Source organism: Pseudomonas sp. C8002 (assembly GCF_013385765.1).
Classification (GTDB): domain Bacteria; phylum Pseudomonadota; class Gammaproteobacteria; order Pseudomonadales; family Pseudomonadaceae; genus Aquipseudomonas.
The window spans coordinates 115344-169418 of the sequence record NZ_JACAPJ010000011.1; the positions used below are offsets into that span (position 1 = coordinate 115344).

Below are 54075 nucleotides of genomic sequence, written 5' to 3' on the forward strand. Positions count from 1 at the left end.
CCGCGAGCCATGTTCCTGTGCGAATTGGCACTGGACCTGGCAGGACGGGTACTGCGTCCGGGTGGTGACTTCCTGGTCAAGGTCTTCCAGGGTGAAGGCTTCGACGAGTATCACAAGAACATCCGCAAACTGTTCGACAAGGTACAGACACGCAAGCCTGACTCTTCCCGGGACAGGTCTCGCGAGCAGTATTTGCTGGGTCGCGGCTTCCGTGGCATTGAAGGCGCTGCCAGTGAAGAGCGTTTTTGAGAAATTTGACGGAGGCGATAGGTTTTTTTATATCGCTTTCGTCACGAAGCTTTACGAATATTGTGTAGTCAAAGTTTCACAAAGGGTTACAGACGGCGCCTGCCAGAGTTGTAGGTAATGTAGTAAGTTAGGCCGGTGAATATCATGCGAAGCACGCGCCAGTAGCGGAGCTTGCTTCAGAGGGTAGTTAATTGAACGATATGGCAAAGAATCTGATCCTGTGGTTGATCATCGCGGCTGTCCTCGTGACGGTGATGAACAACTTCTCCAGCCCTAACGAGCCGCAGACCCTCAACTATTCCGACTTCATCCAGCAAGTTAAGGATGGCAAGGTCGAGCGCGTAGCGGTTGATGGCTACGTGATTACCGGCAAGCGCAACGATGGCGACAGCTTCAAGACCATCCGTCCGGCAATCCAGGACAATGGCCTGATCGGCGACCTGGTGGATAACCACGTGGTTGTCGAAGGCAAGCAGCCTGAGCAGCAGAGCATCTGGACCCAACTCCTGGTGGCCAGCTTCCCGATACTGGTGATTATCGCCGTGTTCATGTTCTTCATGCGCCAGATGCAAGGTGGTGCGGGAGGCAAGGGCGGGCCGATGAGCTTCGGCAAGAGCAAGGCGCGCCTGCTTTCCGAAGATCAGGTGAAAACCACCCTGGCTGACGTTGCTGGTTGCGACGAAGCCAAGGAAGAAGTGGGCGAACTGGTTGAGTTCCTGCGCGATCCGGGCAAGTTCCAGCGCCTGGGTGGCCGTATTCCTCGCGGTGTGCTGATGGTTGGCCCGCCAGGTACCGGTAAAACCCTGTTGGCCAAGGCCATTGCCGGCGAAGCCAAAGTACCTTTCTTCACCATTTCCGGTTCCGACTTCGTCGAAATGTTCGTCGGCGTAGGTGCCAGCCGTGTTCGCGATATGTTCGAACAGGCCAAGAAGCACGCTCCGTGCATCATCTTCATCGATGAAATCGACGCCGTTGGTCGCCATCGTGGCGCCGGCATGGGCGGCGGTCATGATGAGCGTGAGCAGACGCTTAACCAGTTGCTGGTTGAGATGGACGGCTTTGAAATGAACGACGGCATCATCGTGATCGCCGCAACCAACCGTCCAGACGTACTCGACCCCGCGTTGCTGCGTCCGGGCCGTTTTGACCGTCAGGTCGTTGTCGGGTTGCCAGACATCCGTGGTCGTGAGCAGATCCTGAAAGTGCACATGCGCAAAGTGCCAATGGGCGACGACGTGGCTCCGGCCGTGATTGCCCGTGGTACTCCAGGCTTCTCCGGTGCCGACCTTGCCAACCTGGTGAACGAGGCGTCGCTGTTTGCCGCCCGTACCGGCAAGCGCATCGTTGAAATGAAGGAGTTCGAGCTGGCGAAAGACAAGATCATGATGGGCGCCGAGCGCAAATCCATGGTCATGTCCGAGAAAGAGAAGCAGAACACCGCTTATCATGAAGCCGGTCACGCCATTGTTGGTCGCGTTGTGCCTGAGCATGACCCGGTCTACAAGGTATCGATCATTCCTCGTGGCCGGGCGCTGGGCGTCACCATGTTCCTGCCGGAAGAGGATCGCTACAGCCTCTCCAAACGTGCCTTGATCAGCCAGATCTGCTCGCTGTATGGCGGCCGGATCGCCGAAGAGATGACCCTGGGCTTCGACGGTGTTACCACCGGTGCCTCCAACGACATCATGCGTGCCAGCCAGATTGCACGGAACATGGTGACCAAGTGGGGTCTGTCGGAGAAACTCGGTCCTTTGATGTATGCCGAGGAAGAAGGCGAAGTATTCCTGGGTCGCGGTGGTGGTGGTCAAGCTGCCAGCTTCTCCGGCGAGACAGCCAAGCTGATCGACTCCGAGGTGCGCAGCATCATTGACCAGTGCTACGGCACGGCCAAGCAGATCCTCACCGACAACCGCGACAAGCTCGACGCCATGGCTGATGCCCTGATGAAGTACGAGACCATTGATGCCGAGCAGATTGACGACATCATGGCTGGTCGTACGCCTCGCGAGCCTCGCGATTGGGAAGGTGGTTCGGGTACTTCGGGCACGCCGCCAGTGGTACAGAACGAACGCCCTGAAGCCCCGATCGGCGGCCCGGCTGCTGACCATTAAGGTTTGAAATGACTTCTGCGTTGTCCTCGACCCGGTTGCCTTGCGGCAGCCGGGTTCTTGATTTGGCCCATACACACGTTATGGGCATTCTTAATGTAACCCCTGATTCCTTTTCCGATGGTGGTCGCTTCAGTCAGCTTGATGCTGCGTTGCGCCATGCGGAAGCGATGGTGGCTGCCGGTGCGACTCTGATTGACGTCGGTGGCGAATCAACCCGGCCCGGCGCGCGCGCAGTTTCTCCCCTGGAGGAGCTGGAACGGGTTGCTCCGATTGTCGAGCGCATCCATCAAGAGCTGGACGTCATCATCTCTGTCGACACCTCGACCCCTGCCGTTATGCGCGAAACTGCGCGGCTGGGTGCAGGGTTGATCAACGATGTGCGCTCTTTGCAGCGCGATGGCGCTCTGGATGCGGCCGCCGCGACGGGGCTGCCGGTTTGCCTGATGCATATGCTTGGCGAGCCGGGCACGATGCAGGACGACCCGCATTACGACAATCTGGTCGGTGAAGTGAAAGGTTTTCTTGCCGAGCGCATGGCTCAATGCGCGGCGGTGGGGATTGCTCCCGAGCGGATAATCCTCGACCCGGGATTTGGCTTTGCCAAGACCTTGCAGCACAATTTAAGCCTGTTCAAGCATATGGAATCCCTGCATGCCCTTGGTCGCCCCTTGTTGGTCGGGGTTTCGCGCAAGAGCATGATAGGTCTGGCGTTGAATCGTCCGGTGGGTGAGCGGCTGCATGGCGGCCTGGCACTTGCGGCACTTGCCGTGGTCAAGGGTGCGCGCATCTTGCGCGTGCATGACGTGGCCGAGACGATAGATGTAGTGCGGATGATCGCAGCGGTTGAATCAGCCGAATAAGAATGATGGAGCACTTATGACTAAAAAGTATTTTGGCACCGATGGCATTCGCGGTCGGGTCGGCGAATTCCCGATTACTCCCGATTTCATGCTCAAGCTGGGCTGGGCCGCCGGCATGGCGTTCCGCAGCATGGGGGCCTGCCGTATCCTGGTGGGCAAGGACACGCGTATCTCGGGTTATATGTTTGAGTCTGCGCTGGAGGCAGGTCTGTCTGCTGCCGGCGCTGATGTGATGCTGTTGGGGCCGATGCCTACGCCGGCGATCGCTTACCTGACGCGTACCTTTCATGCTGAAGCCGGTATCGTGATCAGCGCTTCGCACAATCCCCACGATGACAACGGCATCAAGTTCTTCTCAGGCCAGGGCACCAAGCTGCCGGATGAGATCGAGCACATGATCGAAGAGTTGCTGGATGCGCCGATGACCGTCGTCGAATCGAGCAAGCTGGGCAAGGTTTCGCGGATTAACGACGCTTCCGGCCGTTACATCGAGTTCTGCAAAAGCAGCGTGCCAAGCAGCACCAATTTTGCCGGGTTGAAGGTCGTCATCGACTGCGCCCACGGCGCGACGTACAAAGTCGCACCGAGTGTGTTCAAGGAGCTTGGCGCAGACGTTACTGTACTGTCGGCGCAGCCGAACGGCCTGAACATCAACGACAACTGCGGCTCAACCCACATGGGTCAGTTGCAGGCGGCTGTCCTGGCTGAGCATGCCGACTTGGGCATCGCGTTCGATGGTGATGGCGACCGCGTATTGATGGTCGACCACACTGGCGCGATCGTCGATGGCGACGACCTGTTGTTCATCATCGCCCGTGACCTGCATGAGCGTAACAAGCTGCAAGGCGGCGTCGTCGGTACCTTGATGAGCAATCTTGGCCTGGAGCTGGCCCTGGCAGATCTGGGGATCCCGTTTGTGCGCGCCAATGTCGGTGACCGCTACGTGATTGCCGACCTGCTGGAGCGTAATTGGCAGGTGGGTGGCGAAAATTCCGGTCATATCGTCTGCTTCCAGCACACGACTACCGGGGATGCGATCATTGCGGCGCTGCAGGTGCTGCTGGCGCTGCGTCGCCGTGAAGAAAGCCTGGCCCAGGCGCGGCAGGCGTTGCGCAAGTGCCCGCAAGTGCTGCTCAACGTGCGCTTTGCAGGCGGTGACAACCCTATCGAGCATCCGGCTGTCAAAGAGGCCAGTGAGCGCGTGACTGCCGCCATGGCGGGGCGTGGCCGGGTCTTGCTGCGCAAGTCGGGTACCGAGCCTTTGGTGCGTGTAATGGTCGAGGGCGAGGACGAAACACAGGTTCGCGGCTATGCCGAAGAGCTGGCAAAACTGGTAACTGAAGTTTGCGCCTGAATTCGGCTTGCCAGTGATGATGTGGTTGGGTAACATCTGCGCCCACTTTGACCGACGAGGTACAGCATGCGTCGCACTATGGTAGCTGGTAACTGGAAGATGCACGGTACCCGCGCCAGTGTCGCTGAGCTGATCAATGGCCTTCGTCATTTGGCCTTGCCTGGCGGTGTTGATGTCGCGGTATTCCCGCCTTGCTTGTATATCAATCAAGTGATTGATGGCTTGAAAGGCAAGTCGATCCAGGTCGGCGCGCAGAACTCTGCGGTGGAATCCATGCAAGGTGCGTTGACCGGTGAGATTGCACCGAGTCAGCTGGTTGATGCGGGTTGCTCCCTGGTGCTTGTTGGGCACTCCGAGCGCCGCCAGATCATGGGCGAGCGTGATGGGACACTCAATCGCAAATTCGCGGCGGCACAGGCTTGCGGCTTGGTTCCGGTGTTGTGCATAGGGGAGACCCTTGAGCAGCGTGAGTCCGGTAAAACTCTTGAGGTTGTCGGGCGTCAGCTGGGCAGCATCATCGAGGAGCTGGGAGTCGGTGCCTTTGCAAATGCAGTAATTGCTTACGAGCCGGTCTGGGCCATTGGCACCGGGCTGACTGCTTCGCCGCAACAGGCGCAGGATGTGCACGCAGCCATCCGCGCGCAGTTGGCGGCAGAGAATTCTGAGGTCGCACGAGGTGTGCGGCTTCTATACGGCGGCAGCGTGAAGGCGGCCAATGCGGTCGAACTGTTCGGCATGCCGGATATCGATGGGGGGCTCATTGGTGGAGCTTCCCTGAATGCAGATGAGTTCGGTGCGATCTGTCGCGCCGCGGGAAACTGAAAAAATGCTGGAAACAGTCATCGTTGTTTTTCATCTGCTGGGTGCACTGGGCGTAGTTGCTCTGGTTTTGCTGCAGCAGGGTAAAGGTGCGGACGCTGGTGCGTCTTTCGGGGCAGGTGCTTCAAATACTGTGTTCGGAAGCCAAGGTTCCTCTACCTTTCTTAGTAAGTTTACTGCTATACTTGCCGCCGGTTTCTTCATAACCAGCTTGGGGTTAGGTTACTTTGCTAAAGAGAAAGCTCATGTGCTGACTCAAGTAGGTCTCCCAAACCCAGCAGTGTTGGAAGTACCAAAAGCAAAACCGGCTTCTGATGATGTCCCGGTGCTTCAAGAGCAAAAGTCGGCTACCCCAGCGACTGACGTACCTCCAGCTCAAGAGCAGAAGTAAGAAGGTTGTAAACGCTGTATTGCCGAGGTGGTGGAATTGGTAGACACGCAACCTTGAGGTGGTTGTGCCCATAGGGTGTAGGGGTTCGAGTCCCCTTCTCGGTACCAATTATCAGGAGAGCCCGCTGTTGCGGGCTTTCTTGTAGGTGGAAGGTTACATTGACCCTGTAAGGGATCGGTCGTATACTTCCGCCCCAGCTTTGTCGCGGGGTGGAGCAGTCTGGTAGCTCGTCGGGCTCATAACCCGAAGGTCGTCGGTTCAAATCCGGCCCCCGCAACCAGTTTTAGCGGAGCCCCTTTTAAGGGGCTTTTTGTTAGCTGGACACTTTCAACGCCGCTGTTCGACGGCGTTTCAAGGATGGGCGTTTCGCCCATTTTTTTATTTTGCACAGCATGCACATACATGCACGAGGGGGTTCAGGTGTCGAGCAAGCTAGAAGAGTTGCAGGCCTTGTTGGCCCCGGTGGTCGTGGCCCTAGGCTATGAATGCTGGGGTATTGAGTTTTCGGCTCAAGGTCGCCACTCAATGTTGCGCGTTTATATCGATAAAGAGGGCGGCGTGCTGGTGGACGATTGTGCCATTGTCAGCCGTCAGATCAGCGGTGTCCTGGATGTTGAAGATCCGATCTCCGTTGAATACACCCTCGAAGTTTCCTCGCCTGGCATGGAACGCCCACTGTTCACTATTGATCAGTTTGCAAAATTTGCCGGTGAACAAGTGAAGATCAAGCTGCGCTCTCCCTTTGAAGGGCGACGCAACTTTCAGGGCCTTCTGCGCGGTGTAGAAGAGCAGGACGTCGTGGTGCAGGTAGAAGACCATGAGTTCCTGTTGCCGATCGATATGATCGACAAGGCCAACATTATTCCCAGTTTTGACTGAGACGCGGATCCCGCGGATCCAATGGCTTGCGAAAGGCGAGGCGTACGATGAGCAAAGAAGTACTGCTGGTTGTTGAGTCGGTATCCAATGAAAAGGGCGTACCGGCAAACGTGATTTTTGAAGCGCTGGAGCTGGCCCTGGCCACTGCTACCAAAAAGCGTTTTGAAGACGAAGTTGATCTGCGTGTGGAAATCAACCGCCACACCGGTGCCTACGAGACTTTCCGTCGCTGGACGGTCGTCGAAGAAGCCGATCTTGATGATCCGGCCATCGAAACCTGGCCGAGCAAGGTTGCTGAAACGCATCCGGGCGCCCAGGTCGGTGATGTCGTCGAAGAAAAGATCGAATCCATCGAGTTCGGCCGCATCGCTGCACAGACTGCCAAGCAAGTCATCGTGCAGAAGGTCCGCGAAGCCGAGCGCGCTCAAGTCGTTGACGCTTATCGCGAGCGCCTGGGGGAAATCATCTCCGGCACCGTGAAAAAAGTCACCCGCGACAACGTGATCGTCGACCTGGGTAACAACGCTGAAGCGTTGCTGGCCCGCGAAGACATCATTTCCCGCGAAACTTTCCGGGTTGGCGTGCGCTTGCGTGCGCTGCTCAAGGAAATCCGCACCGAGAACCGCGGCCCTCAGTTGATCCTGTCGCGTACCGCGCCGGAAATGCTGATCGAGCTGTTCCGCATCGAAGTGCCGGAAATTGCCGAAGGCCTGATCGAAGTCATGGCTGCGTCCCGCGATCCGGGTTCACGCGCCAAGATCGCGGTCCGCTCCAAGGACAAACGCATCGACCCGCAAGGCGCTTGCATTGGTATGCGCGGTTCGCGCGTCCAGGCAGTGTCGGGCGAATTGGGCGGTGAGCGTGTGGACATCGTCCTGTGGGACGATAACCCTGCGCAGTTCGTGATCAACGCAATGTCGCCTGCTGAAGTGGCGGCAATTATCGTTGACGAGGATGCCCATGCAATGGACATCGCCGTTGGCGCAGACAATCTGGCTCAGGCCATCGGTCGCGGTGGTCAGAACGTACGTTTGGCCAGCCAGTTGACCGGCTGGACCCTGAACGTGATGACCGAATCGGACATCCAGGCTAAGCAGCAAGCAGAAACCGGTGACATCCTGCGCAACTTCATCGACGAGCTGGAAGTCGACGAAGACCTGGCACAGGTGCTGGTAGATGAAGGCTTCACCAGCCTGGAAGAGATTGCCTACGTACCGTTGGAAGAAATGCTCAACATCGACGGCTTTGACGAAGACACCGTCAACGAGCTTCGCGCTCGGGCCAAGGATCGTTTGTTGACTAAAGCCATCGCTACTGAGGAAAAGCTGGCAGACGCCCATCCGGCCGAAGACCTGCTCTCGCTTGAGGGTATGGACAAGGATTTGGCGATGGAACTGGCGGTGCGCGGCGTAATTACCCGCGAAGACCTGGCCGAGCAGTCTATTGACGACCTGCTCGACATCGACGGCATTGACGATGATCGTGCCGGCAAGTTGATCATGGCCGCCCGAGCCCATTGGTTCGAGTAATTAGGCGCGGCCTGAGGAGAGAAGTGCATGACGCAAGTCACGGTGAAACAACTGGCCGATGAGGTCAAAACACCGGTAGAGCGCCTGTTGCAGCAGATGCGTGAGGCAGGTCTGCCGCACACCGCCGCCGATGAAGGTGTGAGCGATAGTGAGAAGCAGTCTTTGCTGACTCACTTGAAGAGCAGCCACAAGGCGAAAGTGGAAGAACCGCGCAAGATTACATTGCAGCGCAAAACCACCAGCACCCTGCGTGTTGCTGGCAGCAAGAGCATCAGCGTTGAAGTACGCAAGAAGAAAGTCTTCGTACAGCGCAGCCCGGAAGAAATCGAAGCCGAGCGCAAACGCGAACTGGAAGAACGTCGCGCAGTAGAAAATGCTGCTCGTCAGAAGGCTGAAGAAGAAGCCAAGCGTCGCGCCGAAGAAGAAGCGCGTCGCCAGCCTGCTGCTGCGCAACCTGCTAACACTGAGGCCGTTGCTGCGCCTAGCGCGCCTGTTGAAGCTGTTCGTGAGGCCGCTCCGGTTGCCGCCGCGCCAGCTCCTGCAGCCGACGCTCGCAAACGCGAAGAACCTCGCCGCCCGGACAAACCACGTGCCGACGATAACAATCGTCGTGGCAGTGGCGATGGTGAGCGCAAAAACGCTCCACATCGTGCTTCGGTCAAAGAGAAGGCGCCAGCGCCACGCGTTGCCCCACGTACTACCGACGAAGAAAGCGACAGCTTCCGTCGCGGTGGTCGCGGCAAGGCCAAGCTGAAGAAGCGCAACGCCCACGGTTTCCAGAGCCCAACCGGCCCTGTCGTGCGTGATGTGCAGATCGGCGAGACCATCACTGTTGGCGACCTCGCCAATCAGATGTCGGTCAAGGCTGCTGAAATCATCAAGTTCATGTTCAAACTGGGTACCCCAGCGACCATCAACCAGGTACTGGACCAGGAAACTGCCCAACTGGTTGCTGAAGAGCTGGGCCACAAAGTGACCCTGGTCAGCGACACCGCCCTGGAAGATTCCCTGGCCGAGTCCCTGAAGTTTGAAGGCGAGACGTTCTCCCGTGCGCCAGTCGTGACCGTAATGGGCCACGTTGACCATGGTAAGACCTCGCTGCTCGACTATATCCGTCGTGCCAAGGTAGCTGCAGGCGAAGCCGGCGGCATCACCCAGCACATCGGTGCATACCACGTTGAAACCGAACGCGGCATGGTCACCTTCCTCGACACCCCTGGTCACGCCGCGTTTACCGCCATGCGTGCCCGTGGTGCCAAGGCGACTGACATCGTGATCCTGGTAGTTGCAGCGGACGACGGCGTAATGCCGCAGACCATTGAAGCTGTCCAGCACGCTAAAGCCGCTGGTGTTCCTCTGGTTGTTGCAGTGAACAAAATCGACAAGCCGGGCGCCGATCTCGATCGCATCCGTAGCGAACTGTCGGTTCACGGCGTGACTTCCGAAGAGTGGGGCGGTGATACGCCATTCGTTTCGGTTTCGGCGAAAGTCGGTACCGGTGTAGACGAACTGCTCGAAGCTGTCCTGCTGCAAGCCGAAGTTCTCGAACTGAAAGCAACTCCATCGGCCCCGGGTCGTGGTGTTGTGGTTGAATCGCGTCTCGACAAGGGTCGTGGCCCGGTTGCAACCGTTCTGGTTCAAGACGGTACCCTGCGCCAAGGCGACATGGTCCTGGTCGGTTCGAACTATGGCCGTGTACGTGCCATGCTCGACGAGAACGGCAAGCCAATCAAGGAAGCCGGTCCTTCCATCCCTGTCGAGATCCTCGGCCTGGACGGTACCCCGGACGCTGGCGACGAGATGAGCGTGCTGTCGGACGAGAAGAAAGCCCGTGAAGTGGCTCTGTTCCGTCAAGGCAAGTTCCGCGAAGTCAAGCTGGCCCGTGCTCACGCCGGCAAGCTGGAAAACATCTTCGAGAACATGGGCCAGGCAGAGAAGAAGACGCTTAACATCGTCCTCAAATCTGACGTTCGTGGTTCCCTCGAAGCGTTGAACGGCGCCTTGAATGGCCTGGGTAACGACGAAGTGCAAGTGCGTGTGGTCGGCGGCGGTGTCGGTGGTATCACCGAATCCGATGCCAACCTGGCGCTGGCCTCCAACGCTGTACTGTTCGGCTTCAACGTGCGTGCCGATGCTGGCGCACGGAAGATCGTCGAGCAGGAAGGCCTGGACATGCGTTACTACAACGTCATCTACGACATCATCGAAGACGTCAAGAAAGCCCTCACCGGCATGCTTGGCAGCGACGTCCGGGAGAACATCCTGGGTGTGGCCGAGGTGCGTGACGTGTTCCGCTCGCCGAAATTCGGCGCGATCGCCGGTTGCATGGTTATCGAAGGTGTTGTGCACCGTAACCGTCCAATCCGTGTACTGCGTGAAGACATCGTTATCTTCGAAGGCGAGCTGGAATCCCTGCGCCGCTTCAAGGATGACGCTTCCGAAGTACGTGCCGGCATGGAATGCGGTATTGGCGTCAAGAGCTACAACGACGTCAAGGCGGGTGACAAGATCGAAGTCTACGAGAAGGTCCAGGTTGCTCGCAGCCTCTAACTCGCGTACTTCAAGGGCCACGCAGCGCCCGGGCATGCAAATGCCTGGCGCTGTGTCCGGACTCTAAACGCAACGCCCGGTCTGGCTTTTGTCAGGCCGGGCGTTTGCCGCTTTCAGACCCCACGGGTTTCACCGTGTGGCAGCAACAGGTAACAAGACATGGCAAAAGAATACAGCCGTACCCAACGTATCGGCGATCAGATGCAGCGTGAGCTGGCACAGCTGATCCGTCGTGAAGTAAAAGACCCACGTGTTGGCCTGGTCACCATCACCGCCGTTGAAGTCAGCCGTGACGTTGGTCACGCCAAGATCTTCATCACCGTGATGGGCCAGGACAACAGCGAAGAAATCGCGCAAAGCATCAAGGTGCTCAACTCCGCCGCAGGTTTCCTGCGTATGCAGTTGGCCCGTGAAATGAAGCTGCGCAGCGTTCCTCAGTTGCACTTCCACTACGACGAAAGTGTCGTGCGTGGCGCGCACCTGTCGGCACTGATCGAGCGGGCCGTGGCTGAAGACAATCAGCACCCGGAATCCGCCACGCCTGAAGACGCCAAGGAGTAATCGGTGGCTCAGGTCAAACGTATCCGTCGTAATGTCAGCGGCATCATTCTGCTCGACAAGCCCATTGGTTTTACCTCCAATGCGGCGTTGCAGAAGGTTCGCTGGCTGCTCAATGCCGAGAAGGCAGGGCACACCGGCAGCCTCGACCCCTTGGCCACCGGCGTGTTGCCGTTGTGCTTCGGCGAGGCCACCAAGTTTTCGCAATACCTGCTCGATTCCGACAAGGGCTACGAGACCCTGATGCAACTGGGCAAGACCACCACCACGGCAGACGCCGAAGGTGATGTTTTGCAGGTTCGCGAGGTGACCGTTGGTCGTGCTGATATCGAAGCTGCCTTACCTGCTTTTCGTGGGCAAATCAGTCAGATACCGCCGATGTACTCGGCTCTCAAGCGTGATGGCCAGCCTCTATACAAGCTGGCACGTGCAGGGGAAGTGGTGGAGCGCGAACCGCGTTCTGTTACTATTGCGCGCTTGGAATTGCTCGCCGCTGAAGGCGACACTGCCCGGTTGGCGGTGGACTGCAGCAAAGGCACCTATATCCGCACCCTCGTGGAAGATATCGGTGAGCAACTAGGCTGTGGCGCATACGTTGCAGAACTGCGACGCACCCAGGCAGGCCCTTTCACCCTGGCCCAGACGGTCACGCTGGAAGAGCTGGAAGCAGTGCATGCCGAAGGCGGCAACGAAGCGGTTGATCGCTTCCTGATGCCATCGGACAGCGGTTTACTGGATTGGCCATTGCTGCACTTCTCGGAGCACAGCGCGTTCTACTGGCTTAACGGCCAGCCGGTACGTGCACCGGATGCCCCGAAGTTCGGCATGGTGCGGGTACAAGATCACAACGGTCGCTTTATCGGTATCGGTGAAGTGAGCGAAGACGGGCGCATCGCGCCGCGTCGACTGATTCGGTCAGAATGACCGAAACCAGTTTGTGGTAAAAGCGCAGTAGCTTTTACTCAAACTGGAACGAGGGTGGCTGTTAGCAGGCATGGTCACTACTCATTTTTAGATACAGGGATTTGTCCCTGGCCTGTTGAAACTGCCCTTTGGGTGGTTTCCTGAAAAAAGGATTGCCTCATGGCTCTCGACGTTCAAGAAAAAGCACAAATCGTTGCTGACTATCAGCAAGCTGTTGGTGACACTGGTTCGCCAGAAGTGCAAGTTGCACTGCTGACCCACAACATCAACAAGCTGCAAGGTCACTTCAAGGCCAACGGTAAAGATCACCACTCCCGTCGTGGTCTGATCCGCATGGTAAACCAGCGCCGTAAGCTGCTGGACTACCTGAAAGGCAAGGATCTGGGTCGTTATCAGACTCTGATCGGTCGCCTGGGTCTGCGTCGCTAATAAGCGATTGCGCTAGAGGTTGGTTGGCTGTCGTGTGTCAGTGGGTTTCCCGCTGGCCCATGGCAGGCTTCCAGCCTCAAGTTTTATCTGGATACACGTTTTACCCTGGACAGGCGTTGGGCCGATTCCCGACATTGCCCAAGAATTTCGCAAGAAGACAAGTTCCCCAAGAGCCACAAAGAAGGTAGGACACCGTGAACCCGGTTATCAAAAAATTCCAGTTCGGTCAGTCGACCGTTACCCTCGAGACAGGCCGTATCGCCCGTCAAGCCTCCGGCGCAGTGCTGGTTACCGTTGACGACGACGTCACCGTATTGGTGACCGTTGTAGGCGCCAAGACCGCTGACCCAAGCAAAGGCTTCTTCCCTCTTTCCGTTCACTACCAGGAAAAGACTTACGCTGCCGGTAAGATCCCTGGTGGTTTCTTCAAGCGTGAAGGCCGTCCTTCCGAGAAAGAAACCCTGACTTCCCGACTGATCGACCGTCCGATCCGTCCGCTGTTCCCAGAAGGCTTCATGAACGAAGTGCAGGTTGTCTGCACCGTCGTTTCCACCAGCAAGAAGACCGATCCGGACATCGCTGCGATGATCGGTACCTCGGCGGCCCTGGCCATCTCCGGTATTCCTTTCGATGGCCCGATCGGCGCTGCCCGTGTTGCATTCCACGAAAGCACCGGCTACCTGCTGAACCCGACTTACGAACAGCAGAAAGCTTCGAGCCTGGACATGGTCGTTGCCGGTACTTCGGAAGCCGTGTTGATGGTTGAATCGGAAGCCAAAGAGCTGACCGAAGACCAGATGCTGGGCGCTGTACTGTTTGCTCACGACGAGTTCCAGGTTGTGATCAACGCTGTCAAGGAACTGGCCGCTGAAGCTGCCAAGCCAACCTGGACCTGGGCTCCTCAGCCAGAAGCTACCGCACTGCTGGGCGCTATCCGCTCCGAGTTCGGCACCGCTATCTCCGACGCCTACACCATCACCATCAAGGCCGACCGTTACGCTCGCCTGGGTGAGTTGAAGGACCAGGTTGTTGCCAAGCTGTCCGGTGAAGAAGGCCAGCCTTCTTCCAGCGAAGTCAAAGCAGCCTTCGGCGAAATCGAATACCGCACCGTTCGCGAAAACATCGTTAACGGCAAGCCACGTATCGACGGCCGCGACACCCGCACCGTACGTCCGCTGAACATCGAAGTCGGCGTTCTGCCAAAAACCCACGGTTCGGCCCTGTTCACCCGTGGTGAAACCCAGGCCCTGGTTGTTGCAACACTGGGTACTGCCCGTGACGCACAGCTGCTGGACACCCTGGAAGGCGAGAAAAAAGACCCGTTCATGCTGCACTACAACTTCCCTCCATTCTCGGTAGGTGAGTGTGGTCGCATGGGTGGTGCTGGTCGTCGCGAAATCGGTCACGGCCGTCTGGCCCGTCGTTCGATTGCAGCCATGTTGCCTGCCGCCGACGTGTTCCCGTACACCATTCGTGTTGTGTCGGAAATCACCGAGTCCAACGGTTCCAGCTCCATGGCTTCGGTCTGCGGCGCTTCCCTGGCTCTGATGGATGCCGGCGTTCCGATGAAGGCACCGGTTGCCGGTATCGCCATGGGCCTGGTTAAAGAAGGCGAGAAGTTCGCCATCCTGACCGACATCCTGGGCGACGAAGACCACCTGGGCGACATGGACTTCAAAGTAGCCGGTACCGCCAAAGGTGTTACCGCGCTGCAGATGGACATCAAGATCAAGGGCATCACCGAAGAAATCATGGAAATCGCTCTGGGCCAAGCCCTGGAAGCGCGCCTGAACATCCTCGGTCAGATGAACCAGATCATTGGCCAGTCCCGTACCGAACTGTCGGAAAATGCTCCGACCATGATCGCGATGAAAATCGACACCGACAAAATCCGTGATGTTATCGGTAAAGGCGGCGCGACCATTCGTGCGATCTGTGAAGAGACCAAGGCTTCGATCGACATCGAAGACGACGGCTCGATCAAGATCTTCGGCGAAACCAAGGAAGCGGCTGAAGCGGCACGTCAGCGCGTCCTGGGTATCACTGCTGAAGCCGAAATCGGCAAGATCTACGTCGGTAAGGTTGAGCGCATCGTCGACTTCGGCGCATTCGTCAACATCCTGCCGGGCAAGGACGGTCTGGTTCACATCTCCATGCTGAGCGACGCTCGCGTTGAGAAAGTGACCGACATCCTGAAAGAAGGCCAGGAAGTGGAAGTGCTGGTACTGGACGTGGACAACCGCGGCCGTATCAAGCTGTCCATCAAGGACGTAGCAGCAGCCAAGGCTTCGGGCGTTTAATCACCCCGTCGCTGCAAGCTGAAAAAGGACTCTTCGGAGTCCTTTTTTTATGCCTGCGGGAAACTGTCGCGAAATCAGGCGTTTAGCCATACCCCAAAAGCCGCAACTTGCATGCAGGCACGTTCGTCTTCATGCAAGTTGCACGATTCCGAAAATCACCTGTTTTCATAACGTATTGTTTTATAAGGATTTAATTGGCCGCGTCGAGTTGGCACACTGTCTGCAATATCCCTGTTAACGCTGCAGCATCAAGGTTTACGTACTGCAGACTTTTAATAAAACAGGAGTTACTCGTATGAAGAAGTTCGCTCTCGCTACTGCTACCGCTCTGACCCTGGCCATGGGTGCTAACGTAGCCTTTGCTCAGACTTCCCAAGCCCCTATGACGCTGGCGGCCGGTGAAGTCACCAAGGCTAAAGAGTCCACTTCGGATACCTGGATCACCACCAAAGTCAAAGCTGACCTGCTGACCGAGAAAGGTATTCCTGGTTCGGACATTAAGGTTGAGACCAACAAAGGTGTGGTTTCCCTGTCCTCGACAGTTGCTATCTCTGACGCTCAGAAAGCTACTGCTGTAGCGATCACCAAGAAAATCAAAGGCGTAACCGCAGTTTCGGCTGACGGCCTGATGGCTGGCGGCGCTACCAAGGCTGATAACGTCGACAAAACCAAAAGCGCAGCTGCTGGTGCCAAAGAGTCCACCTCGGACACTTGGATCACCACCAAAGTGAAAGCTGACCTGGTAACCGAGAAAGGTATTCCTGGCACCGACATCAAAGTCGAAACCAACAAAGGTGTAGTTTCCCTGTCGTCGACCGTCGCAGTGACTGAAGCGCAGAAAACCACCGCGGTGAACATCACTAAGAAAATCAAAGGCGTTAAAGCTGTATCGGCCGACGGCCTGAAAGCAGAGTAACGCTTAACGAATCGCCTGAGCTAGGCGGAGGCGGCCACGAGCGAGTTAGATATCCGCTCAATGCACCTCACAGGTTCATGCGACCGACCACACGGATGTGGTCATTACAGGCCCCGGCACTTGTGTCGGGGCCTGTTCTATTGTGGGTAGAAAAGTGGGGAGGTCAGCGAGGCTCTTGTGGCGAGGGGGCTTGCCCCCGTTGGGCTGCGTAGCGGCCCCTTGGTATGACGACGGTGATCCGCCTGAATGACCGCGACGCCCTCATTGGGGCCGCTACGCAGCCCAACGGGGGACAAGCCCCCTCGCCACAGGTACTCAGCGGGTGCCGGTTTATTCGGCATCCAGATGCATCGGTGTTACCACCCGACCATCTTTCTCCGCTTCCCCAAGGTTTGCATCGATAAAGTAAACCCGCTCATCTTCCAGCTGCGCCTTGTCTACCAGGTAGTCCTTGATCGCGCTGGCGCGGTCCTGGCCCAGTTGGCGCAGCAACACGTCACTGCCACTCCAGAACTTGATCACACCGTCCCGCAGCTTGGCGGTGCGCTCGTCATTGCTCAGGTCTTTCCATTCGGCCGGAGGCTGTTGTTTCAGGCGGGTGCGGTAGATGCCTTCCAGCAGCGGCGCCTTTTCCTTTTCCGGTACTTCAAGCAGCGACGCCTGGGCCGGCACCTTGTCGCCACGGCGCTGGAGGATCTTGTAGTAGTTGTACTGGTATTCGCGTTCCAGCCGTTGTGCGGCCAAAAGCGGGCCGTCACTGCTGGCAGCGGCGGTGCCTTCGATCTCCAGGCGCAGCGCAGGGCGCTCCTTGAGGGCTTTGGCCAGGCTGTCGAGGGCCGACTGGGAATCCTTGCTCAGCTCGCTGGAGCCTGCGGCAAACGACACGTTGCCAAGGTCTTGAGCACCACCACCGCTGATCAGGCCGCCAATGAACTTGAATGGCGCCGTGGCCGCACGCACTACCAGGTTGCGCAGGGTCTGCCAGACAATCGGCATGACGCTGAACTGCGGGTTGTTCAAGTCGCCGGTCACCGGCAGTTCGATCGAGATCTTGCCGTCGGAGTCCTTGAGCAGGGCTATCGCCAGGCGAATCGGCAGGTCCACGGCGTCGGCGCTGTCGACCTTCTCACCCAGTTGCAGTTGCTCGACCACCACCTTGTTTTCGGCCTTCAACTGGCCCTTGGTGATGACGTAATGCAGGTCAAGGTTGAGCCGACCCTTGCGGATGCGGAACCCGGCAAACTTGCCCGAGTATGGCGTCAGGGTGGTCAGTTCGACGCGTTTGAAGCTGGTGGCGATATCCAGTGCGGCCATCGGGTCAAACGGATTCACGCTGCCCTTGATGGTGACCGGTGCATAACGGTCAACCTTGCCCTTGACGTCGACGCTCGCCGGTTTGGCCTGGCGACTGTCAATGGTGCCGATCTGGCCGTTGAGCTGCTGGATGGCCGTGGCGAAGTTCGGGGTCAGGCTGAAGTCGGCGAAGTTGGCCGAGCCGTCGTTGATCGCAATTTGACCAATATGAATGCCCAGGGGCTTCTCTTTGCTGGCCGCAGGTTTCGCCGCGGACTTGCCGGGGCTGTTGGCCGGCTGCGGGATCAGCAGGTCATCGATGTTGGTGGTGCGGTCATCGTTGATCATGAAGCGCGCATAGGGCTGCAACAGGTTGACCTTGTCGATCGACAGGCTGTCGCCATGTTGATAATTCACGCCTTCCAGCACCAGGCGCTGCCACTTGAGGAAGTCGCGGGTCTTCATGGTGTCCAGGGTGTGCAACTGGTCGACCTGGGCCCGGCCGGTCACCTGGAATGCCAGGGGGTCGGTGCTTTTCAGGTTCACGTCGAGGTTGCTGCCGAGCATGCCGCTACGCAGTTCCAGGCGGATAAATGGGCTGATATAGGACTGGGCGACGCGCAGGTCGATGTCTTTGGTGTCCACTTTCAGCTTGGCGCTGACCGGGCTCAGGTTGACCTGGCCGGTCGCCTCGAGCTTGCCTTGTTTGCCTACGCCGGTATCGAGCTTGAGGGTAAAAGGGCTTTGGTTAAGGCTGTCGAAACCCTGCAGGTCAAGGTTCAGCGGCCCGACTTCCAGGGCGACTGCCGGTTTGGCCGAGCGGTCAGCCAGATGCACTTGATAGTCGCGCAGTTGCACGTCCTTGAGCAGCACTTGCCAAGGCTTGCTCGGCGCTGCCGGTGCAGGTTTTGGCGAGTCGGCGGTAGCGGGTGCGGTGGCTGGCTCGGCTGCGGGTGCAGTTGCAGGTTTGCTCGGATGGCTGGCAAACAGCTTCTGCCAGTCCAACTGGCCGTCGGCTTCAAGGGCGGCCCAGGTTTCGAGTTTATTACTGCGGATCTTGCCGACGATCACTTGCTGTTTGGCCAGGTCCACGGTGGTTTCGCTGACGTCCAGCTTCTGCAGGCGCGCGAGCGGCCGGCCATCCGGTGCCTTGATCGCAAACGGCGCGACACTCAGGGCGACGTTGGTCAGGTTCAGCTCGGTTTCCTTGGCCAGGCTCAGCTTGTAGTCGGTGCTGAAGTTGAGGATGCCGTCTTCCAGAACCAGCGGCACCGCGTCACGCACATACGGCCACCAGACTTTCATCTTGCCGTCGGTAACCTTGAGTTTGCCCTCGGAGGCGATCGGGATCAGGCTGAAGTTACCGGTCCAGTCGATCTGGCCGCCTTCAGGGCCGGCTGCCACCAGGGTCATGTCGGCGTTGTCATCGGGCAGCGTGCTGAGGTTTTTCAGCTCGAAATCGAGTTTGTCGTAGAGAAACTCGATCGGCTCGCTCGGGCGCAAATCCTGGAAGTGCACATAGCCGCCTGCCAGCTTGATGTTATCGATGCGCAGCGGGAATGGCTTGGCGTTTGGATCGGTTGGTGTCGGTTCGCTGGCCGGGAGTTTGAACAGCTGCGCCAGGTTGAGCTGGCCGGATTTGTCGAACAGCAGCTCGGTCTTGGGCTTGTCGAGTTGTACGTCGGCCAGGTGCAGGGCGCGGGTCCACAGGCTGTCGATCTGCAGGTTGGCATAGAGGCGTTCAAAGGCCACTTGCTCCTTGCCCGGCTCACCGATATTCAGGCCCCACACGGTCAGTTCGAGGCTGAACGGGTTGAGCTCGATACGCTCGACACGCGCCGGCACCGTGGCGTAGTTGGCCAACTGTTGGTTGGCCACGCGAAGGGCAATGCCGGGGAGAATCAGGAAGCCCAGCAAGCTGTACAGGGCAAGGGCGGTCAGCAAGGCGCCAGCGGCGCGAATCAATCCTTTGGGCATATGTGACGCCATCTATGTCAATCAAGAGTGCCTTGGAGTATGGCACGGGTTTACGGTTCCGAAGAGCCGGGCCTTTATTACTGCGCCCTGACCCTTTTGGGACAAGTCCTACAGTTGCAGGATCAGGGTCTTCAGCGGTGGTTGCTGGTCGTGGGACGGGAAGTCTGCGCCGGGTGTCATGACCTGCCAGTCGCGCACCGGGCGCCCGGCCTTTTCCGCGCAGCGCAGGACCTGGTCACGCCAGTCGTCCATGCCGACTTTCGCCAGGTTGTTGCAGCAGATCAGCACGCCGTTGTCGGCCGTGGCCAGCAGCGCCGGCTTGAGCAGGCTCTGGTAGTCGCGCAGCAGGTCGACCGTGCCGAAGGCGCTCTTGGCCCAGGCGGGGGGGTCGAGCAGTACCAGATCGTATTGACGCTGCTCCAGGCGCGGGTAACTCGGCAGCTTCTGCCCCCGACGCTGGCTGATGGGCAGGCCGGCCAGCTGGCGGATTGCCGGGAAGTAGTCGGACTGGATGAATTCCATCGTCGGCAATTGCGGGTTGAGCTGGCCGTTTTCGCGACCGACCGCCAGGTTGCCCTCGGCAAAGTCCAGGTTGCACACCTCACGAGCGCCACCGGCAGCGGCGCTCAGGCCTACGCCGCAGGTGTAGGCAAACAGGTTCAGCACGCTTTTGCCGGCGCTGTGTGCCTTGACCCAGCCACGGGTGTTGCGCAGGTCCAGGAACAACAGCGGGTCTTGCCCGGCATGGCGGCCGCGCACGCGGTAATTGAGGCCCCATTCGTGGCCGACCAGGTCTTCCAGGGCTGCGGGCTCGGCGCGGTACACCGTGTCTTCACGGTCGATGCGCGAGTTGCCCCGGGAGCGGTCGTTGTAGACCAGCAGCAGTTCAAGCCCCAGGTGCTGGTTGATTGCTTGATGCAGGTGCAACAGGTCGTCGCTTTCCAGCGACTGGTGAAAACTCTGCACCAGCAGTTGCGGGCCGTAGCGGTCGATCGTCAGGCCGCCGGCGCCTTCCTGGCTGCCGTGGAACAGGCGATAGCAATCGGTACCTTGTGCATGCAACTCGGCGAGCAGGTCCTGGCGATGATCGAGGGCGGCGCGCAGCGCCTGATTCAAGGAAGACATAGTGCGCGCCTTGCAGAGTAATTGGGGCGCGGGAGTTTAACAGTTATGGCTCTAGCAGGCCCATTCGCCTGTGGGCCCGCTGCACCGAACCATTGCGCATGGCCCAGCGCAACAACGGCGCGCTGCGCCTGACCCCGGCACGAATCATCTGGCGCTGGATCGGGCTTTGCTTCTGCCCGAGCATGTCGCTGGCCCAGTCCGGCAGCAGGTCGATACCGGCCTGCATCATCAGCGAGCCAAACGGCTTGGCCAGGGTGCTCGGAGACGGCGCATTGAGCAGCAGGCGCAGGACTTCGTCGCTGCGCTGGTCACACAGCAGTTGCGGGCGGATACGCTCAAGGTAATCGGAAATTTCCTGGCGCGAACGCGGCACATGGCGCGCGCCCAATTGCTCGGCCACCAGGGCGATTTCGCTGTAGTACCGGTCTTGATCCCTCGCAGATAAATCCGGGTTGCGATAACGCAGGTGGGCCGCGAGAAAGTTGCTGACCTCCGCCACATGCACCCAGGTCAGCAACTCGGGATCACTGGCGGCATACGGTCGGCCGTCCGGTGCATGGCCGACCACTTGCAGGTGAATGGTGCGCACTTTCTCGATCAGCCATTCGGCGTCACGCCGCGAACCAAACGTGGTGCCGGAAATGAACTGCGAGGTGCGTCGTAACCGCCCCAGCATGTCCTGCCGAAAGTTCGAGTGGTCCCACACGCCGGCCAACGCCAGCGGGTGCAATGCCTGCAACATCAACGCGCTGATGCCGCCGATCAACATGCTGCTGAAGTCGCCATGGACCTTCCAGCTCACCGAGTTCGGCCCAAAGAGACCCGGATCGCCCTTGGGGTTCTCCAGGTCGAGTTGGCCCAGCGACAAGCCGGTCAGGCTCATCAGCTGGTTTTCGATGCGGCTGCGAATGAATTCCATGGGTTCCTAGCGGTTGAGGCGCTTGTCGATCAGGCCATCCACCACGCTCGGGTCGGCGAGGGTGGAAGTATCCCCCAGGCTGTCCAGCTCGTTGCAGGCAATCTTGCGCAGGATCCGCCGCATGATCTTGCCTGAGCGGGTTTTCGGCAAGGCCGGCGCCCATTGAATCAGCTCGGGCTTGGCGAAGCTGCCGATTTCCTTGCTGACCAGGTCCAGCAGGTGTTTTTTCAGCGCGTCGTCGGGCTCGACGCCATTCATGGGCGTGACGAAGGCATAGATGCCCTGGCCTTTTACGTCGTGTGGATAACCGACCACCGCGGCTTCTGCGACCTGATCATGCAGCACCAGGGCGCTTTCGACTTCGGCGGTGCCGATGCGGTGCCCGGAAACGTTGATCACGTCGTCGATGCGGCCGGTGATCCAGTAGTCACCGTCCTCGTCGCGCCGCGCGCCGTCGCCGGTAAAGTAGTAGCCGGGGTAGGGTTTGAAATAGGTGTCGATCATCCGCTGAGGGTCGCCGTACACGCTGCGGATCTGCCCTGGCCAGCTGGATTTGATCGCCAGCACGCCGCTGCCGGCGCCACTGATTTCCTTGCCTTGCTCATCAAGCAGCACCGGCACTACGCCAAACATCGGCTGGGTGGCGCAGCCGGGCTTGATGCGCTGGGCGCTGACCAGCGGGCTGAGCATGATGCCGCCGGTTTCGGTCTGCCACCAGGTGTCGACAATCGGGCAGCGTTGTTCGCCCACGGCATTGAAGTACCAGTCCCAGGCTTCCGGGTTGATTGGCTCGCCGACACTGCCCAGCAGGCGCAGGCTGGCGCGGGAAGTGTTTTCCAGTGGCCCGTGGCCTTCCCGCATCAGCGCGCGTAACGCGGTCGGCGCGGTGTAGAAGATGTTGACCTTGTGTTTGTCGATCACCTGCCAGAACCGCGAGCTGTCCGGGTAGCTCGGCACGCCTTCGAACATCAGCGAGGTCGCACCATTGGCCAGTGGCCCGTACACGATATAGCTGTGGCCGGTGACCCAACCGACATCGGCGGTGCACCAGAACACTTCGCCGTCGCGGTAATCGAGCACGTACTTGAAGGTCATCGCCGCTTGCAGCAGGTAACCGCCGGTGGTGTGCAACACACCTTTGGGTTTGCCGGTGCTGCCGGAGGTGTAGAGGATAAACAGCGGGTCTTCCGCATCCATCGGCTCGGGCGGGCAGTCGTCGCTGGCTGCATTCAGGGCCTGTTGATACTTGAGGTCGCGCCCTTCAGTCCAATTGACTGCCGCGCCAGTGCGCTGCACCACCAGTACCGTGCTGACACCCGGGCAACTGGCCAGGGCCTTGTCGACATTCTGTTTCAGCGCCACCGGCTTGCCGCCGCGCACGCCTTCATCGGCGGTGATCACCGTGCGGCAATCGGCGTCGAGAATGCGGTCGCGCAGGGCGTCCGGCGAGAATCCGCCAAACACCACCGAATGTACCGCACCGATCCGCGTACAGGCCAGCATCGCGTAGGCCGCCTCGGGAATCATCGGCATGTAGATACACACGCGGTCGCCTTTCTTTACGCCACGGCTTTTCAGCACGTTGGCCAGGCGGCTGACGTTTTGGTGGAGCTGGCGGTAGGTAATTTTGGAAGACGTCGCAGGATCATCGCCCTCCCAGATGAAGGCGGGCTGATCAGCGCGTTGCGCGAGGTGACGGTCGATGCAGTTGTAACTGACATTCAGTTGGCCTCCGGCAAACCATTGCGCGGAGCCGGTCTTGATGTCGGATTTCTGGACGGTCTGCCAGGGCGTGCTCCAGTCGAGAAAACGCTTGGCCTGTTCGGCCCAGAACGTATCGGGTTGCTCGACGGATTGGCGGTAGAGGCGCTGGTAGTCCTCTTGACTGAGTTGCGCAGCCCGGCGGACGGCATCGGCGGTGGGGAACGTGGTGATATCGAACATGAGGGATCCTTATTCTTGTTTTTTGCGACAAGAGGGGAGCTTTGCGACCCTCGTAGGAGCTGGCTTGCCAGCGATTGCATCACCTCGGTATTGAGTTTCACCGAGGTGTTTGCACGCTGGCAAGCCAGCTCCTACAAGGGTCCGCTCCCGCAGGTTCAGACCCTCATTGTAGTGCTGATACCATCAACCGCGGTGACGGCCGCGGAAGTAGTTGATCAACCCTTGGGTGGACGCGTCGTCCGCAGGCTGTTCTTCGGTGCCGGTCAGGCGGTTGTAGACGCCTTTGCCCAGCTCCTTGCCCAACTCCACGCCCCACTGGTCGAACGCGTTGATGCCCCAGATGACGCTTTGCACGAACACTTTATGCTCATACATCGCGACCAGTGCGCCAAGACGGCGAGGGCTGATGCGTTCAACCACAATGGTGTTGCTCGGACGGTTGCCCGGGATCACCTTGTGCGGTGCCAGCTTCTGCACTTCGGCTTCGTCCATGCCCTTGTCGCGCAGCTCGGCTTCAGCCTCGGCGCGGGTCTTGCCGAGCATCAGGGCCTGGCTCTGGGACAGGCAGTTGGCGTACAGCCACTGATGGTGGTCGGAAACCGGGTTGAAGCTGACGATCGGCACGATGAAGTCGGCCGGGATCAGTTGGGTGCCCTGGTGCAGCAGCTGGTGGTAAGCATGCTGGCCGTTGCAGCCTACGCCGCCCCAGATAACCGGGCCGGTGTCGGTGGAAACCGGCGTACCGTCCTGGCGCACGCTCTTGCCGTTGGATTCCATGTCCAGCTGTTGCAGGTGCTTGGTGATGTTACGCAGGTAGTGATCGTACGGCAGGATTGCGTGGCTCTGCGCGCCCCAGAAGTTGCCGTACCACACGCCCAGCAGGCCGAGCAGCACCGGCATGTTCGCCTCGAATGGAGCGGTCTGGAAATGCTGGTCCATGGTGTAGGCGCCGGACAGCAGTTCCTTGAAGTTGGACATGCCGATGGCCAGCGCGATGGGCAGGCCGATGGCCGACCACAGCGAGTAACGACCGCCCACCCAGTCCCACATCGGGAAAATGTTCTCTTCGCGGATACCGAAGGCCACGGCCGCCGCATTGTTGCTCGATACGGCGATGAAGTGGCGATACAGCTCGGCTTCCGAGCCACCCTGGGCCAGGTACCAGGCGCGGGCGGCCTGGGCGTTTTTCAGGGTTTCGAGGGTGTTGAAGGATTTTGACGAGACGATGAACAGCGTGGTCTCGGCGCGCAGCTTCATGGTCAGCTCGTGGAACTCGCTGCCGTCGATGTTTGCCAGGTAATGGCAGCGCACGCCTTTGTGGGCGTAGGACAACAGCGCTTCAGACACCAGCTCCGGGCCGAGGAACGAGCCACCGATACCGATGTTCACCACGTCGGTGATCGGCTTCTCGGTGTAGCCACGCCACAGGCCGTCGTGGATGCGGCCGACCAGGTCAGTGATCTGGTTCAGCACCTTGTGCACGTCCGGCATGATGTTCACGCCGTTGACCGACAGTTTGTCACCCACTGGGCGGCGCAGCGCGGTGTGCAGCGCCGGGCGACCTTCGGAAGAGTTGACCGGCTCGCCGTTGAACAGCGACTTGATCGCGCCCTGAAGGTCGACTTCCTTGGCCAGGCCTACCAGCAGGTCGCGGGTTTCGCTGGTGATCAGGTTTTTCGAGTAATCGAGGAAAAGTCCGCAGCTGCTCAAGGTGAACTGGGTAAAGCGCTGGGGATCGGCATTAAAGGCTTCGCGCATGCTGAAATCCTGCATGGCTTGGCGATGTTGATTGAGCGCTTGCCAGGCGGGCAGAGCGGTAACGTCATGAGGAGTGCGGTAGTACGCCATCGCTGCGGGTTTCCTTTTTATTGCTGGGACTGCTTTTAGGACACTTGAAAGCCGGGAATGTCCTGTCTTTGTGAAGATGACAGGCTCCGGTCAACGCCAACGAAGAGCGTAGGGCGAATACATTAAACCTAGCGTGTCGATCTGTCTTGGCTTTGTCTGCGCTGTGGCCGGTACTTTTTTATACCGGCCGATCAGGCAGTGCAACAGGCGGGGTGTGCGGCGGGGTCAGTTCAGGTGCAGATGCAGGTTGTCGATCAGCCGGGTGGCGCCCAGGTAGGCGGCGACCAGGATCACCAGGTCTTTGTCTTCGGCGGTGGCCGGACGCAGGTGCAGGCCCTGGCGAACCTCCAGGTAGTCCATGCGAAAACCTGCCGCTTCGATCTGCTGGACCTGTGCGGCGCGCAGTTTGGCGAAGTCGCGGTCGCCCGCTTCAATGGCTGCGGCGATCTGGCTGAGGCTGCGGTACAGCACCGGTGCGATCGCGCGCTGCTCGTCGGTGAGGTAACCATTGCGCGACGACAGCGCGAGGCCGTCGTCGGCGCGCACGGTCGGCTCGCCGATAATCTGGATCGGCATGTTCAGGTCATGGACCATGGCGCGAATCACCGCCAGTTGCTGGTAGTCCTTCTGGCCAAAGATCGCCAGGTCCGGCTGGACCATGTTGAACAGCTTGCTGACCACCGTGGCCACGCCTTCAAAATGCCCGGGCCGGCTGGCGCCGCACAGGCCTTCGGACAGTTGCGGCACGCTGACGCGAGTCTGGCCGGCCATGCCGTCGGGGTACATCTCCTCGACGGTCGGGGCGAACAACAGGTTGCAACCGGCTTGAAGCAGCTTTTCCTGGTCAGCCGCCAGGGTGCGCGGGTATTTGTCCAGGTCTTCGCCGGCGCCAAATTGCAGCGGGTTGACGAAAATGCTCGCCACCACGAAGTCCGCTTGTTGCGCAGCCTTGGTGACCAGCGTGGCATGGCCGCTGTGCAGGTTGCCCATGGTGGGCACGAAGCCGATGCGCTTGCCCGCACTGCGGGCATGGGTGACGGCGGCGCGCAGTTCGCGCACGGTCTTGACGGTGTTCATGCGGAGAATCCGTGTTCGGCGCCCGGGAAGGTGATGGCTTTGACTTCGCTGACATAGGCGGCGAGGGCTGATTGGATGCTGTCCTGGCCCGCCATGAAGTTCTTCACGAACTTGGGTACGCGGCCGGTAAGGGACAGGCCCAGCATGTCATGCAGTACCAATACCTGGCCGTCTGTGGCAGAACCGGCGCCGATACCGATCACCGGTACTTTAACGGCCTGGGTGATTTCCGCTGCCAGCTCGCTTGGCACGCATTCGAGCAGAATCATGCACGCACCGGCCTGTTCAAGGGCGATGGCATCGGCCCGCATCTGGCGCGCCTGGGCTTCGCCGCGGCCTTGTACCTTGTAGCCGCCGAGGATATTCACCGACTGTGGCGTCAGGCCCATGTGCGCGCAAACCGGTACGCCGCGTTCAGCCAGCAAACGAATCGACTCGGCGAGCCAGGCGGCACCTTCAACCTTGATCATGTGTGCACCGGCACGCATCAGTTGAGCACTGTTGGTCAGTGTCTGTTCGATGGTGGCATCGGCCATGAAGGGCAGGTCGGCAATGATGAAGGCGCCTTCGTTGCCGCGCTTGACGCAGGCCGTGTGGTAAGCGATTTCATCGTTGGTGACGGGCAGGGTGCTGTCATTCCCTTGTAGAACCATGCCCAGGGAGTCCCCCACCAGCAACACTTCAACTCCTGCCTGGCTGCTGGCCTGGGCAAAAGTGGCGTCGTAGCAGGTCAGCATGGTGATCTTTTCACCTTTGAGCTTGAGGCTCTGCAAGGTGCTCAGGGTAACGTTTGGCATGAAAAGGGTCCTCATTCAGGCGCTTGGAAACAGCGAGTAACGCGCGTGAGTCTTCGTTTATACAGGCGCACTTTCTTAAGGATCAGTGCTTATAAGGCCTGGATTGCGCCCTTTAGCGCCGGGTAGGCGGCAGCGGGACGCCTATAGTCGTGAGGAGGACTCTGGAAGTCAATTGGATGTGTTACCGCATTGTTACGGCGATGGTGTTACCGCTGTTACTGATGCGATTCAGCAGTAAATGATGCGTAGTAAATGCAGGAGCGAGCTTGCTCGCGAAGGTCGTCAATGATGACGCGGGAAGCCTGGCGCCCAGCGGTGTTCTCAGGTTTTTCGCGAGCAAGCTCGCTCCTACAGGTTTGAAGGCAGGCGTTCCAGGCCGACAAACGGGCAGGCATCCAGCAGGTCGCCGAGCAGGCGGCCATCGGCCAGTTGCAGGCTGGCCGGGGCCAGTTCTGCCAGCGGGTAAAGCACGAATGCACGCAGGTGCATTTGATAGTGCGGCACCTTCAGGCGCGGCTCATCGATCAGCCGGTCGCCAAACACCAGGACATCCAGGTCCAGGGTGCGCGGGCCCCAACGCTCAAGACGCTCGCGGCCCTGGTCATTCTCGATGGCTTGCAGCGCATCGAGCAGTTCCAGTGGTGCCAGGGCGCTGTCCAGGGCCGCGACCGCATTGGTATAGCGCGGCTGGCCCGGGAGCAGGGAATCACTTTGATAGAAGGCGGAGACGCCCGCCAGCGTGGTGTCCGGCAATTGCGCGAGGGCCTCGATGGCGTCGCGCAATTGTTGTTCAGGGGCAGCCAGGTTGCTGCCCATGCCGACGTAGATACGTTCCACGTGCTTACTCGCCCGACGCGCTCGATGAATCGCCAGCGCTGCGTTTGCGCTTGCTGCCACTGCTGCGGCGACGTTTTTTCGGGCCATCGCCGGTGGCTTCGCCTTTGCTGCTGAGCTCTTTGATCATCTCGCGGCGCTGGCTGTCGTTGGCGTCCTGGTAGTCGGTCCACCATTCGCCCAGGCCGTCGGTCTGCTCGCCGGCGCTTTCGCGCAGCAGCAGGAAGTCATAGCCGGCACGGAAGCGCGGGTTGTCCAGCAGCAGGTCGGCGCGTTTGCCGCTGCGGCGTGGCAGGCGCTCCTGCATGTCCCAGATCTCGCGGATCGGCATGGTGAAGCGTTTCGGGATGGCGATGCGCTGGCATTGCTCGGCGATCAGCTCGTGAGCGGCTTCCTGCATGGCCGGAATTGCCGGCATGCCACGGTCTTGCAAGCGCATGACGCGTTTTGGAAGCGCTGGCCACAACAGGGCGGCAAACAGGAACGCCGGGGTTACCGGTTTGTTCTGCTTGATGCGCAGGTCGGTGTTGATCAAGGCTTCGCTGATCAGCGTGTGGGTGTAGGTCGGGTTGTACTCCAGTGCTTCGGCGCTGGCCGGGAACAGGGGGTCGAACAACTGCAGGTCTACCAGCATTTCGAAGGTGTCGGCAGCATAGCCGGAGAGGAACAGCTTGAGCACCTCTTCGAACAACCGGGCCGAGGGAATTTCCCGCAGCATCGGCGCCAGGTCGCGAATCGGCGCGGCCGTGTGCTTCTCGATGCCGAAGTTCAGCTTGGCGGCGAAACGCACGGCCCGCAGCATGCGCACCGGGTCTTCCTGGTAGCGTTGCGTCGGGTCGCCGATCAGGCGCAGCAGGTTGTTGCGGATGTCGTGTACGCCATTGGCGTAATCGAGAATGCGCTCGCTGACCGGGTCGTAATACAGGGCATTGATGGTGAAGTCGCGGCGTTGCGCGTCTTCTTCCAGGGTGCCGTAGACGTTGTCCCGCAGGATGCGCCCGCTTTCGTTGCGGGAAGACTGGTTAGTGTCTTCTTCTTCATCGTTTTGCGGATGGTTGGCGCGGAAGGTCGCGACCTCGATGATCTCGCGACCAAAGTGGATGTGCACCAACTTGAAGCGCCGGCCGATGATCCGCGCATTGCGGAATTCGGCACGCACTTGTTCCGGCGTGGCGCTGGTGGCGACGTCGAAATCCTTGGGAGTGATATTGAGCAACATGTCGCGCACGCAACCGCCAACCAGGTAGGCCTGGTAGCCGGCGTTCTGCAAACGTTCGACGATGTTCACCGCATAACGGCTGAACTGGGCGCGTTGCAGCGAATGCTGGCTGCTATTGAGCACTTCAGGCGTGCTGCGTTTGTGTTGCGTACGACGCAAGGGAGAACGGAATGACTGGAACAACTTCTTCAGCATGGGATGCACTGTTTGAAGGAATGTTCGGCCATAACGAAGAATGACCGCATGATGGGCCGGGATTCTAGCATTTAGTCAGGGGATGGTGTAGGAACTAGCTGCAAGGCTTGAGCCAGAAGCTTAAAAGAAGGGTGGCAAGTGCCAAATCGCAGAAACTACAAGGGGAGCCGAAGCTCCCCCAGAAGTAGTTGCGTGCTCTATTTTTATTATTGGTTTCGGGCTTCTTGTTTTTGTTGATCGCCCTCGCCATGAAGCTTCACCTTCATGACACTCCCAATCGGGAGCCAAGAGCAAACGGATTGCTTTGGTCGCTGTGTTGCTGATCTACGATCCAACCAGTTCAGGCTCTGCCTTAGGGCAGTTTTTGTTGTTCTCGGCCTGGTTGCGGGGCAAGCCCCAAATGCAACGCCTCTCCAAAAGAATCAGTTAGCTGCGCCTCCGCCGTGTTGTTTTTGTTATGCGTGAGTCGATTCGTCTTATTTTTATTGTCTTGTACATTTGCTTGTTATTGTTTTTGTACTAAGCATATAGCAGGGTGCGTGCCAACTTTTGCGAGGCCCAGCAAAATAAGGGGTTTGGGGCGTTTTCGGGTTTTTTGTAGGCGAAAAAAAGCCGGGGCTTCGTTACCGTAAGCCCCGGCTTTTGTTACGTGAAAAATCAGCGGTAACAGTTTTTTCACATCTGCGGGTGTTACCCGTGGGGGCAACCCACTCAGCTTTCGCTGGCAACCCCGGTCTTGCGCCGCGGGATACCCAAGCGCTGGCGCCGTTCCCACAGGCATTTACGGCTGACGCCCAGTTTGCGCGCCAGTTCGGTCTCGGTCATGTGGTCCTGGTGCTCCAGCACGAAATGCTGGAAGTAATCTTCCAGTGACAAATCTTCCGTCGGCTCGTGGCTGTTGTTACTGCCGCCACCTTGCTGCGGTGGCAAACCGATGAAGTCATCATCATCCAGGTCGCTGAGCTCGATATCGATCCCCAGCAGCTCGGCGGAAATTTCCGGGCTCTCCGACAGAATCACCGCACGCTCTACCGCGTTTTCCAGCTCCCGCACGTTACCCGGCCAGGAGTAGTGACGAATCGCCTGCTCGGCATCGGCAGCAAACTTCAGGTCGGTACGGTTGATGCGCGCACTCTGGCGCGCCAGGAAGGCCGTGGCGATTTCGTTGACGTCGGCGCCGCGCTCACGCAGGGCCGGCAGTTTGAGAGCGATCACGTGCAGGCGGTAATAAAGGTCTTCACGGAACTGGCCAATCTTGGCCAGGCTCTTCAGGTCACGGTGAGTGGCCGCAATCAGTCGCACGTCGACCTTCTGCGACTGTACCGAACCGACGCGGCGTATTTCGCCTTCCTGGAGTACCCGCAGCAAGCGTGCCTGGGCTTCCAGCGGCAGTTCGCCAATCTCGTCGAGGAACAGCGTGCCGCCGTCGGCGGCTTCAACCAAACCCGCACGGCCAGCACTGGCGCCGGTAAAGGCGCCTTTTTCATGGCCGAACAATTCGGATTCGATCAGGGATTCGGGGATCGCCGCGCAGTTCACCGAGATCATCGGTGCCTTGGCGCGCTTGGACAGGTTGTGCAGGGCACGGGCCACCAGTTCTTTACCGGTACCGGACTCGCCCTGGATCAGTACATTGGAGTCGGTTGGCGCCACTTTGCGGATCTTGCTGTACAGGTCCTGCATGGGTGGGCAGGAGCCGATGATGCCGATTTCGCCGTTACTGTTGTCAATACCGGGTTTTTCAGAACCATTGGCGGCCTTGCCCGCTGCCGGGCGTTCAGCCGGTGCGCTGCTGGCCGATTGACGGTCACGCAGGATGCGCGCTACGGCCTGGAGCATTTCGTCGTGGTCGAAGGGCTTGGCGATGTAGTCCACCGCGCCCATCTTCATGGAGTCCACGGCCGAGCGCAGGCTGGCGTAGCTGGTCATGATCAGCACCGGAGTGCCTTGGCCGAGCTTGATCAGCTCGGTGCCGGGGGCGCCTGGCAAACGCAGGTCACTGACGATCAGGTCGAACGTGGGAATGCTGAAACGCTCTTGGGCTTCCTGCACCGAGCCGGCTTCGCTGACCTGGTACTGATTACGTTCAAGCAGGCGACGCAAGGCAGAGCGGATAATGGTTTCGTCTTCGACGATCAAAATGTGCGGCATTGATTCAACTCTCTCGACGGTCTCAGTTCACAGCGGACGTCGCTTCGACATGACGCGGCAAGGTCACCCGAATACGGGTGCCGCGTTGGCTTTCGGTGTCAGCCGGGCTGTCGATGGTGATTTGTCCATAATGCTCTTCAACGATGGAATAGACCAGTGCAAGGCCCAGACCGGTACCTTCACCCGGATCCTTGGTGGTGAAGAAGGGTTCGAACAATCGATCCATGATGTTCTGTGGAATGCCGCTGCCTTCGTCCTCGACGATCAGATCGACCGTGTGCTCGAAAGCCTCGCTCTTGACCCGTACTGCGCTGCCGGCCGGCGATGCGTCGCGGGCGTTGGACAGCAGGTTGATCAGCACTTGGGCCAAGCGTTGTGAATCACCGTCGACCCAGTGTTCCGGGTCGCACAGGTTGAAGAACTGTACTTCGAAATTGCGCCGGTTCAAGGCCAGCAGCCCAATGGCATCCTGGGCCACTTCGGCCAGGCACACCGCTTCGTCGTGATTCTGATGGGCGCCCGCGTGGGCAAAGCTCATCAGCGACTGCACGATGCGCGAAACACGCTTGGTCTGCTCGAGAATCTGCCCGCTGATTTCGATGATTTCGCCGTCTTCTTCGCGCTCTTCCCGCAGGTTTTGCGCGAGGCAGGCGATACCGGTGATCGGATTGCCGATTTCATGGGCCACACCCGCGGCCAGGCGCCCGATGCTGGCCAGGCGCTCGGAGTGCACCAGCTTGTCTTCGAGCATCTGGGTTTCGGTCAGGTCTTCCACCAGCAGCACCAGGCCGCTGTTGCCGGGCGCCAGTGGCTCGTCGATGGCGGCCTTGTGCAGGTTGAGCCAGCGGGTCTGGCCATCCAGCGCCAGGTGCTGTTTGTGCAAGTGTTCGTCGGGCAGGTTGATGAAGCCCTGAAGCAATTCTTTCCACGGGTCGCCAATGGTGTTCAGGCGCGAGCCCACCACACGTTGGGCGGCGATGCCGGTAAGCTCTTCCATGGCCTTGTTCCACATCAGGATCTCTTGATCCTTGGCCAGGGAGCAGACGCCCATCGGCAGTTCCTGCAACGTCTGGCGGTGATAGCGGCGCAGGGCGTCGAGTTCGGCGGCAAGGCCGGTGAGGCGGGAGTGGTAATCCTCCAGCCGGCTCTCGATGAAGTGGATGTCTTCGGTCACGTAGTTTTCGCCGCCGGCCTTGTAGGGCAGGAAGGTCTCGACCATGTCCTGGGACACGCTCGGGCCCATCAGGCCGGAAAGGTTGGCTTCGATACGGTCCCGCAGGCGGCGCAGGGCATAAGGCCGGCGCTCGTCGAACGGCAGGTAGAGATCGCGCAGGGCCTGCTCGACCTCCTTTTGTGCGGCCTTGGCGCCCAGCGGCTTGGCCAATTGCGTCGCGAATTCCTGGGGTGAGGCGGCGTGCAGTTCGCGGCGTTGCGGGCGACGGACGTTGTCCACTGCGCAGGCTTCGGCGGCGCTGGTTTCTTCGGGGCTGGCGTTGGTGAACAGCGAGATCAGGGTGAACATCAGCACGTTGGCCGCCAGCGAGGCAATTGCCGCCATGTGCCAACTGGTGTCATCCAGCACGTAGATCATGTTCAGCAGCGGGATGTAGAAGCCCTGCAGGTTGCCCACCAGCGGCAGCAGCATGGTCACGGTCCATACCAGGATCCCGGCGAGCAAACCGGCGATAAAGCCTCGGCGGTTGGCGGTCGGCCAGTACAGCACCGACAGCACGCCCGGCAGGAACTGCAAGGTGGCGACGAAGGCGACAATCCCCAGGTTGGCCAGGTCCTGTTCTGCACCCAGCAACAGGTAGAAGCCATAGCCGGCCATGATGATCGCGACGATCAGGGCCCGGCGGGTCCATTTCAGCCAGCGGTAGATATTGCCTTCGGCCGGCGGCTGGTAGAGCGGCAGCACCAGGTGATTCAGCGCCATCCCCGACAGCGCCAGGGTACTGACGATGATCAGCCCGCTGGAGGCCGATAATCCGCCGACATAGGCCAGCAATGCGAGGGATTTGCTGTTGGCTGCAATGCCCACGCCCAGCGTGAAGTATTCGGGATTGGTGGTGGCGCCAAGTTTCAGGCCGGCCCACAGGATCAGCGGCACCGCCAGGCTCATCAACAGCAGGAACAGCGGCAAGCCCCAGCTGGCGCTGACCAGCGAGCGCGGGTTGAGGTTTTCGGTGAAGGTCATGTGGTACATGTGCGGCATCACAATCGCCGAAGCGAAGAACACCAAAAGCAGCGTGCGCCATGGGCCTTCCTGCAACGGCGTGTGCAGTGCGGCCAGGGCGGTCTGGTTTTGCAGCAGCCACAGTTCCAGCTGTTGCGGGCCGTCGAATACGCCATACAACGCGTACAGACCGACGCCGCCGATGGCGATCAGCTTGATCACCGATTCAAACGCGATCGCAAACACCAGTCCTTCATGTTTTTCACGGGTGGCGATATGCCGTGAGCCGAAGAAAATCGTGAACAGAGTGATCAGTGCGCAGAAGCTCAATGCCACGCGGTGTTGCACCGGTTCGCGGGTGAGGATGCTGATGGAGTCGGCCACGGCCTGGATCTGCAATGCCAGCAACGGCAGCACGCCGATCAGCATGAAAATCGTGGTCAGTGCACCGGCCCAGGTACTGCGAAAACGGAACGCAAACAGGTCGGCCAGGGACGACAACTGATAGGTGCGGGTGATTTTCAGGATCGGATACAACAGCACCGGCGCCAGCAAAAACGCGCCGGACACCCCGAGATAACTCGAAAGAAAGCCGTATCCATACTGATAGGCCAGGCCCACGGTGCCATAAAACGCCCAGGCACTCGCGTACACGCCCAACGACAAGGTGTAGGTCAACGGATGGCGAATGATCGCCCGCGGAATCATCCCGCGTTCACTGATCCAGGCTACCCCGAACAACGCGGCCAGGTAGGCGGCGCTGATCAGCAGCATCTCGGTCAGGCTAAAGCTCATCGGCATCTTTTTGGCTCTGCAGGATGAAAGTCACGACGATCAGAATCAGCCAAAGCAGATAGGGCCGGTACCAGGCGCCTGTGGCGTCGATCCACCAATCCATGATGGCGGGAGAAAACAGGTAGATCCCGACGACCAGCAGCAGGACCAATCGATAGATGTACATGTTGGCCTCTGATTGAAAAACTGCGGCGATGGTAACGGATGGCTCGCAAGCTGCAAGCGCCTTCAGCGCAATTGCGCTTCGGCCAGCGTGAGTGTGCGCGGGATCTGTGTGGCATCCCAGTGTTGAATGCCCCAATCCAGCAGTTCCCGTGGGCTGGCGTGGTGCAGTTCGTCGCCCGCCGGCTGGCCCAGGGCGCGCAGTGCTCTTAACAGCAAAGGCGTGGCCTGGTCAGTGGTCAAGGGCGGTGAGCGGTAGGATTTGCCCAGCTTGTTACCGTCCGGCTGGATGATCAGCGGCACATGCAGGTAACGCGGTTGGCGCAGGCCCAGCAATTCTTGCAGATACAGTTGGCGTGGCGTGGAGTCGAGCAGGTCGGCGCCACGCACGATGTCGGTCACACCTTGCCAGGCATCATCGAGGACTACCGCCAATTGGTAGGCATACAGGCCGTCGCGACGGCGGATGATGAAGTCGCCTACGTCGCGACCCAGATGCTGTCGGAATTCGCCTTGTACGCGGTCGGTAAAGTGGTACTCCAACTCCGGCACCCGCAGACGAATGGCAGCATCTTGCTGGTCATGCCCGGCATTGCGGCACAGGCCGGGATAAATCCCGTTGTAGGGTTCCAGTTGTTTGCGCGAACAGGTGCAGGCGTAGGCCAGGCCGTGATTGAACAGGCGGTTGAGCACTTCGGCGTAGGCATCGTGCCGCTCGCTTTGTCGGACCAGTTCTCCGTCCCATTCGAAGCCGTAGCGTTCAAGGGCATTGAGGATTGCGGCCTGGGCGCCGGGCTCTTCCCGTGGCGGGTCGAGGTCTTCCATGCGCATCAGCCAGCGGCCTTGGTTGGCACGGGCGTCGAGGTAGGAGGCGAGGGCGGCAACCAGGGAACCGAAGTGCAGGTGTCCGCTGGGCGTGGGGGCGAAACGCCCGATATAGGAGGAGGCTGTCATGGGCCGGATATTACTGGAAAACCAGCAAACGCCAGAAACAAAAATGGGGCGTTCGCACGCCCCATTTGTTCAGCCCGGCAATGATTACTTGCCGACCTGTTTTTCCTTGATTTCAGCCAAGGTCTTGCAGTCCACGCACAGGTCGGCGGTAGGACGCGCTTCCAGGCGGCGAATACCGATCTCGACGCCGCAGGACTCGCACCAGCCGTACTCTTCGTCTTCGATGAGTTGCAGGGTCTTGTCGATCTTCTTGATCAGCTTGCGCTCGCGATCACGGGCGCGCAGTTCAAGGGCGAACTCTTCTTCCTGGCTGGCACGGTCTGCCGGGTCCGGGAAGTTGGCCGCTTCGTCCTTCATATGGTCAACGGTACGGTCAACCTCTTGCATCAAGTCCTGTTTCCACTGCTTCAGGATCTTGGAGAAGTGTTCGCGCATGGGCTTGCCCATGTATTCCTCACCCTTCGCCTCGACGTAGGGTTGGAAGCCGCTGATGCTCTGTTGCTTTGCTTGGGTGGGCATGAATGGACCGCCTCTCACTCTTCTAATCCATTGCGCAGGATTGCAACATCACCGACACCTGCCGGCCCTGCGGCTGCAAGCGGGCGAACTTACCAGATAGATTCGGGGTGCGCCACTCCCGGTTGTCGAGGCACCGTCTCCTGAGGCTTGCAAACCGCCGCAGGCCCCAGCAGGGCGGGCTTGTACGGTCTCGAATGTTGATTTTAGCTGTTTTGCAGGTAGTTGCTTGCCGTGCTTGCTACATGTCTTGGGGCAATAGAGCAGGTTTTGCGCGGCGGGTTGGGTAGAATCGGGGTTTGTCCTCAGAGTTAAGGAAGGCTAATGGCTCAGCCCTACAGTGCGCGCAGCCGCGCTATCGAACCTTTCCATGTCATGGCGTTGCTGGCGCGGGCCAATGAATTGCAGGCCGCCGGTCACGACGTGATTCACCTGGAAATCGGCGAGCCGGACTTCACCACCGCCGAGCCCATCATCAAGGCCGGGCAGGCGGCGTTGGCCAATGGCAAGACCCGCTATACCGCGGCCCGCGGGCTACCGGAGTTGCGGCAAGCCATCAGCGGTTTCTACCAGCAGCGCTACGGGTTGAGCATCGATCCCGAGCGAATTCTGATTACACCCGGCGGCTCGGGAGCCTTGTTGCTGGCGAGCAGCCTGCTGGTGGATCCTGGCAAGCACTGGCTGCTGGCAGACCCAGGCTACCCCTGCAACCGCCACTTCCTGCGACTGGTGGAGGGCGCGGCCCAATTGGTCCCGGTGGGCCCCGAGGTGCGTTATCAACTGACCGCCGACCTTGTGGCGCGCCATTGGGATCAGGACAGCGTGGGCGCGTTGGTCGCTTCGCCTGCCAACCCTACCGGCACCATCCTGACGCGGGACGAGTTGGCGGGGTTGTCGAGCGCCATAAAGGCGCACAATGGGCATTTGGTGGTGGATGAGATCTACCACGGCCTGACCTACGGCACCGATGCCGCCAGCGTGCTGGAAGTCGACGATGAAGCCTTCGTTCTAAATAGTTTTTCGAAGTATTTCGGAATGACCGGCTGGCGCCTGGGCTGGCTGGTGGCGCCGCCTGCTGCGGTGGGTGAGCTGGAGAAACTGGCGCAGAATCTCTACATCAGCGCGCCGAGCATGGCCCAGCATGCGGCCCTGGCCTGCTTCACCCCGCAAACATTGAACATTCTTGAAGATCGCCGGGCCGAGTTTGGCCGGCGTCGCGACTTCCTGCTGCCAGCGTTGCGCGAGTTGGGTTTCGGTATTGCCGTGGAGCCGGAAGGCGCGTTCTACCTGTATGCCGATATCAGCGCATTCGGCGGCGATGCCTTCGCGTTCTGCCGGCACTTCCTCGAAACCGAGCACGTTGCGTTCACGCCGGGCCTGGATTTCGGCCGTTATCAAGCCGGTCACCATGTGCGTTTTGCCTACACGCAAAACCTTGATCGCCTACAGCAAGCCGTTGAACGGATTGCCCGCGGCCTGCGGAGTTGGCAAGGCTGATGCGCTTTAATCCTCCCCTTGAAGAAGGCCGGCTGATCCGCCGCTACAAGCGTTTTCTCGCCGATATCGAAACCGTTACCGGCGAGTTGTTGACCATTCACTGCCCGAACACCGGCTCGATGTTCAACTGCATGGTGGAAGGTGGCCAGGTCTGGTTCAGCCGCTCCAATGACCCCAAGCGCAAGCTGCCAGGCACCTGGGAAATCAGCGAAACCCCACAAGGGCGCCTGGCGTGTGTGAACACGGCGCGGGCCAATCAGTTGGTTGAAGAAGCGCTGCGCGCGGGGGTTATCACCGAGCTCAATGGCTTTACTGCCTTGAAACGCGAAGTCGCCTACGGCCAGGAAAACAGCCGGATCGATTTCCGCCTGGACTACCCGGCGGGCGCGGCGTATGTCGAAGTCAAAAGCGTCACCCTCGGGTTTGACGGGACCTCGACGGCGGCGTTTCCCGATGCCGTGACCCAGCGCGGTGCCAAGCATCTGCGTGAGCTGGCGCATCTGGCGCGTGAGGGTGTACGGGCAGTGCAGTTGTACTGCGTCAACCTCTCGGGGATCGATGCGGTGCGTCCTGCCGAAGAAATTGATGCCGGTTACGCGGCAGCGTTGCGTGAGGCCAAGGCGGCGGGCGTCGAGGTGCTGGCCTATGGCGTGCGAGTAACGTCAGAGGAAATCTGCGTCGATCGCCGGCTGGAAGTATTGCTCGGCGACTAGAGTTGTACCCACAGGCCTTGTTCGTCCTCGCGGCCGGGCAGGGCTGTCAGGCTCTGGCCGGCGCAAGGGCCGGCGACGCACTCACCGCTTTCGATCAGGAACAGCGCGCCATGGGTGGCGCACTGGATCAGGCTGGCGCTGGGGTCGAGAAACTGGTGCGGCTGCCATTCCAGCGGCACCCCGCGATGTGGGCAGCGGTTGATATAGAAGTAGGCAATGCCTTCGCGGCGCACGGCAAACAGCTTGCGGCCGTCGATATCGAAACCGAGGCTGGCGTTGGGTGCGAGTTCGCTGGAGGCGCAGAGAAACTTCATATCGATCCTTAAGTGCCGCCGTTTGCGGGCTGCAAGGCTATCCTGGTTTTTGCCGCAGAGCCCGGTGCTTGACGTGCAAATGCAAACAATTATCAAATGCCGGCTTCGCCCGTAAGCTGACTGGGCGCTCTGTACGATGTCCGGCAGCCTTGATCTGTCACATTGCGAGTGTTTCAGCGGGCTCACCCCTTGGAAGGAAACCCTTTTATGCGCCTGAGTGCCAGTGCTATCGCGCTCGTTGTCGGACTGCTGGTCAACGCTGGGGCCCAGGCCTCTGAACTGCCACAACGCTGGGTCAGCGCCGGTGGTGCGTTGTCGGAATGGGTGACGGCCCTGGGCGGTGAGTCAAAGCTGGTGGGCGTGGATACCACCAGCCAGCATCCGGAATCCCTCAAGGCGTTGCCGAGCATTGGTTACCAGCGTCAGTTGTCGGCGGAAGGCATTCTGAGCCTGCGCCCGCAAATCCTGGTGGGCACCGAGGAAATGGGGCCGCCACCGGTGTTGGCGCAAATCCGCAATGCCGGTGTGAAAGTGGAGCTGTTTTCAGCCGAGCCGGATCTGCCGACGCTGCAGGGCAACCTTCAGCATTTGGGCAAGCTGCTGGGTAACGAAGCGAAGGCTGCAGAACTGTTCAGTGACTATCAGCAACAACTTGACCACCAAAAGAACTGGGTGGCCAAGGCCCAGGCCACTCAAAAGGCGCCTGGAGTGCTGTTGCTGCTGGGACATGCCGGCGGCAAACCGCTGATTGCGGGCAAAGACACGGCGGCTGACTGGATGTTGCAGCAGGCCGGCGGCCACAACCTGGCGACCCACGATGGTTACAAGCCGTTTTCCGTAGAGTCGCTGGCGGGGCTCAATCCTGAGGTGCTGGTGTTTGCCGATCGCGCTTTGACCGGGGATGCGGCCCGCGCCGCGTTGTTCAAAGAAAACCCGATCCTGGCTTCGACGCCAGCGGCCAAGAATGGACGCGTCTATGAACTGGACCCGACGCTGCTGGTGGGTGGGCTTGGGCCACGCTTGCCGCAAAGCCTGGTGAAGCTGTCTGCCGGGTTCTATCCGTCTCAGGCTAATACCGCCCCATGACCACTCTGGTTAAACCGCGAACCCTGTTTATCGGCTTGAGTCTGCTGTGTGTACTGGCGATCTGGTTGTCATTGGCCCTGGGGCCGGTGAGTCTGCCGTTAATGGACACACTGCGGGCAGCCTTACGCTTGATGGGTGTGCCAATCGAGGCCCAAGGCCTGGAGCAGGCGGAGCTGATCCTCGGGCAGATTCGCCTGCCGCGTACGTTGCTGGGATTGGCCGTCGGTGGGGTTCTGGCACTTTCAGGCGTTGCAATGCAGGGGCTGTTTCGCAACCCCTTGGCTGATCCCGGGTTGGTCGGGGTTTCCAGCGGTGCAGCGTTGGGCGCGGCGATTGCGATTGTCGGTGGTTCGTTTTTTGGCGGTTTGCCGGATGCCCTCGGGCCTTATCTGCTGTCGTTGTGTGCCTTCCTCGGCGGTTTGGGGGTAACAGCGCTGGTCTATCGCCTGGGGCGGCGCAACGGCCAAACCAACGTCGCGACCATGTTGCTGGCGGGTATCGCCCTGACGGCGCTCGCCAGTTCTGCGGTGGGCCTGTTCACCTACCTGGCAGATGACGCTACCTTGCGCACCCTGACGTTCTGGAACTTGGGCAGCCTGAATGGCGCCAGCTACTCGCGCTTATGGCCGCTGCTGCTGGTCAGCGCCGGCGTAGCACTGTGGCTGCCGCGCCGGGCCAAGGCGCTGAATGCACTCCTGCTGGGTGAGTCGGAAGCGAGTCACTTGGGCATTGATGTTGAAGGCCTCAAGCGCGAACTGGTGTTCTGCACCGCGCTGGGCGTGGGCGCGGCCGTGGCGGCTGCGGGGATGATTGGCTTTGTCGGGCTGGTGGTGCCGCATCTGGTACGCCTGCTGGCGGGGCCGGATCATCGGGTGCTGCTGCCAGCCTCGGTGCTGGCGGGGGCGAGTTTGCTGTTGTTTGCCGATCTGGTGGCGCGCCTGGCCTTGGCGCCGGCGGAATTACCGATCGGCATTGTTACCGCGTTTATCGGTGCGCCGTTTTTCCTCTACCTGTTGTTACGAGGGCGCGCTTGATGCTGCGAGTAGAAGACCTGCAGATCCGCCGTGGGCGCAAAACTGTGCTGGCGGACATCACCCTGGACCTGCTGCCAGGAGAAGTGCTCGGCGTATTGGGCCCCAACGGCGCGGGAAAAAGTACATTGCTCGGTGCGTTATGCGGCGAGTTGCAGCCCGACCAAGGCCGTGTGTGGCTGGATCAGCGTGAGTTGAAGGGCTGGGGCGGAGCGCAGCGTGCCCAGCGGCTGGCGGTGTTGCCGCAGACCTCGACCCTGGACTTTGCCTTTCGCGTCGAAGAGGTGGTGGGCATGGGGCGCTTGCCTCATCAGACGGGCCGGGTGCGTGACGATGAGATCATCAATGCTGCCTTGCAGGCTGCCGACGTTAGCCATTTGAGCGGGCGCAGCTATCTGGCGTTGTCGGGCGGCGAGCGGCAGCGTGTGCACCTCGCACGGGTGCTGGCGCAGCTATGGCCGGGTGAAGCGGGGCAGACCTTGTTGCTGGATGAGCCGACGTCAATGCTTGACCCGCTGCACCAGCACACCACCTTGCAGGCGATCCGCCGCTTTGCCGACCGTGGCGCGGCGGTGCTGGTGATCCTTCACGACCTGAACCTGGCGGCGCGCTACTGTGATCGCATCCTGTTGCTGGAGGATGGCCGGCCCCATGCGTTGGACACACCGGCACAGGTGTTGCGGCCTGAGCCGCTGAAGGCGGTATTCGGGCTGGATGTGTTGGTGCAGCCGCATCCGGAGCGCGGCCATCCATTGATCATTGCCCGCTGAAAATCGCCGCAGTTTTTTATGGGCAAAAAAAGACCCGGCAAGAGCCGGGTCAAATAACCGTGATTAGCCTGATGAGGAGATAATCTGAGAGTCCGAACCAATGGTCTTTCAGTTATCGGCTGATCTCGCGACCAGTTGTGATAATCATAACGATTCTCATTTGAGAGTCAACATTTGTTTTTGCGGTCTCTTCGAATTTCCTCAAACTTCTGTTTGGAATCCCCGTAAACGCGGGTGCAAGTTGGCATCTCAATTCTTTTGGCGTGCCGTCAGAGCGTCCAGCTGACGATTTAAAGCTTCCTTGCGTTCAACGGGAATGTCATTCCAGTGCACATCCATCAGCGCGCCTTCAATGGCATACAACAACACTTTGGATGCCCTGAAACCGCGGGTGCGTACGGCACGGTACGCGTCGACTGCCCCCAGGCGGCGTAGGTCGGACGCACTGTGGATGCCCACCGCATGCAGCCATTGCGCCGACGTCTTGCCAAGGTTTTTCAGGTGTTGCAGCTCATCATTCATCAAGCCTCCTTGCGACGGCCGAATGGTTCGGTGGGTATCGTGACCAGGCAAGCCTGAAAGGAGTGTAGCGCTCAGTAGGAAAAGCGTAGTTCTTTGGTCGGCAACGACCTAAAAGCTTCTAAGGCAGGCGGGGGGGTTAGCGTAGGAAAGGGTGAAGCCCCCGGTACGCCTTGTGCGTAGCCGGGAGGCGATGCAGCGGTTTAGCGTGTGCGGTAGCGCAGGCGTGTGCCGAAATTGACGGACATCAGGATCTCGTCAGCGCTTAACTCAGGGGGGAAATAAGTGCCGGAGATCTGGGCATGCGCCAGGCTCGCGCCTTCCAGGGGGCAGTCGCGCAAATCCAGGCCGCGCAAGTCGGCGGAGCGGAAATAAGCGTCGGTGAAATCCACGCCCTCGGCATTCAGGTCGCGCAGGTCCAGGCCGCGAAAGTCGCCACCGCGCATATCGATGGTGCCGTCTTTCGGACGCTCCTGGTTGAAGCCGCGGATATCATCTTTATGCAGAAGCGCGTACAGCGGGGTATCAAGTAGCTTCGGCTGGCTCACAATGGCGACTCCCGTGTTGGAATTATGGCGCCATTATAGTGCCACTATTTCTCGGCCGTGAGCCCCGGAAGGCTGCACGACCAAGAAATATTTCTTACAGCCCCGGCAGACGCTGGCGAATATGTGCCACCAATGCGTCCAGGGTCCCGCTTTCATTGGTCTCCACGCGCTTGCTGAGCAGCAACTCCTCGGCGCTGAGCGGGTCACGGGTGGCCTGCTGTTCTTCGATGATGGCCAGGGTGGCGTCGGAGGGGTCGTTCTTGTCTGCCTGACGTTGTGCCAGCCAAGCGGCGATTACCGCCTGTGGCGCATTGCAGTCAAGGATCAGGAATGGCGCGCCGGTGGCCTCGGCGATCTTGGCCGCCGCGTCGCGTTGTTCTAGCTTGAGGAAGGTCGCGTCCAATACCACCGGGAAACCGGCGCGCAGTACGGTGTCGGCGATTTCGTTCAGGCGCGCGTAGGTGGCGGCGCTGGCGTCTGCGGCGTAGATCCCGGCCTGCGGCGTGTTCTCGACCTTCTGCTCGCCGAACAGGCGCTTGCGCTCTACGTCCGAACGCAGGCGAATCGCCCCCAATGCTTCTACGAGGCGCATGGATACATGGCTTTTGCCAACGGCCGATACCCCATGGGTGATGGCCAGGAAGCGCGACGGGATGGTGCTGTAGCTTTCTGCCAGGTTGGCGTAGTTGCGGTACTGGCGCAGGGTGGTAGCGCGCTGCACCGCGTCCGCCTCGGAAGGCATGCTGAACAGCGCGATCTTCGCGCGTACCAGAGCGCGGTAGGCTTTATAGAAGTTCAGTACTTCCAGGCCTTGATAGTCGCCGGTCAGCTCCAGGTATTGGCTGATGAAGCGTCGTGCCAGGCTCTTGAGGCCGCGGTCTTCCAGGTCCATCGCCAGGAAGCCGGTGTCGGCATACACGTCGGTGAAGCGGAACGGCTCGTTAAACTCGATGCAGTCGAAGATCACCACGTGGCCATCAATCATCGTGGCGTTGCCCAGGTGGATATCACCGTGGCATTCACGGGTGAAGCCATTGAGCTTGCGTTGTTCGAACAGTGGCTTGAGGCGCTCGAAACTGCTTTCGGCCCAGGCCTGCAAGGCGTCCAGTTGTGCCAGGTCGGCCATGTCGCTGAGGAACGGACGGATCTGCTCGAAGTTCTGCAGCACCGGTGCCATGACATCGTGCGGCGTGCCAGCAGAGTTAGTGGCCGGCACTATCGGGGCATTCAGGTGAAAATGCGCGATCTGCCTGGCCATTTCGTCGATGTGCGCGCTGGTCAGTTCGCCGTTGGCCTGCAGAGTGCTGAGCAGTTGGCTTTGCGGGAACTGGCGCATTTTCAGCATGTAGTCGACCACCGGACCGTCGCCGCCCAACTGCGGTGCCTCGGCGCTGCCGGTGATCGGCAACACTTCAAGATACAAATCATCGGTCAGGCGCTGGTTGAGGCGCAGCTCTTCATTGCAGAAGTGGCCGCGGGCTTGCAGGGTGGTGAAATCGAGGAAACCGAAATTCACCGGCTTCTTCATCTTGTAAGCATAGGGCCCAGTGAGCAGGACCCAGGAAATATGGGTCTCGATGACTTGGAACTGATCCACCGGATGGGGAAACAGGGCCGGGTTTTGCAGGGCAGCAATCAGGGACTGGCTCACGGGCGATCCTTCAGAGTCTGGGAAAATTCATGGCGGGCATTATGGCTCCTACAGGCGGTCGTGCAAACCGCTGTCCGGCTCATGTTGGTCATCAATAAAGTGCGTATAATCCGCCGCCATGACTCGTACCCGATCTCCCCGTTCCCGTAAAAAACCTCCTTCCCGCGGCCTGCGCCCTTGGCTGGGCTGGGCGCTTAAGCTCAGCCTGGTAGGGCTTGTCGTGATCGCCGGCTTCGCGGTTTACCTCGATGCCGTGGTCCAGGAGAAGTTCTCCGGCAAGCGCTGGACCATTCCGGCCAAGGTCTACGCGCGCCCGCTGGAACTGTTCAGCGGCCAGAAGCTGAGCAAGGATGACTTCCTCACCGAGCTCGATGCCCTGGGCTATCGCCGCGAACCCGTGAGCAATGGCCCCGGCGCCGCTGCCGTCAGCGGCAACACGGTTGACCTGAACACCCGCGGCTTCCAGTTCTATGAAGGCCTGGAAAAACCCCAGCCGGTGCGCGTGCGTTTCTCTGGCGACTACGTAGCCGAACTGTCCTCGCTCAACGGCTCGAAGTTGCCGGTGGTGCGCCTGGAACCCTTAATGATCGGTGGGATTTATCCGAAAAACCTGGAAGACCGCATCCTGATCAAGATCGATCAGGTGCCGCCTTACCTGCTGGATACCCTGATCGCCGTCGAAGACCGGGATTTCTACAGCCACTGGGGCGTATCACCGAAGTCCATCGCGCGCGCCCTCTGGGTCAACACCTCCGGCGGCAAGATGACCCAGGGCGGCAGTACGCTGACGCAGCAATTGGTCAAGAACTTCTACCTGACCAACGAGCGCAGCCTGACCCGCAAGCTGACCGAAGCCATGATGGCGATGCTGCTGGAGCTGCACTACAGCAAGCAGGAAATTCTTGAGGCGTACCTCAATGAAGTATTCGTTGGCCAGGACGGTCAGCGTGCCGTCCACGGTTTTGGTCTGGCCAGCCAGTTCTTCTTCGGCCAGCCGTTGTCCGAGCTGAAGTTGCACCAGGTGGCGCTGCTGGTGGGCATGGTCAAGGGGCCGTCCTACTACAACCCGCGTCGCAACCCGGAGCGGGCGCTGGAGCGCCGTAACCTGGTGCTGGATGTACTTGAGCAGCAAGGTGTCGCCACCCCTGAACAAGTGGCCGCCGCAAAGAAAATGCCACTGGGTGTAACCACCCGCGGCAAGCTCGCCGACAGCTCCTTCCCGGGCTTTATCGACCTGGTCAAACGCCAACTGCGTGAAGACTACCGCGACGAAGACTTGACCGAAGAAGGCCTGCGGATCTTCACCAGTTTCGACCCGATCCTGCAGATGAAGGCCGAAGCGTCGGTCAATGACACCTTCAAACGCCTGACAGGTCGTAAAGGCTCTGACGACGTCGAGGCTGCGATGGTGGTGACCAACCCGGAAACCGGCGAAGTCCAGGCCATGATCGGCAGTCGCCAGGCCAGCTTTGCCGGGTTCAACCGGGCGCTGGACGCGGTGCGGCCGATTGGCTCGCTGGTCAAGCCGGCGGTGTACCTGACCGCGCTGGAAAAACCGAGCAAGTACACGCTGACCAGTTGGCTGTCCGATGACCCGCTGTCGGTCAAAGGGGCTGATGGCCAGATGTGGACGCCGCATAACTTTGATCGTCGCTCCCACGGTACGATTTTCCTGTACCAGGGCTTGGCGCATTCCTACAACATCTCGACTTCCCGCCTCGGCCTTGAACTGGGCGTGCCGAACGTGCTCAAGACGCTCGGCCGGTTGGGCATCACTCGTGAGTTCCCGGCGTTCCCATCGATGCTGTTGGGTGCGGGTGCGATGAGCCCGATGGAAGTGGCGACCATGTACCAGACCCTGGCCAACGGTGGCTTCAATACGCCGATGCGTGGGATCCGGAGCGTGTTGACGGCCGAAGGCGAACCGCTCAAGCGCTATCCGTTCCAGATTCAGCAACGCTTTGACCCGGCCTCGATCTACCTGATCCAGAACGCCATGCAGCGCGTGATGCGCGAAGGTACCGGGCGCTCGGCCTACAACGTGCTGCCGGCCAACCTGACACTGGCTGGCAAGAGCGGTACCAGTAACGATTCGCGGGACAGCTGGTTCGCAGGGTTCAGCCAGGACCTGCTGGCAGTGGTTTGGCTGGGGCGTGATGACAACGGCAAGACGCCGTTTACCGGTGCCACCGGCGCGTTGCAGGTATGGACCAGTTTCATGAAAAAGGCCGATCCACTGCCGCTGAACATGCCGCAGCCGGACAATATCGTCCAGGCCTGGATCGATCCGCACACCGGCCAGGGTTCCGATGCCAACTGTCCGGGCGCGGTGCAGATGCCGTATATTCGCGGCAGCGAGCCACCACCCGGTGCAGCGTGCGGAGCCAGTGCGCCCGCCAGTGCTGAATCGGTGATGGATTGGGTCAAGGGCTGGATGAATTAAGCAAAGAGGGTTTCACGTGAACAAGTTGTTGATTCCAGCTATTACAGTTTTGGCATTGCTCGGTGGTTGCGCCAGCGTGGAGCGGGGCTCTATTCCGGTGGTGGACTCCAGTACAACGGTGTCCAACAACGACCGGATCTCGGCCAACGGCGGCTTCCGTCAAACCGTTACCAACCGTCCTGCCCAGGCCCGGCCCCAGGCGCAAGCCGTGCCTCAGGACTCTGGTGTAGTGGTGATGATCCCGGGTGGCGGCGCTGCCACCTCGGCTCCGATCAGTACTCAGCCGTGGACCCCAGGTCCAAGTACATCGGGCCCGATCGACGCCACGCCGATTCAAACGGCACCGATCAACCAGGGCACCTACAACATGCCGTCGACGCCGAGTGGAATTCCTTCCGCAAGCAGTGCCGGCGGCCTGTCAGCCGATGAGCAGTTGGATGGCCCGGTGCTGGCGTTGCTCACCACTGCCCAACAGCAGCAGTCGGGCGGCGATCTGAACGGCGCATCGTCGAGCCTTGAGCGCGCCCAGCGCGTGGCACCGCGTGAACCGCAAGTGCTATACCGCCTGGCTCAGGTTCGCATGGCCCAGGGCGATGCCCCACAAGCTGAACAATTTGCCCGCCGCGGCCTGACCCTGGCCAATGGCCGTCCAGACCTGCAGGCCAGCCTGTGGAGCTTGATCGGTGATGCCCGCGAGAAGCAAGGCGATGCTGCCGGCGCCGCCCAGGCTCGGCAAAAAGCCAAGGTAAGCCTCTGATGGATGCACGCTTTCCGGCGATTGCCGAACAGTTGTTGTTGATCGAGCGCGAACTGCGCTTGCAGGGCTGGTGGGACGAAGTGTCCCCCAGTGCTGAAGCCTTGAGCAGTGTTGAGCCGTTTTCCGTCGACACGCTGGACTTTCACCAGTGGCTGCAATGGATTTTCCTGACACGGATGAAGCAAATCCTCGAACAGGACCTGCCATTGCCCAATGCGTCGGGGATTCTGGAGATGGCCGAGATGGTTTACGCCGATCGGCCACTTGAGAGCCTTGGCCTGCGGACTGCGCTGAAAAAGTTCGATCAACTGATCGTCGACGCTCGTTAATTGCCTGGCTGCCGGTTTTTCCGGCAGTCTTGCGCATATTTCTACCGCTTTGCGCCATTCAGGCGAGTTTTATCCCTCCTCAAGCCCCTTTCTTCTACGTTCTCATGCGCTTAGTTGGAAAAAAGCGCAATTATTGCTTGACTTGGAGGGGCTGAAACAGAAGAATCCAAAGTCCGCTGTAGAGGGACTGCCAGAAGCAGACCCACTCAGCAGATCATGAGGCGCATACCCGCGCCGACCTGTTACACCCGCAACGCGTTACCTCGCGCTGGGTGGGAAAATCCCGCAACACTTGGGACGCTCCCAATACTTGCTCAGTCAGTGCTGACGTAGTCGGCGACCACCGTCGCTCATGCTCTGCTGAGAAGTAAACCTATTAAGACCCGTCGGTTTTTAACGGACGGTATTCTGGCGTTTTAGAGGTGAACAACGTGGAGCTTTTATCTGGCGGTGAGATGCTCGTCCGCTTTTTGCGTGACGAAGGCGTCGACTATATCTACGGGTACCCAGGTGGTGCTCTGCTGCATGTCTACGACGCACTGTTCAAGGAACCGGCTGTTACCCACATCCTGGTTCGCCACGAACAAGCTGCTACCCATATGGCTGACGGTTACGCCCGTGCCACCGGTAAAGCCGGTGTGGTACTGGTGACTTCCGGCCCTGGCGCGACCAATGCCATTACCGGCATCGCGACGGCCTATATGGACTCCATCCCGATGGTGATCATTTCTGGCCAGGTGGCGAGCACCATGGTCGGTACCGATGCATTCCAGGAAACCGACATGATCGGTATTTCCCGGCCGATCGTGAAACACAGCTTCATGATCAAGCATGCCTCGGAAATCCCGGAAGTCATGAAGAAGGCGTTCTACCTCGCACAGTCCGGTCGCCCGGGTCCTGTAGTGGTCGATATCCCGAAAGACATGACCAACCCGGCGGAAAAATTCGAATACATCTTCCCGAAGAAAGCCAAGCTGCGTTCCTACAGCCCGGCCGTTCGCGGGCACTCGGGGCAAATCCGCAAGGCGGCAGAAATGCTGTTGGCGGCCAAGCGTCCAGTGCTCTACTCGGGTGGTGGGGTGATTCTGGGCGGCGGTTCTGCACCGCTGACCGAACTGGCCAAGCTGCTCAACCTGCCAGTCACCAACACCTTGATGGGCCTTGGCGCGTTCCCGGGTTCGGACCGTCAGTTCGTCGGCATGCTCGGCATGCACGGCAGCTACACCGCCAACCTGGCCATGCACCATGCTGACGTGATCCTCGCCGTCGGTGCGCGGTTCGATGACCGGGTGATCAATGGCGCGAGCAAGTTCTGCCCGAATGCCAAGATCATCCACATCGATATCGACCCGGCATCCATCTCCAAGACCATCAAGGCCGACGTGCCTATCGTAGGTCCTGTGGAAAGCGTGCTGACCGAAATGGTCGCTGCGCTGAAGGAAATCGGCGAAGCCCCGAACAAGGATTCCGTTGCCAGCTGGTGGAAGCAGATCGACGAGTGGCGCGGTGATCGCGGCCTGTTCCCTTACGACAAGGGTGATGGCAGCGTCATCAAGCCACAGACCGTGATCGAAACCCTGTGCGAAGTGACCAAGGGCGATGCCTTTGTGACCTCCGATGTGGGCCAGCACCAGATGTTCGCGGCGCAGTACTACAAGTTCGACAAGCCTAACCGCTGGATCAACTCCGGTGGCCTGGGCACGATGGGCTTTGGTTTCCCTGCGGCCATGGGTGTGAAGCTGAGCTTCCCGGACACCGACGTTGCTTGCGTCACCGGCGAAGGCAGTATCCAGATGAACATCCAGGAACTGTCGACCTGCCTGCAATATGGCTTGCCGGTGAAGATCGTCTGCCTGAACAACGGTGTACTGGGCATGGTTCGCCAGTGGCAGGACATGAGCTACGGCAGCCGTCACTCCCATTCCTACATGGAGTCTCTGCCTGACTTCGTCAAATTGGTTGAAGCCTATGGCCATGTCGGCATGCGCATCACCGATCTGAAGGATTTGAAGCCGATGATGGAAGAGGCGTTCGCCATGAAGGACCGCCTGGTGTTCCTCGATATTCAGGTCGACACCAGCGAGCACGTCTACCCGATGCAGATCAAAGACGGCTCCATGCGCGATATGTGGCTGAACAAGACGGAGCGTACCTAATCATGCGGCACATTATCTCCCTGCTTCTGGAGAACGAACCGGGCGCTCTGTCACGTGTGGTCGGACTGTTTTCGCAACGCAACTACAACATCGAAAGCCTGACGGTGGCGCCGACCGAAGACCCGACCTTGTCGCGTCTGACGTTGACCACCGTTGGCCATGATGAGGTGATCGAGCAGATCACCAAGAACCTCAACAAGCTGATCGAAGTGGTCAAGCTGGTCGACTTGTCGGAAAGTGCCCACATCGAGCGTGAGCTGATGCTGGTCAAGGTCAAGGCTACGGGTGCACAACGGGCCGAGATCAAGCGCACTACCGACATTTATCGCGGGCAGATCGTCGATGTGAGCGCCAGCGTTTATACCGTTCAACTGACCGGTACAAGCGACAAGCTGGACAGCTTCATCCAGTCGATCGGGACGGCCTCGATTCTGGAAACTGTACGCAGTGGCGTCACCGGGATTGCTCGTGGCGACAAAGTACTCAGCATCTAACTCAAATTTAGCGAATGGCCTTAAACGGCCTGGATATATAGAGGAACCTCATGAAAGTTTATTACGATAAAGATTGTGACCTGTCGATCATCCAGGGCAAAAAAGTCGCCATCATCGGCTACGGTTCCCAGGGCCACGCCCAAGCGTGCAACCTGAAAGATTCCGGCGTTGACGTGACCGTTGGCCTGCGCAAAGGCTCGGCCACTGTTGCCAAGGCTGAAGCCCACGGCCTGAAAGTGACTGACGTTGCTTCTGCTGTTGCTGCTGCCGACCTGGTCATGATCCTGACCCCGGACGAGTTCCAGTCCGCGCTGTACAAGAACGAGATCGAGCCGAACATCAAGAAGGGCGCCACCCTGGCCTTCTCCCACGGCTTCGCGATCCACTACAACCAGGTTGTGCCGCGCGCCGACCTCGACGTGATCATGATCGCGCCGAAAGCACCGGGCCACACCGTGCGCTCCGAGTTCGTCAAAGGCGGCGGTATCCCTGACCTGATCGCGATCTACCAGGACGCCTCGGGCAACGCCAAGAACGTCGCACTGTCCTACGCTGCTGGCGTGGGTGGCGGTCGTACCGGCATCATCGAAACCACCTTCAAGGACGAGACTGAAACCGACCTGTTCGGCGAACAAGCCGTTCTGTGCGGCGGTACCGTTGAGCTGGTCAAAGCCGGTTTCGAAACCCTGGTTGAAGCTGGCTACGCGCCAGAAATGGCCTACTTCGAATGCCTGCACGAACTGAAGCTGATCGTTGACCTCATGTACGAAGGCGGTATCGCCAACATGAACTACTCGATCTCCAACAACGCCGAATACGGCGAGTACGTGACTGGCCCGGAAGTGATCAACGCCGAGTCCCGTCAGGCCATGCGCAACGCCCTGAAACGTATTCAGGACGGCGAATACGCCAAAATGTTCATCAGCGAAGGTGCAACCGGCTACCCTTCGATGACCGCCAAGCGTCGTAACAACGCCGCTCACGGTATCGAGATCATCGGCGAGCAACTGCGCTCCATGATGCCGTGGATCGGTGCCAACAAGATCGTCGACAAAGCCAAAAACTAAGTCGTACGGATCAAGGGAAAACGCGGCTTAGGCCGCGTTTTTTCGTTTGCGGGGCAGGTTCTGGTATAAAGCTGCATCGTTTGCGGGCGAACACTCGCCGCAAGTTTCTGTCGAAATTTTTCACACCGTTGCAAGGTAAAGTCCATGAGCGAACGTCCCGAAGAGCCAAACCAGGCCTCTGACGCCGAAAGCCTGCTACCGATCGATGAACATGTCGAAGAAGGGCACGATGCTGAAGGCCGTAAAGTCCGGCATCGTGGCATCTATCTTCTGCCCAATCTGTTCACCACTGCGAACCTGTTCGCGGGGTTCTACTCCATCATCAATTCCATGAGTGCCCAGAGTGCGTTGGCGGCCGGCGATGCGGCCGGGGCCAGCAAGTACTTTGGTTTTGCCGCGATAGCGATCTTCGTCGCCATGGTCCTTGATGGCCTGGATGGCCGGGTTGCGCGGATGACCAACACCCAGAGTGCCTTTGGCGCCGAGTATGACTCGCTGTCGGACATGGTTGCCTTCGGTGTGGCGCCGGCGTTGCTCGCATTTGCCTGGGCGCTGGGTGATATGGGCAAGGTTGGCTGGATGGTTGCCTTCATCTATGTGGCGGGCGCGGCATTGCGTCTGGCGCGCTTTAATACCCAGGTGGGGACTGCCGACAAGCGCTACTTCATTGGCCTGGCCAGTCCGGCTGCGGCGGGTGTGGTAGCCGGTATTGTCTGGGCATTCAGCGACTACGGTATCCAGGGTTCCAAGATGTCGTTCCTGGTGGCCTTGATGGTTGCGGCGGCCGGCATGCTGATGGTCAGCAATATCAAGTACAACAGCTTCAAGGAGCTGGATCTCAAAGGGCGTGTGCCGTTTGTGGCTATCCTTGCAGTGGTGCTGGTGTTTGCCGTGGTCTTCAGTGATCCGCCGCGAATCCTGCTGCTGGCTTTCCTTGTGTATGCCGCGTCCGGCCCGGTGCAGTACCTTCTGCATCTTCGTCAGCGCAAAACGTTGCCTTAATGTAATTTCCCCCATACTCCGCAGTCTATTGGTGCATCTGTCCTCCAAAGCTGCGGAGTTGCCATGTTAATCAAGTTTCCCAAAGCGTCTGATTGCCAAGAATCGGATGTCACGCCTGAATCCCTCTATTTCTCTCGCCGCAGCTTGCTCGGTGGTGCGCTTGCCGGCCTGGCTGCCAGCAGCCTGCCGCGTTGGGCCAGTGCGGATGATGCGGCACGTTATGCCGATGTCGAGCCGGGCAATGCACCTGGCTGGTTTGCCGAAAAGCTCCCGGGTACCAAATGGCAGGCGATTACCGTCAAGGACGAGGCCATCACCCCTTTCAAGGACGCAACCCACTACAACAACTTCTATGAGTTCGGTACGGATAAGGGCGACCCTGCAGCCAATGCCGGGTCTCTGAAGACTGAGCCGTGGAGTGTGGTGATAGATGGTGAGGTCGCCAAACCTGGGCGCTATGCGCTTGAAGACTTCATGAAGCCCTATCAGTTGGAAGAGCGAATCTATCGACTGCGCTGTGTAGAGGCCTGGTCGATGGTCATTCCGTGGATAGGGTTCCCTATATCGGAACTGCTCAAGCACGTCGAGCCGACCTCGAACGCCAAGTACATTCGTTTTGAAACCCTGCAGGACCCCAAGAGCATGCCGGGGCAGCGGTCCAACTTCGCCTTGATCGACTGGCCTTATGTAGAAGGGCTGCGATTGGATGAGGCGATGAATCCCCTGGCGATCCTTGCGGTGGGCATGTATGGGCGGGAGCTGCCGAACCAGAACGGCGCGCCGTTGCGGTTGGTGGTGCCGTGGAAGTACGGATTCAAGAGCGTCAAGTCGATCGTACGCATCAGCCTGGTCAGCGAGCAGCCGAAAACCACCTGGCAAAGTATTGCCGCGAGTGAGTATGGGTTTTACGCAAATGTGAATCCTACCGTCGACCATCCGCGTTGGACCCAGGCGCGGGAGCGGCGGTTGCCCAGCGGGCTGTTCAGTCCCAATGTGCGTGAGACACAAATGTTCAACGGCTACGCCGATGAAGTCGCTTCTCTTTATACGGGCCTCGATCTGCGGAAGAACTATTGATGCGCTATCCGATCTGGCGCATCGGCGTCTTTATAGCAGCGGCGGTGTGGCCGCTGTTCTGGCTGTACGAGGCCTGGAGCTTTGCGCTGGGACCTGACCCGGGCAAGGTGCTGATGGATCGGCTCGGGCTTGGCACCTTGATTCTGTTGTTAATAACCCTGGGTATGACACCGTTGCAGAAGCTCAGTGGTTGGGCGGGGTGGATCGCCGTGCGACGGCAACTGGGATTGTGGTGCTTTGCCTATGTGGTTTTGCATCTCGCTGCTTACTGCGTGTTTATCCTTGGGTTGGATTGGTCGCAGTTGGGGGTTGAGCTACGGAAGCGGCCTTACATTATTGTGGGTACCTTGGGATTCCTTTCTCTATTGGTGCTGGCAGTCACCTCCAACCGATACAGCCAGCGTCGCCTTGGTGTGCGCTGGAAGAAACTGCATCGTTTGGTTTACGTGATTCTCGGGCTTGGTTTGCTGCATATGCTGTGGATCGTGCGGGCAGATCTCAAGGAGTGGGCTATCTATGCATCTATAGGGGCGCTGCTTCTGGTCCTGCGTATACCGCCGGTGATGCGCCGAATTCCCCGTCTTATTGCTAAAAAACCATCTTCTGCAACAAAAGCGTAATTAACCCTTGACGGCAGATTCTGGAAGTCTATAATTCGCCCCACTTCCGGCGCAGTCGAAACGGAAAACTCCTTGGTAAACAAAGAGTTATGTAGGTTTCGACAGCGAGTTGCTTCAGATCATCGAAGCCCAGAAGGAGTTAGTAAGGCA

46 protein-coding genes and 2 tRNA genes (1 of these 48 cut by a window edge) are annotated in these 54075 nt (G+C 59.5%); 30 read left to right on the forward strand and 18 right to left on the reverse strand.

The features are described 5' to 3' along the window. The 16 genes from rlmE to HX814_RS17540 form a co-directional block, all read left to right on the forward strand. Positions 1-249, forward strand: the 3' portion of a protein-coding gene (gene rlmE, locus HX814_RS17465; RefSeq protein ID WP_003212203.1) for a 23S rRNA (uridine(2552)-2'-O)-methyltransferase RlmE. It extends 402 nt beyond the left edge of the window; 249 of the gene's 651 nt are visible here — the last part of the coding sequence; the start codon falls outside the window, past its left edge; the stop codon is at positions 247-249. 200 nt (positions 250-449) lie between these two features. Continuing rightward, a complete protein-coding gene (gene ftsH / locus HX814_RS17470; RefSeq protein WP_008436840.1) occupies positions 450-2360 on the forward strand; it encodes an ATP-dependent zinc metalloprotease FtsH in 1911 nt (636 codons plus the stop codon). 8 nt (positions 2361-2368) lie between these two features. Further along, entirely contained in the window at positions 2369-3220 is an 852-nt protein-coding gene (gene folP / locus HX814_RS17475; protein WP_087693399.1) for a dihydropteroate synthase, read from the forward strand. Between the two features lie 16 nt (positions 3221-3236). Next, a complete protein-coding gene (glmM, locus tag HX814_RS17480; RefSeq protein WP_003212196.1) occupies positions 3237-4574 on the forward strand; it encodes a phosphoglucosamine mutase in 1338 nt (445 codons plus the stop codon). Positions 4575-4640: 66 nt separating this feature from the next. Next, positions 4641-5396 carry a triose-phosphate isomerase gene (tpiA, locus tag HX814_RS17485; RefSeq protein WP_008436843.1) on the forward strand — a complete coding sequence of 252 codons (756 nt, stop codon included), beginning with the start codon at positions 4641-4643 and terminating at the stop codon, positions 5394-5396. A gap of 4 nt (positions 5397-5400) precedes the next feature. After that, the gene (secG, locus tag HX814_RS17490) at positions 5401-5784 is read left to right on the forward strand and encodes a preprotein translocase subunit SecG (protein WP_026078118.1); all 384 of its coding nucleotides are present in this window, start codon (positions 5401-5403) and stop codon (positions 5782-5784) included. 21 nt (positions 5785-5805) lie between these two features. Continuing rightward, positions 5806-5891: transfer RNA gene (locus HX814_RS17495), tRNA-Leu, on the forward strand. 96 nt (positions 5892-5987) lie between these two features. After that, positions 5988-6064, forward strand: a tRNA-Met gene (locus HX814_RS17500). A gap of 140 nt (positions 6065-6204) precedes the next feature. Continuing rightward, positions 6205-6663 carry a ribosome maturation factor RimP gene (rimP, locus tag HX814_RS17505; RefSeq protein ID WP_003235029.1) on the forward strand — a complete coding sequence of 153 codons (459 nt, stop codon included), beginning with the start codon at positions 6205-6207 and terminating at the stop codon, positions 6661-6663. 47 nt (positions 6664-6710) lie between these two features. Continuing rightward, complete coding sequence (gene nusA / locus HX814_RS17510; RefSeq protein ID WP_003212187.1) at positions 6711-8192, forward strand: transcription termination factor NusA; 1482 nt, start codon at positions 6711-6713, stop codon at positions 8190-8192. A gap of 27 nt (positions 8193-8219) precedes the next feature. After that, complete coding sequence (gene infB / locus HX814_RS17515) at positions 8220-10742, forward strand: translation initiation factor IF-2 (protein ID WP_003212186.1); 2523 nt, start codon at positions 8220-8222, stop codon at positions 10740-10742. Between the two features lie 159 nt (positions 10743-10901). Beyond that, positions 10902-11303 carry a 30S ribosome-binding factor RbfA gene (gene rbfA / locus HX814_RS17520; RefSeq protein WP_003212184.1) on the forward strand — a complete coding sequence of 134 codons (402 nt, stop codon included), beginning with the start codon at positions 10902-10904 and terminating at the stop codon, positions 11301-11303. Positions 11304-11306: 3 nt separating this feature from the next. Further along, positions 11307-12224 carry a tRNA pseudouridine(55) synthase TruB gene (gene truB / locus HX814_RS17525; protein ID WP_003212182.1) on the forward strand — a complete coding sequence of 306 codons (918 nt, stop codon included), beginning with the start codon at positions 11307-11309 and terminating at the stop codon, positions 12222-12224. 159 nt (positions 12225-12383) lie between these two features. Then, a complete protein-coding gene (gene rpsO / locus HX814_RS17530; protein WP_003177875.1) occupies positions 12384-12653 on the forward strand; it encodes a 30S ribosomal protein S15 in 270 nt (89 codons plus the stop codon). A gap of 194 nt (positions 12654-12847) precedes the next feature. Further along, positions 12848-14953, forward strand: a complete 2106-nt coding sequence (pnp, locus tag HX814_RS17535; protein WP_003212180.1) for a polyribonucleotide nucleotidyltransferase — start codon at positions 12848-12850, stop codon at positions 14951-14953. A gap of 295 nt (positions 14954-15248) precedes the next feature. After that, positions 15249-15869, forward strand: a complete 621-nt coding sequence (locus HX814_RS17540; protein WP_003212178.1) for a BON domain-containing protein — start codon at positions 15249-15251, stop codon at positions 15867-15869. Between the two features lie 330 nt (positions 15870-16199). Here the strand turns inward: HX814_RS17540 and HX814_RS17545 are convergent, their stop codons facing one another. The 14 genes from HX814_RS17545 to dksA form a co-directional block, all read right to left on the reverse strand. Then, complete coding sequence (locus HX814_RS17545; protein WP_177009215.1) at positions 16200-19139, reverse strand: DUF748 domain-containing protein; 2940 nt, start codon at positions 19137-19139, stop codon at positions 16200-16202. A 108-nt stretch (positions 19140-19247) separates the two neighbouring features. Continuing rightward, positions 19248-20264 carry a class I SAM-dependent rRNA methyltransferase gene (locus tag HX814_RS17550; protein ID WP_102368082.1) on the reverse strand — a complete coding sequence of 339 codons (1017 nt, stop codon included), beginning with the start codon at positions 20262-20264 and terminating at the stop codon, positions 19248-19250. A gap of 43 nt (positions 20265-20307) precedes the next feature. Beyond that, positions 20308-21183, reverse strand: coding sequence for an oxygenase MpaB family protein (locus HX814_RS17555; RefSeq protein ID WP_177009214.1), 876 nt, complete (start codon positions 21181-21183; stop codon positions 20308-20310). A 6-nt stretch (positions 21184-21189) separates the two neighbouring features. Continuing rightward, entirely contained in the window at positions 21190-23127 is a 1938-nt protein-coding gene (gene acs / locus HX814_RS17560; protein ID WP_177009213.1) for an acetate--CoA ligase, read from the reverse strand. A 183-nt stretch (positions 23128-23310) separates the two neighbouring features. Then, a complete protein-coding gene (gene pgi, locus HX814_RS17565; protein WP_003212168.1) occupies positions 23311-24975 on the reverse strand; it encodes a glucose-6-phosphate isomerase in 1665 nt (554 codons plus the stop codon). 225 nt (positions 24976-25200) lie between these two features. Then, complete coding sequence (gene panC / locus HX814_RS17570; RefSeq protein ID WP_003212166.1) at positions 25201-26052, reverse strand: pantoate--beta-alanine ligase; 852 nt, start codon at positions 26050-26052, stop codon at positions 25201-25203. Beyond that, positions 26049-26849 carry a 3-methyl-2-oxobutanoate hydroxymethyltransferase gene (panB, locus tag HX814_RS17575; protein ID WP_102368085.1) on the reverse strand — a complete coding sequence of 267 codons (801 nt, stop codon included), beginning with the start codon at positions 26847-26849 and terminating at the stop codon, positions 26049-26051. Before panB ends, panC begins: the two co-directional genes overlap by 4 nt. 348 nt (positions 26850-27197) lie before the next feature. Beyond that, positions 27198-27686, reverse strand: coding sequence for a 2-amino-4-hydroxy-6-hydroxymethyldihydropteridine diphosphokinase (gene folK / locus HX814_RS17580; RefSeq protein ID WP_087693395.1), 489 nt, complete (start codon positions 27684-27686; stop codon positions 27198-27200). A 4-nt stretch (positions 27687-27690) separates the two neighbouring features. After that, positions 27691-29097: a polynucleotide adenylyltransferase PcnB gene (locus tag HX814_RS17585; RefSeq protein WP_003212161.1), complete on the reverse strand. Its 1407-nt coding sequence runs from the start codon at positions 29095-29097 to the stop codon at positions 27691-27693. Positions 29098-29808: 711 nt separating this feature from the next. Then, on the reverse strand, positions 29809-31248 hold the full coding sequence (locus tag HX814_RS17590; protein ID WP_003212159.1) for a sigma-54 dependent transcriptional regulator: 1440 nt from the start codon (positions 31246-31248) through the stop codon (positions 29809-29811). Positions 31249-31270: 22 nt separating this feature from the next. Beyond that, positions 31271-34225 carry a sensor histidine kinase gene (locus tag HX814_RS17595; protein ID WP_023659379.1) on the reverse strand — a complete coding sequence of 985 codons (2955 nt, stop codon included), beginning with the start codon at positions 34223-34225 and terminating at the stop codon, positions 31271-31273. Further along, entirely contained in the window at positions 34209-34385 is a 177-nt protein-coding gene (locus HX814_RS17600) for a hypothetical protein (protein ID WP_003176118.1), read from the reverse strand. Before HX814_RS17600 ends, HX814_RS17595 begins: the two co-directional genes overlap by 17 nt. A 62-nt stretch (positions 34386-34447) precedes the next feature. Then, positions 34448-35335 carry a tRNA glutamyl-Q(34) synthetase GluQRS gene (gene gluQRS, locus HX814_RS17605; RefSeq protein WP_003212155.1) on the reverse strand — a complete coding sequence of 296 codons (888 nt, stop codon included), beginning with the start codon at positions 35333-35335 and terminating at the stop codon, positions 34448-34450. A gap of 84 nt (positions 35336-35419) precedes the next feature. Next, positions 35420-35854 carry an RNA polymerase-binding protein DksA gene (gene dksA / locus HX814_RS17610; protein WP_003212154.1) on the reverse strand — a complete coding sequence of 145 codons (435 nt, stop codon included), beginning with the start codon at positions 35852-35854 and terminating at the stop codon, positions 35420-35422. A gap of 321 nt (positions 35855-36175) precedes the next feature. On the opposite strand from dksA, the gene HX814_RS17615 reads away from it, so the two are divergent. After that, on the forward strand, positions 36176-37348 hold the full coding sequence (locus tag HX814_RS17615; RefSeq protein ID WP_177009212.1) for a pyridoxal phosphate-dependent aminotransferase: 1173 nt from the start codon (positions 36176-36178) through the stop codon (positions 37346-37348). Next, a complete protein-coding gene (sfsA, locus tag HX814_RS17620; RefSeq protein ID WP_003212151.1) occupies positions 37348-38061 on the forward strand; it encodes a DNA/RNA nuclease SfsA in 714 nt (237 codons plus the stop codon). The genes HX814_RS17615 and sfsA overlap by 1 nt, the downstream gene beginning before the upstream one ends. Here sfsA and HX814_RS17625 read toward each other — a convergent pair. Next, entirely contained in the window at positions 38058-38375 is a 318-nt protein-coding gene (locus HX814_RS17625; protein ID WP_003212149.1) for a Rieske (2Fe-2S) protein, read from the reverse strand. The genes sfsA and HX814_RS17625 overlap by 4 nt on opposite strands. Before the next feature lie 207 nt (positions 38376-38582). On the opposite strand from HX814_RS17625, the gene HX814_RS17630 reads away from it, so the two are divergent. The 3 genes from HX814_RS17630 to HX814_RS17640 are packed head-to-tail and all read left to right on the forward strand — an operon-like array spanning position 38583 to position 41262. After that, positions 38583-39461, forward strand: coding sequence for a hemin ABC transporter substrate-binding protein (locus tag HX814_RS17630; protein ID WP_008436882.1), 879 nt, complete (start codon positions 38583-38585; stop codon positions 39459-39461). Beyond that, on the forward strand, positions 39458-40495 hold the full coding sequence (locus HX814_RS17635; RefSeq protein ID WP_003212144.1) for an iron ABC transporter permease: 1038 nt from the start codon (positions 39458-39460) through the stop codon (positions 40493-40495). Before HX814_RS17630 ends, HX814_RS17635 begins: the two co-directional genes overlap by 4 nt. Continuing rightward, the gene (locus HX814_RS17640) at positions 40495-41262 is read left to right on the forward strand and encodes a heme ABC transporter ATP-binding protein (protein WP_177009211.1); all 768 of its coding nucleotides are present in this window, start codon (positions 40495-40497) and stop codon (positions 41260-41262) included. Before HX814_RS17635 ends, HX814_RS17640 begins: the two co-directional genes overlap by 1 nt. Positions 41263-41511: 249 nt before the next feature. Here the strand turns inward: HX814_RS17640 and HX814_RS17645 are convergent, their stop codons facing one another. The 3 genes from HX814_RS17645 to HX814_RS17655 all read right to left on the reverse strand — a co-directional run bounded on the left by HX814_RS17645 (position 41512) and on the right by HX814_RS17655 (position 43980). Beyond that, entirely contained in the window at positions 41512-41784 is a 273-nt protein-coding gene (locus HX814_RS17645; protein WP_003212140.1) for a TfoX/Sxy family protein, read from the reverse strand. Between the two features lie 200 nt (positions 41785-41984). Continuing rightward, complete coding sequence (locus HX814_RS17650; protein ID WP_008436884.1) at positions 41985-42329, reverse strand: pentapeptide repeat-containing protein; 345 nt, start codon at positions 42327-42329, stop codon at positions 41985-41987. Between the two features lie 94 nt (positions 42330-42423). Beyond that, positions 42424-43980 (reverse strand): bifunctional aminoglycoside phosphotransferase/ATP-binding protein, encoded by a 1557-nt coding sequence (locus HX814_RS17655; protein WP_177015424.1) that lies wholly within the window; start codon positions 43978-43980, stop codon positions 42424-42426. A gap of 118 nt (positions 43981-44098) precedes the next feature. Between HX814_RS17655 and mrcB the strand changes: the two genes are divergently transcribed. The 9 genes from mrcB (at position 44099) to msrQ (ending at position 53925) form a co-directional block, all read left to right on the forward strand. Continuing rightward, the gene (mrcB, locus tag HX814_RS17660) at positions 44099-46423 is read left to right on the forward strand and encodes a penicillin-binding protein 1B (RefSeq protein WP_003212132.1); all 2325 of its coding nucleotides are present in this window, start codon (positions 44099-44101) and stop codon (positions 46421-46423) included. 16 nt (positions 46424-46439) lie between these two features. Beyond that, the gene (locus HX814_RS17665) at positions 46440-47180 is read left to right on the forward strand and encodes a M48 family metallopeptidase (protein WP_008436887.1); all 741 of its coding nucleotides are present in this window, start codon (positions 46440-46442) and stop codon (positions 47178-47180) included. Beyond that, complete coding sequence (locus tag HX814_RS17670; protein WP_003212129.1) at positions 47180-47509, forward strand: YqcC family protein; 330 nt, start codon at positions 47180-47182, stop codon at positions 47507-47509. Before HX814_RS17665 ends, HX814_RS17670 begins: the two co-directional genes overlap by 1 nt. Positions 47510-47940: 431 nt before the next feature. Continuing rightward, the gene (locus HX814_RS17675) at positions 47941-49665 is read left to right on the forward strand and encodes an acetolactate synthase 3 large subunit (protein ID WP_008436892.1); all 1725 of its coding nucleotides are present in this window, start codon (positions 47941-47943) and stop codon (positions 49663-49665) included. Positions 49666-49667: 2 nt separating this feature from the next. Next, entirely contained in the window at positions 49668-50159 is a 492-nt protein-coding gene (ilvN, locus tag HX814_RS17680) for an acetolactate synthase small subunit (protein WP_003176102.1), read from the forward strand. Positions 50160-50209: 50 nt separating this feature from the next. Next, positions 50210-51226, forward strand: coding sequence for a ketol-acid reductoisomerase (gene ilvC, locus HX814_RS17685; protein ID WP_003212125.1), 1017 nt, complete (start codon positions 50210-50212; stop codon positions 51224-51226). Between the two features lie 144 nt (positions 51227-51370). Next, positions 51371-52228 carry a CDP-diacylglycerol--serine O-phosphatidyltransferase gene (gene pssA / locus HX814_RS17690; protein WP_003212123.1) on the forward strand — a complete coding sequence of 286 codons (858 nt, stop codon included), beginning with the start codon at positions 51371-51373 and terminating at the stop codon, positions 52226-52228. Between the two features lie 63 nt (positions 52229-52291). After that, positions 52292-53305 (forward strand): protein-methionine-sulfoxide reductase catalytic subunit MsrP, encoded by a 1014-nt coding sequence (gene msrP, locus HX814_RS17695; protein ID WP_003212121.1) that lies wholly within the window; start codon positions 52292-52294, stop codon positions 53303-53305. After that, positions 53305-53925, forward strand: a complete 621-nt coding sequence (gene msrQ / locus HX814_RS17700; RefSeq protein ID WP_102368092.1) for a protein-methionine-sulfoxide reductase heme-binding subunit MsrQ — start codon at positions 53305-53307, stop codon at positions 53923-53925. Before msrP ends, msrQ begins: the two co-directional genes overlap by 1 nt. The last annotated feature ends 150 nt before the right edge of the window (positions 53926-54075 follow it).

What these genes read in the sequence shown, in the direction of transcription:
- ftsH (WP_008436840.1), top strand. Translation starts at nt 450, where the DNA reads ATGGCAAAGAATCTGATCCTGTGGTTGATCATCGCGGCTGTCCTCGTG.
- folP (WP_087693399.1), top strand. Translation starts at nt 2,369, where the DNA reads ATGACTTCTGCGTTGTCCTCGACCCGGTTGCCTTGCGGCAGCCGGGTT.
- glmM (WP_003212196.1), top strand. Translation starts at nt 3,237, where the DNA reads ATGACTAAAAAGTATTTTGGCACCGATGGCATTCGCGGTCGGGTCGGC.
- tpiA (WP_008436843.1), top strand. Translation starts at nt 4,641, where the DNA reads ATGCGTCGCACTATGGTAGCTGGTAACTGGAAGATGCACGGTACCCGC.
- secG (WP_026078118.1), top strand. Translation starts at nt 5,401, where the DNA reads ATGCTGGAAACAGTCATCGTTGTTTTTCATCTGCTGGGTGCACTGGGC.
- nusA (WP_003212187.1), top strand. Translation starts at nt 6,711, where the DNA reads ATGAGCAAAGAAGTACTGCTGGTTGTTGAGTCGGTATCCAATGAAAAG.
- infB (WP_003212186.1), top strand. Translation starts at nt 8,220, where the DNA reads ATGACGCAAGTCACGGTGAAACAACTGGCCGATGAGGTCAAAACACCG.
- rbfA (WP_003212184.1), top strand. Translation starts at nt 10,902, where the DNA reads ATGGCAAAAGAATACAGCCGTACCCAACGTATCGGCGATCAGATGCAG.
- rpsO (WP_003177875.1), top strand. Translation starts at nt 12,384, where the DNA reads ATGGCTCTCGACGTTCAAGAAAAAGCACAAATCGTTGCTGACTATCAG.
- HX814_RS17540 (WP_003212178.1), top strand. Translation starts at nt 15,249, where the DNA reads ATGAAGAAGTTCGCTCTCGCTACTGCTACCGCTCTGACCCTGGCCATG.
- HX814_RS17545 (WP_177009215.1), bottom strand. Translation starts at nt 19,139, where the DNA reads ATGCCCAAAGGATTGATTCGCGCCGCTGGCGCCTTGCTGACCGCCCTT.
- HX814_RS17550 (WP_102368082.1), bottom strand. Translation starts at nt 20,264, where the DNA reads ATGTCTTCCTTGAATCAGGCGCTGCGCGCCGCCCTCGATCATCGCCAG.
- HX814_RS17555 (WP_177009214.1), bottom strand. Translation starts at nt 21,183, where the DNA reads ATGGAATTCATTCGCAGCCGCATCGAAAACCAGCTGATGAGCCTGACC.
- acs (WP_177009213.1), bottom strand. Translation starts at nt 23,127, where the DNA reads ATGTTCGATATCACCACGTTCCCCACCGCCGATGCCGTCCGCCGGGCT.
- pgi (WP_003212168.1), bottom strand. Translation starts at nt 24,975, where the DNA reads ATGGCGTACTACCGCACTCCTCATGACGTTACCGCTCTGCCCGCCTGG.
- panC (WP_003212166.1), bottom strand. Translation starts at nt 26,052, where the DNA reads ATGAACACCGTCAAGACCGTGCGCGAACTGCGCGCCGCCGTCACCCAT.
- panB (WP_102368085.1), bottom strand. Translation starts at nt 26,849, where the DNA reads ATGCCAAACGTTACCCTGAGCACCTTGCAGAGCCTCAAGCTCAAAGGT.
- HX814_RS17585 (WP_003212161.1), bottom strand. Translation starts at nt 29,097, where the DNA reads ATGCTGAAGAAGTTGTTCCAGTCATTCCGTTCTCCCTTGCGTCGTACG.
- HX814_RS17590 (WP_003212159.1), bottom strand. Translation starts at nt 31,248, where the DNA reads ATGCCGCACATTTTGATCGTCGAAGACGAAACCATTATCCGCTCTGCC.
- HX814_RS17595 (WP_023659379.1), bottom strand. Translation starts at nt 34,225, where the DNA reads ATGCCGATGAGCTTTAGCCTGACCGAGATGCTGCTGATCAGCGCCGCC.
- HX814_RS17600 (WP_003176118.1), bottom strand. Translation starts at nt 34,385, where the DNA reads ATGTACATCTATCGATTGGTCCTGCTGCTGGTCGTCGGGATCTACCTG.
- gluQRS (WP_003212155.1), bottom strand. Translation starts at nt 35,335, where the DNA reads ATGACAGCCTCCTCCTATATCGGGCGTTTCGCCCCCACGCCCAGCGGA.
- dksA (WP_003212154.1), bottom strand. Translation starts at nt 35,854, where the DNA reads ATGCCCACCCAAGCAAAGCAACAGAGCATCAGCGGCTTCCAACCCTAC.
- HX814_RS17615 (WP_177009212.1), top strand. Translation starts at nt 36,176, where the DNA reads ATGGCTCAGCCCTACAGTGCGCGCAGCCGCGCTATCGAACCTTTCCAT.
- sfsA (WP_003212151.1), top strand. Translation starts at nt 37,348, where the DNA reads ATGCGCTTTAATCCTCCCCTTGAAGAAGGCCGGCTGATCCGCCGCTAC.
- HX814_RS17625 (WP_003212149.1), bottom strand. Translation starts at nt 38,375, where the DNA reads ATGAAGTTTCTCTGCGCCTCCAGCGAACTCGCACCCAACGCCAGCCTC.
- HX814_RS17630 (WP_008436882.1), top strand. Translation starts at nt 38,583, where the DNA reads ATGCGCCTGAGTGCCAGTGCTATCGCGCTCGTTGTCGGACTGCTGGTC.
- HX814_RS17635 (WP_003212144.1), top strand. Translation starts at nt 39,458, where the DNA reads ATGACCACTCTGGTTAAACCGCGAACCCTGTTTATCGGCTTGAGTCTG.
- HX814_RS17640 (WP_177009211.1), top strand. Translation starts at nt 40,495, where the DNA reads ATGCTGCGAGTAGAAGACCTGCAGATCCGCCGTGGGCGCAAAACTGTG.
- HX814_RS17645 (WP_003212140.1), bottom strand. Translation starts at nt 41,784, where the DNA reads ATGAATGATGAGCTGCAACACCTGAAAAACCTTGGCAAGACGTCGGCG.
- mrcB (WP_003212132.1), top strand. Translation starts at nt 44,099, where the DNA reads ATGACTCGTACCCGATCTCCCCGTTCCCGTAAAAAACCTCCTTCCCGC.
- HX814_RS17670 (WP_003212129.1), top strand. Translation starts at nt 47,180, where the DNA reads ATGGATGCACGCTTTCCGGCGATTGCCGAACAGTTGTTGTTGATCGAG.
- ilvN (WP_003176102.1), top strand. Translation starts at nt 49,668, where the DNA reads ATGCGGCACATTATCTCCCTGCTTCTGGAGAACGAACCGGGCGCTCTG.
- ilvC (WP_003212125.1), top strand. Translation starts at nt 50,210, where the DNA reads ATGAAAGTTTATTACGATAAAGATTGTGACCTGTCGATCATCCAGGGC.
- pssA (WP_003212123.1), top strand. Translation starts at nt 51,371, where the DNA reads ATGAGCGAACGTCCCGAAGAGCCAAACCAGGCCTCTGACGCCGAAAGC.
- msrP (WP_003212121.1), top strand. Translation starts at nt 52,292, where the DNA reads ATGTTAATCAAGTTTCCCAAAGCGTCTGATTGCCAAGAATCGGATGTC.
- msrQ (WP_102368092.1), top strand. Translation starts at nt 53,305, where the DNA reads ATGCGCTATCCGATCTGGCGCATCGGCGTCTTTATAGCAGCGGCGGTG.